We start from the raw sequence: 55,259 nt of genomic DNA, 5'->3' as shown, positions 1-55,259 counted from the left end.
TGGATGCGCGTAAGGATGCGCTCGCCGCCTTTTACAGCGGGCCGGTCTGGGCGGCGCACAGCAATGCGGCCAACGCAACGATGATCGATTCAGACGATGTGCTGCTGCTGAAGCCTGCGTGGTTGGGCGGCGGCTTCGACCTCTCCGGTGCATCGCGGGCCGGCTTGCCTGCCGGCGCAAAACCAAGCCCGAACAAAGCTGTGGCTGGCATCGTTGTCCTCCGGATTCATCACTTGCGGCGCGGCACCGAAATCGGTTTCGCCAGTCGCTTCGAGGTCGAAATGGCGCCGCTGACGACGGCACCCGGTATACGCCACCTCGCCGCTTTCATCACGGAGCATGCCGAAAACAGCTTTCCGCGCCTGCCGATACGGGCCGGCGAGAACGTCTTCATTTCCGTCACCGGCTTCGACAGCGCCGAGGCGCATGCCAGCCATGAAGCCGCCCTCGCCGCCTCGCCGGCATGGCAGGCCTTTTGGCAGGTTTCGCGGCCTGACCTGACCAAACCAACAGCAACCTTGCGGCTATCGCCCACTTCGCGATCGTTGGTCGGGTGGAACGCTTAGCCTACAAAGGCTTCGATGACGGCCCTGGCGACAAGGGCCGGATCTTCCCAATGCGGGTTGTGGCCACAGTTCTCGGCTTGCACAAGGACGGCTTCCGGAAGAGCGCCCTGCAATACCTGCTGATGCGCCTTGCCGAACAGCGGATCGCGCGCGCCGGCGATGATCAGGGTTCGGGCCTGCACCGCTTGTGCCGCACCGGTCAGGTCGGCCTGACGAATTTCCTCCAGGATCGCGCGCCAGCGCGCCGCGGGCATTGCCGAGGCGTCTTTCGCCAGGCCAGCGAGAAAGGCCTGTGGCACGACAGGCAGGCAGGCATGCCACCAGTCGTAGAACGGATCGGTCGGAGATATCGGGTCGCGCAGGACCTGAACATTCGTGACCAGCGGATGATCCCGCCCGAAATCTGGCTTCAACGTGCCAGCCAGGACCACCAGCCCGCCGATAAGTTCGTCGTGCCGCGAAGCCAAAGCGATAGAAACCATGGCGCCCAGCGAATGGCCGATGACGACAGGCCGGTCTAGCCGCAGACGCCGGATCAGCCCGGCAATATCGTCGGCGAAGTCGGCGATGCCGCAACCCTTGCCGGCTTGCGAGGCGCCGTGGCCGCGCAGATCCGGCATGATCAGCCGGCGACCGGCTAGATGCGGCGCCAGCAGCGAAAAGCTGCGGCTGGTGTCGGTGAAGCCGTGCATCAACAGCAGCGCCGGCTCGGCGCCTGATATCTCGACATAGGCGATGTCGAGATCGCCAATATTGGCGAATTGCTTGCGGCCGGCCCAGGCGTCCTGCTCCGCCCAGGCATCGAGCGCGGCCGGTCTCACAGGCCGAGCTTTTCCTTGACCGCGGCAAGGCCGGGCTTGCCGTCGAATGTGGTGACGCCGGCGAGCCAGGCGTCGAGGCGGTTCTTGTTCAGCGTGATCGCCTTCAGCGCCCCGTCCTCCGGCTTCATGCCGTCATTGATCAGATAGCCCATGCCGACATTCTCGAAATCGATGTCGAAGGCGAGGTTCTCCAAGAGTTTCCCGACGTTCGGACATTGCTGCAGATAGCCTTTGCGCACTTGCGTGGCCACCGTCGCAGCACCGAAATTCGGACCGAAGAACTTGTCGCCGCCGGTCAGGTACTTGAAGTCGTACATGGTGTTCATCGGATGCGGCGCCCAGCCCTGGAAGACGATGAACTGCTTTTCCTTGATCTCATAGCCGACCTCCGACAGCATGCCGGCTTCGCTCGACTCGACCACATGCCAGCCGTCGAGGCCGAAGGCAGGATCGGCGATGGCGTCCATCATCAGCTGGTTGGAGCCGGGCTCGATGCCGTACATCTTCTTGCCGAATTTGTCGGCGAACTTGTGCAGGTCTGAGACGTCCTTGACGCCCGCTTCCCAGACATAGGTCGGCACGGCGAAGGTGTATTTGGCACCTTCGAGATTGAGGCGCACATTCTCGACCGAGCCGTCCTTCTTGTAGGGCTCGTAATAGGTGACCATTGCCGGATCCCAGTAGCCCAGGAACAGGTCGAGATCCCGGTTCTTCATGCCCTCGTAGATGACGTTGATGCCAAGTACCTCGCTTTGCGGCTGATAGCCGAGCGCTTGCAACAGCACATTGGCCACCCCGGTGGTGAAGGCAAGGTCGTTCCAGCCAGGTTCGGCCATGCGGACTGTCTTGCACTGCTCGGCCTCGGCCGCTTGAGCCGCGTGAGAGGCTAGCGCCAAGGCAGCGAGACAGACGCCATTTGCAAGGAAGCGGAACATTTCGGTTCTCCCCATAATTGTTAAATTGACCGATTGGTCTTTTTATTGTCCCATTGGTCAATTGTTGATCTAGGTGGACAAAAATGTCAACGTGGATTCGCATGCATGGATCGATCCGGTGAAACTCAAGCGTCTCAGTGACATACGCCGCAAGGAGCTGCGGCAGGCGGCCTTCGCGGTGCTGGAGCGCGAAGGCATTGCCGGCGCAACTCTGGAAAAGGTGGCCGCCCAGGCTGGCGCCTCGAAGGGCATCGTGCTGCACTATTTCCGCAACAAGCAGGAATTGTTCGAGCACGCGATGCGGGAGGCCAACGCCGTCCTGTGTAACGCGGTGGTCGCTCGGCTTCGTCAGGCGCGGACGCCGATGGAGCGCCTGGACGCGGTGATCGAGGGTAATTTCGAGGAGCATCTGTTCCAGCCTCCTCTCTGCCATGCCTGGCTATCGCTCTGCGCCGAGGTGCCGCGCGACGAGAAGCTGGCCCGTATCCAGAAGGTGATCCACGCGCGCATGCGCTCGAACCTGTTGTCCAGCCTGCACGGCCTTGCCTCGCCGAGGGATGCCAACGACATCGCACTTGGCGTCACCGCGCTGATCGATGGGCTTTGGCTGCGGCTCGGCCTGCAGCCGGGCAGCGTCTCGCGCGAACAGGCGATCCTTCAGGTCAAGAACTATGTCGCAGGACAGTTGGCCAGGAGGGAGCCGGTGACCGTCGGCGCGTAATCAGTCTCTGCTGACCGGCCGGTCGAATTTGATACCGTGCGACAGGCGCCCTATCACGCCGGTCAACCAGTCGCAGGCTTGCGCCGCTGGAGACCGGACTTCAGATTGCCGCCGGCTGCTATATGGCTTTCGAGCAGGCGGGCCCATGCCGCCACCGCCGCCGAACGCGTCAGGTGGGTTTGCGCGAAGCGCTGCGCTTCTCCTGCTATTTCGGCCTCCATCTTCGGATTGGCACGCAACCACTCGATGCGCTCGACCAGATCGGACATGTCACGTGCCACCGGGACATAGTGACGAAACGGCTCGATACTCTCGAAGAACCATTCCCGCCAGGGCCGGTCCTGCAACAGCACGACGCGTCTGGTGTGCAGCAGCATCTTGAAGCGGCCACTGTAGCCCGCACCCTCGACGTCGATCATGTATCGGTAGGTGGCGACCTGGTCTTCCATCGTCCTGAAGGTTGCCGAGTACCGATTGATGGCAACGTCGTAGTTTGGCTCGGTGTTGTACGCCTCCAAGAGATCGGGCCGGGCCGATGCGATCTCGACTATCCTTCTGCGGGCGCCATTCATGCAGCGCCCTGCCCAGAACAGCCTGTTATCGCGCGGCGGCTGTTCCGACGCAGCCGCCATCGCCCGTGTCTTTTGATCGTAGTCGTCGAACTTTGCGTCCGGCCAACCATCGAAAACGAAATCCGGCGCGGCCACTTCGCCATAGCCGTCCGCTTGGGAGAATGCGAAGCGAGTGCGGAAATAGCGATGCCTTCTACGGGACGGCGTATCGCCGAGGAGCATATGGAACGGCGGTACGCTGCGGACGCCAAGGGAAGCCAAGGCCTCGGCAACGAGCGTCAATACTTGCCTGTGCCTTTCAAGCCAGGCGGCGCGAGAGCGCACCGAGAGCCTTCCGTTGTCGAATCGGCAGTAGATCTCGCCTCGATTGAGCCCGGGCAGCAGGCGCCTCTCAACTTCGACAACATCGATCGGCAAGGGAAGCTTCTGGGTTCCCGTCTCAAGACGTACCATTTTCAACAATGCTCTTGCAGAAAGTATTTCGATTAGAAGCCCGCGTTGCCTGACTTAAACTTGCGCGCCCCCTCGATCAAGGCGGCTATCCTGTTCGCGCCCCAGATGCAAGCTGCGTCATCTGGCAATTCAACACACCATACGATTGGCAAGGACCGAAGTTCATACCGTGGGATAGGTCGATGGCTTGACCACGGCCGTGAATCCGCGGTGCTCTCGAGGTGGCCAAAGCGGTCCCGGAGCGTCCAATGAGACTCAACAACAAACGCGCGCTGATTACCGGCGGGTCGGACGGCATCGGCCTTCCAATCGCCGAAGCTTTCTTGCGTGAAGGCGCCGACATCACGATCGTCGGCCGCGACGCCGGGAAGCTGGAAGCGGCCCATGATAGTCTGACGGGCGCCCGCACGGATGGCACTGTCGAGACGCTGTCGGCCGATCTTGCCACCGGCATCGGCATCGGGGCCGTCGTCGATCTGGTGAAAAGATCCGGCCGACCTCTCGACATCCTTGTCAACAATGCGGGCGTGGCTTTCCTGGTGCCGTTCGCGGATGTCAGCGAGGTTCAGTTCCAGCAATCCTTTGCTCTCAACGTGACGGCGGTGTTCTTCCTCACGCAGGGCCTGCTGCCACATCTCGCAACCGGCGCATCGGTGATCAACATTTCCTCCTATTTCGCCAACAAGATGATCCCAAAGCGGCCGTCGAGCCTCTATTCGCTGTCGAAAGGCGCGTTGAACTCACTGACCAAATCGCTGGCCTTCGAGCTCGGCCCAGGTGGCATCCGCGTCAACGCCATAGCGCCTGGCACAGGCGATACCGCCATGCGGCGCAGGACAGTCGACAATCTGCCTGCCGAGGCAAGGGCGGCGTTGAAGGCCTGTGTCGAGCGCAGCTATCCGCTGGGCCGCATCGGCCGTCCCGATGACCTTGCCGGCATGGCGGTTTATCTGGCCAGCGATGAGGCCGCGTGGACCAGCGGCGGCATCTTCGCCGTCGATGGCGGCTATACCGCCGGATGACTTTGCGGATCAGCCCCTTGCATCCGCATCGGACAGACCAAGGCGCTTGACCAGACTTCCCATCCCGCGTCTGTCACCGCTATAGATCCAAGGCGCAGTTCAGACACTCATGGTGCCATGTCGTCAAACGATCCGCTGATCCTTTTCTACACAACGTTCTTCGGCAAGCCTGTCGACATCGCGTCCATCCATTGTGAAGGGCGGTGGACGCTGGACAAGCGCCGGCTTTCCGAGGCGGCGGCGGTCGTCTTCCATATTCCGGACTTTCGCGAATTCGGCGACGCCTACAAATACCCCGGCCAATATTGGGTGGCCTGGTCCATGGAGAGCCGTCAGAACTACAGACGCGTCACCAATCCGGATGTCATGAGGCATTTCGACATCACAATGACGCATGAGACATGTTCCGATGTATGGATGCCCTATCTTCCCCGGGCTCGCGGATGGCAGGAAATGGTTGCCAGACCGATCGCCGCGAAGACGGAAGAAGCGCCCGTCGCGCTCTTCCAGTCCGCGCCCGTCAACCGTAGCGGCCGCGTCGATTTCACGGCAGAGCTTTCACGCCATATCAAGATCGATTCCTACGGCCGGCACTTTCACAATCGAGCGATCAGTGGCCCGGATCTTGGCCGGAAAACCAAGATCGAAACCATTGCGCGGCACAGGTTCTGCCTGGCGCTGGAGAACTCGATCGAGCCCGACTACGTCACGGAGAAGATCTACGACGCATTCGACGCCGGCACGATACCGATCTACTTGGGAGCGCCGAATGTGGATGAATTTGTCCCTGCAAATTCTTATATCGACGCCAGCGCTTTCCCCAATGCCAAGCACCTGGCGGCCTATCTCCAACACCTGATCGAAACGCCTGAGGACTACGAGGCCTATTTCGCCTGGCGCTCGAAGCCGCTGCCCGACAGCATCCTCAAACGTCTGCCGGGACTGGAAACCCCTACCTTCTGCCGATTGACGAACCTAGTGCGTCAACGCCTGGAAGAGCGGCCGCATCCGCCATCCGGACGGCCAATGCTTCCATTTGGCCGCGTCTCCTTCCTGCGCACGCGGTTGCGCCGCTGGAAGAAAAAGATCTCGAGCTGACAATCGAAGCATGAGGGGCGAAGGAGGAATGCTCCTTCAGCCGTTTGCATTCCTGCCGCCCGCAATCTCCCATGCGGCAGGCCGCTAGGCGCCGGGAATTTCAGTCGTGGCGCTTTCCACAAATCCAAGAGCACCGACCGCCTCCAGGATCTGGTTGCGAACCCAGCGATGAGGTGGCTCGTCGTCGTGGCGCGCGTGCCAGTACATCCTGATTTCAGGAACGGCAATGGGAAGCGGCGGTTCAAAGATGACGAGCGGAAGGGTCCTCGCGGCCCAAACGGCGAACTGCCTGGGAACCGCTGCAAGGTAGTTTCCGTCTGCCACTGCCAACGCGACAGCCTGAAAGTGCGGCAGCGCCAGGCTTACACGGCGCGTTCGTCCGAGCTTGGCGAGCGCCTCGTCGGTGGAACCCGACATCGAGCCGTCGATAGAACGAAGAACGTGGGGCAGCTCGCAGAAAAGCTCGATCGGCAGAGGTGCGCCGTTCGCGATACCCGCCTGTCTGATCGCAGCATTGTCGCTCGCGGCGATGATGACGAATGGTGAATCGAACAGAGGCGTGCTGGAAACCCAGTCGGAGACCTCCAGCGGACGCTCCAGTGCTGCGTCGATTTCATCCTCCTGGAGCAGCCGCGAAACGTCGCCGCGCGCGCTATCGAGAAACCGCAACGATACACGCGGCGCGATACCCGCGATGCGCGCCGCCAGCGTTGGCATCAGCAGCATGGAAAAGAAATCCGCACCCATCAGCGTGAAGGTTCGCTCGAGTTCCGCCGGATCGAAGTTTTTCGTGGACTGGAAGACACGTTCGATTTCCCGCAGCGCCATGCGCAACGGCTCCGCCAGGCTCTCGGCGCGCGGCGTCGGCATCATTTCGTTGCCGTGCCGCACGAACAGCTGGTCGTTGAGAGCATGCCGCAAGCGGTTGAGCGCTGCGCTGACGGCAGGCTGGCTGAGGCCGATCTGCTCGCCGGCACGCGTAACGCTTCTTTCCCGTAAAAGGGCGTCGAACACCCTGACGAGATTGAGGTCGAGCGCGTTCAAATTCATCGCATCAATTCGCCCCATACGATCATTCGATTTCCGTCCCGGCATGTCCTTGGTTAGGTCGTCACCGGCGCCGCACAGCCGGCACAGGCAACAATAGGAAATAGGAGCATAGACCAATGACAATGACCCCTGGCACGATCACAGGCAAGGAACTCTTCTGGTTCAACAACACGCTCGTAGCGATCCACATCTCATCGGCCGCGGGAGAGGATGGCATCTGCGTCGTCGAACATCGCATGCCGTATGGCGACTCTCCGCCGCTGCATGTGCATCGCCGCGAAGACGAAGTGTTTCACGTCCTGGAGGGGAGATTGCGCTTTCAGATCGACGGCCACGAACGCATTGCGGACGCCGGCGAAACCGTCATTGCGCCGAAAGGCCTGCCGCACACCTACAGGGTCGAGTCGCGCGAAGGCGCGAGTACCCTGACCGTCACGCGCGGTGCGGATTTCGAAACGCTCCTGCGCCAGGCGGGCCGCCCCGCCGAGCAGCCGGAGCTACCGCCGCAAATGGAACCGACGCCGGAAATCATCGCGGCATTGGTGCAGCTCTGCGCAAGAAATGGTATCGACATTGTTGGCCCACCGCTTGCCTGACTGGCCGTTCAGGGCATTCACTTCGGCAAGTCGACGCGCCTTCCCTTCTCCCTTGCGGGAGAAGGTGGAGGCGTTCAACCGATTTGCATCATTTGCGCCCGAAATCTCCGCTTGAAGCCGTTTGTGCAACGCGATACGCCGTTGCCGACTTCGACAAGGAGAAAGCCGTGAGCACGCCAAAGACCAGAACCGAAACCGATACGTTCGGTCCCATCGAGGTCGCTGCCGACCGTTATTGGGGCGCGCAGGCGCAGCGTTCCCTCGGCAACTTCAAGATTGGCTGGGAAAAGCAGCCGGCATCGATCGTGCGCGCGCTTGGCATCGTCAAGCGGGCGGCGGCCGAAGCCAATATGGAGTTGAAGCGGCTCGATCCCGCGATCGGCAAGGCGATCGTCGAGGCGGCGCAAGAGGTGATCGACGGCAAGCTCAACGAGCATTTCCCGCTGGTGGTCTGGCAGACCGGCTCGGGCACGCAGTCCAACATGAACGCCAATGAGGTGATCTCCAACCGGGCGATCGAGATGCTGAGCGGCGTCATGGGCTCGAAGAAGCCGGTGCACCCCAACGACCACGTCAATATGAGCCAGTCGTCGAACGATACTTATCCGACGGCCATGCATATCGCCTGTGCCGAGCGCATCGTGCACGACCTCTTGCCGGCGCTGAAGCATCTGCACAAGGCGCTGGACGCCAAGGCCAGGGCCTTCGCCCACATCATCAAGATCGGCCGCACGCACACGCAGGACGCCACGCCGCTGACGCTGGGCCAGGAATTCTCGGGCTATGCGGCGCAGGTCGCCTCATCGATCAAGCGCATCGAGATGACGCTGCCCGGCCTGCAGGAACTGGCGCAGGGCGGCACCGCCGTCGGCACCGGCCTCAATGCGCCCGTCGGCTTCGCCGAAAGGGTGGCGGACCGTATCGCCGCCATTACCGGCATCGCCTTCGTCACGGCGCCGAACAAGTTCGAGGCGCTCGCCGCCCACGATTCGATGGTGTTCTCGCACGGCGCCATCAACGCGGCCGCGGCGGCGCTCTTCAAGATCGCCAACGACATCCGGTTCCTCGGCTCCGGTCCGCGTTCGGGCCTCGGCGAACTGTCGCTGCCGGAAAACGAGCCGGGCTCCTCGATCATGCCGGGCAAGGTCAATCCGACCCAGTGCGAGGCGATGACGCAGGTCTGCGTGCAGGTGTTCGGCAACAATGCAGCACTCACCTTCGCCGGCAGCCAGGGCCATTTCGAGCTCAACGTCTACAACCCGCTGATGGCCTACAATTTCCTGCAGTCTGTGCAGTTGCTCGCCGACGCTTCGGTCTCCTTCACCGACAACTGCGTCGTCGGCATCGAGGCGCGCGAGGACAACATCAAGGCGGCACTCGACCGCTCGCTGATGCTGGTGACGGCTCTCGCCCCGACAATCGGCTACGACAACGCCGCCAAGATCGCCAAGACCGCGCACAAGAACGGCACGACGCTGCGCGAGGAAGCGCTGGCCACCGGGCTGGTCAGCGAAGCCGACTACGATCGGCTGGTGCGGCCGGAGGACATGACGCACCCGGGATAACATTTCGCGACGGGAAGATTTACTCCCAGCGCGACCTGACCCGACGCGAATTTTGCGCAGGTCGCTAGATCACCGAAATGTAAGCGCTGTGAACAATGTGTCGCCAGCTTGGCAGCTTTGGTGAACAGTCTGCCTGCTCTATGTGGGGAGGTATCGCAATCCTTCCCGGAGAGAGTCACCATGTCCACCAACACTTCCGTTGCCGGTTCCGGCACCGCTTCCAATGCCTCCACCGCGATCCTCGTCGGTCGCATCCTTTTGTCGATCCTTTTCATCCTGTCGGGCTTCGCCAAGCTGACCGCGATCTCGGCCACCGCCCAGTGGTTCGGTAGCATCGGGCTGCCGCTGCCGACGGCGGCTGCCGTTGGCTCCGGCCTGCTTGAATTCTTCGGTGGCCTCGCCATCCTTGTCGGCTTCCAGACCCGCATCGTGGCGATCGTACTCGCCATCTTCACGCTGGCCGCCACGGCGGTCGCGCACCTCAACTTCGCCGACCAGATGCAGATGCTGATGCTGCAGAAGAACCTCGGCCTTACCGGCGGTTTCCTGCTCCTGGCAGTGCTCGGCGCCGGCGCCTATTCGGTCGACGCCAAGCGCGGCTGAACAACACCTTCAGACACCTGAAACAAAGGCGGCGCGGAATTTTCCGCGCCGCTTTTTCGTTGTCGATGCACAGGCCCACACGTCTCGATCCGCCGGGCGGGATTTGCGACCGCATTGCTGGTAGAATCAAGCCGTCGAGGCGAGCAGTCGGCCGATCGGCCCTGCCTGATCGACATCGGAGGTGATAACCGTGCCCCGCAACGCCCTGCTTCTGCTTTCCCGCCTGCTGCTCGCCGCCCTTTTCGTGCCTTCCGGCTTCCAGGCGCTGTCCGACATTGCCGGCACGACGGGCTATTTCGCCAGCCTCGGCCTGCCGCTGCCGACGCTCGCCGCCTGGGGCACGGGCTTTTTCGAGCTGATCGCCGGGCTGCTCATCCTGGTCGGTTTCCAGACCCGGATCGCGGCGCTTCTGCTCGCCGCCTTCTGCATCGTCGCCGGCTTCATCGGCCATTACGGCCAGGGTGGCGGTGATGCGATGCTCGCCTTCCTGCACTCGCAGATGCTGATGAAGGACATCGCCATATCAGGCGGTTTCCTGGCGCTGGCAATGGCCGGCGCCGGCGCCTGGTCGGCCGATGGCCGCGCTTCGGCGTAAGGCTTATTTCACCGAAACGCTCGGCCCACCCTCGACGGCCAGCACCAGCCTGCGGCTGGTGATCCGCGCCAGCTGCGCCAGCCGGCCGGCCGGCCGCTCGCCATAGAGATCGGCCAGCGACGCCGGCAACACCAGCGCCAGCACGCCGTTGGCGCGCTGCTCCCATTTCAGCCTGGGCATGATGCCGGGCATCGACGCCGTCAGCAGATAGACGACGCGCATCATCGCCGCCAGCACGCGAGCCCGCTCCAGATAGCGCGGCGTCGCCAGCGCCTTGATTTCGGGGGCGATGGATTCGTTGAAGATGCCGTCGTGACGATAGGCATTGGCCAGCGCCAGGAAGGCGCGGCCAGGATGGTCGACACCGAAGAAGGACGCATGCGCAATGATGTTGAGCGATTGCTTGCCACGATATTCGGGATGCGCGCGCCAGCCGATGTCGGCCAGCAATGCGGCTGCGTGGCGGTAGCGCGCCTCATCCTCCGTCTCGTCGATGCCGAAGGCGGCAAAGGCCTTGCCGGTCCATTCGACCAGCTCGTGCGCATGGTGGACCGAGCGCGAGCGCAGCACGGCAAGTTCCTCGGCGGCCGAGATCAACGGATCGGCCTTCTGCTCGGCCTCGTCGAGCAGCGAATAGAGAAAGCCTTCGCGCACACCGAGTGCCGAAACGATGATCTTCGACGGCTGCATCGCCGTCATGATCTCCTGCAGCACGATGGCGCCATACGGCAGCAGTGAACGGCGGTTCTTGGAGACGCCCTCGATGCCCTTGACCTTCTCGATTTCGGCTTTGGCCACCTGTTTCAGGAAGTTCGTGGCACTGTCGGCGCTGATCTCGTAATGGTGCATGACGCCGAGCGGATAGTTGGTCATTTCCATGTGCAGCCGGGCGAGATTTCGCCAGGTGCCGCCGACGGCGTAGAAGGGCCGGCCCTGCCCGCCTTTCAACAGCTTGGCCCGCGCCAGTTCGTCGCGCGCGATCTTCGCTGCCTGGGCCAGCGAGTTCTTCGCCATGTCCTGCAGGCGCAGGCCACCCAGCGGCAGCGTTATGCCGTCGCCGATCGCTTCACCGTTGACGTCGACCAGTTCGAGACTGCCGCCGCCCAGATCGCCGGCGATGCCATTGGCAGGATGGAAGCCTGAAATGACGCCGAGGGCTGAATAGTAAGCTTCCTGACGCCCGCTGATGACCCGGATCTCGGTCTTCAGCACCTCCTCGGCGCGGTGGATAAAATCGGGACCGTTGACCGCTTCGCGGGCGGCGGCGGTCGCCAGCACATACATATGCTCGGCGCCCGCCTGCTCGGAGAGCGCGCGAAAGCGGCGGAACTCTTCCATCGAGCGTGTCACCGCCTCGGGGTCGAGTTTGCCGGTCGAAACGATGCCGCGGCCAAGACCAGCCAGCATCTTTTCGTTGAACAGCATGGTCGGCGAGCGCGCCAGCCCCTCATAGACGACGAGACGGATCGAATTCGACCCGATGTCGATGATGGACAGCGGTCGGCGGTCCTGCAGCCGGCCCTGGGAATCAGACAGCATCAACTGGACGCTGCGGCGTTCTTCTTGCGACGCTTGAACTGCGCAATGCGCTTGGGCGCATGCGACTTCAGCGCATCACCCCGTCCGGACAGGCTAGGATTGGTCATGAAATATTCCTGCGCGTTGAACGGTTCCTCACCCTCCTCCAGCACCACGCGCCGGGAGGTTCCATCAGCCAATACGTCGAAACTTTGCTGATTGTCCATGATGTTGCCCAGCATGATCTGGCCAAGGACCTGTTCATGCACAGTTGGATTGGTGATCGGCACCATGGTCTCGACACGGCGGTCGAGGTTGCGCGGCATGAGGTCGGCCGAAGAGATGTAGACGATCGCCTCGTCCGAGGGCAGGCCATGGCCATTGCCGAAGCAATAGATGCGGCTGTGTTCGAGGAAACGACCGACGATCGACTTCACCCTGATGTTTTCCGACAGGCCCGGCACCTGAGGCCGCAGGCAGCAGATGCCGCGCACGACAAGGTCGATCTCGACGCCGGCGCGGCTGGCATCATAGAGCGCATCGATGATGATCGGGTCGACGAGGGCATTCATCTTCATCCAGATGCGCGCCGGCCTTCCCTCCAGCGCGTGGGCGACCTCATCGGAAATGTGCTTGAGAATGCGGCTTCTCAGCGTGAACGGCGAGATCGCCAACCGCATTTCATCCGTCGGCTCGGCATAGCCGGTGATGAAATTGAAGAGCTGGGCGACATCGCGGGCAATCGTCGGATCGGTGGTGAAGAAGGACAGGTCGGTGTAGATGCGCGCGGTCACCGGATGGTAATTGCCGGTGCCGAGATGCACGTAGTTGCGCAGCTTGCCGTCCTCGCGCCGCACCACCAGCGACATTTTCGCATGTGTCTTCAGTTCGAGGAAACCGAACACGACCTGCACGCCGGCCCGCTCCAGGTCGCGCGCCCAGCGGATGTTGGCTTCCTCGTCGAAACGTGCCTTGAGCTCGACCAGCGCCGTCACCGACTTGCCGGCCTCGGCCGCGTCGACCAGCGCACGCACGATCGGGCTGTCGTTGGAGGTGCGGTAAAGCGTCTGCTTGATCGCCACCACTTCGGGATCGGCCATCGCCTGGCGCAGGAACTGCACCACCACATCGAAGGATTCATAGGGGTGGTGGACGATGATGTCCTTCTCGCGGATGGCTGCGAAGCAATCGCCGCCATGCTCGCGGATGCGTTCGGGAAAGCGCGGATTGTAGGGCGTGAATTTCAGGTCATCGCGGGGGACAGCGACGATCTCGGATATCTGGCTGAGCGCCAGCGGGCCGGTCAGGACGCTGATGCGGCTCGACGAGACGCCCAGCTCACCGGCGACGAAGTCGCGTAGTTCCGACGGCATCAGCCTGTCGAATTCAATGCGGATCACCGAACCACGGCGGCGGCGCTTCAGCGCCGTCTCGAACAGGCGCACCAGATCCTCGGACTCCTCCTCAACCTCGATATCGCTGTCTCGGATGATGCGGAACGTACCGGAGCCCTTGACCTCATAGCCAGGGAACAGCTTGCCGATGTAAAGGCCGACCGCCTCTTCCAGCGGAATGAAGCGGACATGGCGCTTGCGGTCCGGCAAACGGATGAAACGCTTCAGCGCCACCGGCAGGCGCAGAAGTGCGCTCATCTCCTCGCCGTTCTTGCGATGGCGCAGCTGCAGCGCCATCGAGAAGCCGAGATTGGGGATGAACGGGAACGGATGCGCCGGGTCGATCGACAGCGGGGTGAGCACCGGAAACACCTGTTCCTGGAAATGGTCTTCCAGCCAGATCTTTTCGTCCTTGGTCAGCGCATCGCGGGTGATGCTTTCAATGCCTTCCTTGTTGAGCAGCACGGTAAGGGCCGAAAGGCTCTTCTGCTGATCTTCCTGCAGCCGCTCGACCTCACGCAGCAGCTGTTCGAGCTGCTGCTCGGGGGTGCGTCCGTCGGGGCTCTTCAGCACGATGCCCTCGCGCACCTGGCCGGCGAGACCGGCGACGCGCACCATGAAAAACTCGTCGAGATTGGCGGCCGAGATCGACAGGAAGCGGACGCGCTCCAGCAGCGGATGATGGGTGTTCAGCGATTCCTCGAGAACGCGCCGGTTGAACTGCAACCAGGAAAACTCGCGATTGACGAAACGGTCGGGATTGCCGCCCTCCGGGCTCGCTGCCTCGACATTGATGAATTCGCTCTGCACCGGCTTCAGTTCGTTCATGGTTCCTGCTCTTCCCGCGCCTTAAGCCGGTTAACCGGCTTAACTTATCCTCTGACAGGCTTTTGCGACAGTTTCATTTCATCGATCTTGCAAAGAGACCTGATATGATCCAGATGCAGATCAGACTGCGTTAAGGAGATGACGATGGCAGGCGGTTCCATTCCCCATTTTCAGAACGATGCGGGCCACCCGGCGATCGACATCGGCGTCAAGGAATTCATGTGCACGGGCGCCAACCCGCCTTTCGACCACCCGCATGTGTTTCTCGACATGGGCGACGACAATGAAAAAGTCTGCCCCTATTGCTCGACGCTCTACCGCTATTCGCCAAAGCTGAAGGCGACGGAAACGCAGCCGGCTGGCTGCATCTACATCGACCAGGCCGCCTGATCTCCAGCGACCGGCTGCAAATGGACGACATGCGCTCCCGGCAAGTCATCATCGCCGGGGCGGGCATCGCCGGGTTGACCGCGGCGCTGGCCTTCGCCGAACACGGCTACCCCGTGCAAGTGTTCGAACAGGCGCAGCGCATGGACGCGGTAGGCGCCGGCCTCCAGCTTTCTCCCAATGCAACACACATCCTTCGCCAGCTCGGCGTGCTCGACCGGCTGCTGCCAACAGCGGTGCGGCCGGAAGCGGTGGTGCTGAAGGACGCAGCGACGTTGCGTGAACTGGCGCGCGTGCCACTTGGACAGACCGCTGAAGCGCGCTGGCGGGCGCCCTACCTCGTGGCTCACCGCGCCGACCTGCAGGCGGTGCTGATGGCGCGCGTTGCCGAGCTGCCGAATATCCATCTCACCACTGGCGCGCGCGTCGCCAGCATTGCCATCGGGACCCATGGCGTCACGGTGAGTGTCGAGATCGACGGCAAGACTATCGAAGTGGAAGGCTCCCTGCTGGTCGGCGCCGATGGCGTCTGGTCGTCGGTGCGCGCGCGTGTCGATTCGACCAGGGGAGCGGCATCGCCAAGAAGCCGTTTTTCCGGTGAGCTGGCCTGGCGCACCACCGTCGCGGTCGACAGCGCCGCCGGGCAAGCCTTTGCCGCGATCGGGGCTGTCGATTGTGTGACGACCTTTCTGCATCCTGGCTTCCATATGGTCGCCTATCCCGTCAGCAAGGGCGACGCCTTCAACCTCGTCGCCTTCACCAGGGGCGAGCGTATCGCCGAGGGCTGGTCCGGCCATGCCGATCCCGGCATCCTCGCCGCCGCAATGCGCGGCACCGCGCCAGGTCTCGTAAAGCTAGTGGAAATGGCCGGCCCGTGGCTGACCTGGCCGCTCCATACGGTCGAGCAGAAGCAGCCCTGGACAACGCCAAACGGCATCGCGCTGATCGGCGATGCGGCGCATGCGATGACACCCTTCGCGGCGCAAGGCGCGGCGATGGCGATCGAGGATGCGGCGACGCTTGCCGGCTCCTTTGCCGCCTTTCCCGCCGATCCGGCGCGAGGCCTCCTCGTCTGGGAAAATCTGCGGCGGCCGCGCGTCGCCAAAGTCGCCCGGCGCGGCGCCCTCAACCACCTCGCCTGGCATGCTGCGGGACCGGTGGCAATCGCCCGCAACCTGTTCCTCAAGATCCGCTCGCCGGAAAAGCTCGCGATGGATCTCGACTGGCTCTATGGCTGGCAGCAAACTAATTATACAGCCGCATCGACAGGCTGAGCGAAGCCGGCAGCGGGTTCCACCAGCCGGTGCGCAGGCCGGCGGTGCGCAAGGCCGCCGCCGTCCAGGTGTTGCAGCCAACCAGCGCGTTGAAACGGCCGTTCGCCTCATAGAAGCGGTCGAACCTGGAATAGGCGGCATCCGGAACAATGATCGGGCCCTTCGGTCCGCGCTGAAAACTCGCATCGATAAAATCGAGCAGTGCCACAAAACGCGCCTCGCCGATATCGAAGCCGGCAACGTCGGCATTCGTCTCGCTTACGTCGCCGGCGACATCGACATGCATGACCGATGTGTCGAGGGTCAGCGCCTTCATCACCGGGACGACCTTGAGCTGCGACCATGTCGGCGTTTCCAGATAGAAGGCACGGCCGCCCCAGCCGAAGACGATGTAGCGCACCTCGGGGATGTCGACGGGGACGCCGGCATCGACCAGGAAATGGAAGCGCTGGCGCACGGCATCGTCGACCGGAATGGCGATGTCGGTGTGGATCGGGTTCTTCAGAACCAGGATGTGGCGCTTACCCTCACTCGAAGCAGCCGCCGGCCAGAGCGGGCGTGGCACCAAGGTGCCCAGCGTCGCAGCCAGCACCGCCACGATCGACAGAAGGCCTAGAAAACGTCCGAGCTTTTTCATGAATGGCGGCCCTGCAAACGCGTCCCGGCGCGACAAGAACCGCCCGCCTCCTGCCCGTCCATACGCAAAAGAGCCCGGCACTGTTTCAGCCGGGCTCTTTTGCAGCCATCGAAGGCCTAGTGCAGGATCTGCGACAGGAACAGCTTCGTGCGCTCGTGACGCGGATGGTCGAAGAACTCGGCCGGCGTGTTCTGCTCGACGATCTGGCCCTGGTCCATGAAGATCACGCGGTTGGCGACCTTGCGTGCAAAGCCCATTTCGTGGGTAACGCACAGCATGGTCATGCCTTCTTCGGCAAGACCAACCATGGTCTCCAGCACTTCCTTGATCATTTCTGGGTCGAGCGCCGAGGTCGGCTCATCGAACAGCATGATGCGCGGGTTCATGCACAGCGAACGGGCGATCGCCACGCGCTGCTGCTGGCCGCCGGACAACTGGCCGGGATATTTGTTGGCCTGTTCCGGGATTTTGACGCGCTTGAGGAAGTGCATGGCGATTTCCTCGGCCTGCTTCTTCGGCGTCTTGCGTACCCAGATCGGCGCCAGCGTGCAATTCTCGAGGATGGTCAGGTGCGGGAACAGGTTGAAGTGCTGGAACACCATGCCGACCTCGCGGCGCACCTCGTCGATCTTCTTGAGATCGTTGGTCAGTTCCTTGCCGTCGACGATGATCTTGCCCTTCTGGTGCTCTTCCAGACGGTTGATGCAGCGGATCATCGTCGATTTGCCCGAGCCCGACGGGCCGCAGATGACGATGCGCTCACCGCGCATCACTTTCAAATTGATGTCCTTCAGCACGTGGAACTCGCCGTACCATTTATGCATGGCGATGATGTCGATGGCGACATCGGTGTCGGAGATGTGCATCTTGGCGGCGTTGACCTTGATCTCTTCCGCGCTGACGGCATTTTCGGTGGCCATGACAGGGTCCCCTTGTTCTTTTGTTTAGCGTTTGTGGCCGGTGTCGAGTCGGCGTTCGGTATACATTGAATAACGCGACATCCCAAAGCAGAACAGCCAGAAGACGAAAGCCGCGAAGATAAGGCCGGACCTGGCCGTCTGCGGCGTCGCCCAGTTGGCGTCGGAGAAGTTCTGCTTGACGACGCCAAGCAGGTCGAACATCGAGATGATGATGACAAGGCTGGTATCCTTGAACATGCCGATGAAGGTGTTGACGATGCCCGGGATGACCAGCTTCAGCGCCTGCGGCAGCACGATCAGCCCCATCTTCTGCCAGTAGCCGAGGCCGAGCGAGTCGGCGCCTTCATACTGACCCTTGGGGATCGCCTGCAGGCCACCGCGCACCACTTCGGCCATATAGGCGGCGGCAAACAGCGACACGCCGATCAGCGCCCTGAGGTACTTGTCGAAGCTGACACCGGCCGGCAGGAACAGCGGCAGCATGACGCTGACGAAGAACAAAACGGTGATCAGCGGTATGCCGCGGACCGCTTCGATGAAGATGATGCACAGCATCTTGACGATCGGCATCTTCGAGCGCCGCCCGAGCGCCAGCACAGTGCCGAGCGGCAGCGACACGGCGATGCCGACGAAAGACAGCGAAAGCGTCACCAATAGCCCGCCCCACCGCGAGGTTTCGACATGCGGCAGGCCGAACATACCGCCGATCAGCAGGACAAAGGAAACGATCGGCAGCACCAGGAAGAGAAGGATGGCGTTCAGTCCCTTGCGCGGCACGCGCGGGACTAGCATGGGTACCAGCAGCGCCACGAACAGGATGGCGACCAGGATCGGCCGCCAGCGTTCCTCGACCGGATAGGTGCCGAACATGAACTGACCGAATTTGGCATTGACGAAGGCCCAGCAAGCGCCGGACCAACCGTCTGGCTGAATGCCGCCTTGCGCAACGGTAGCGCAGACGGTGCGGTCCGGACCGGTCCACTGGGCATTGATGAAAGCCCAATTGATGACTTGCGGCAGGATCATGATGACCAGTGCGATGCCGATGACGGTCAGGATGGCATCGCCGACCGAACCTATCAGGTTCTGGCGCACCCAGGCCCCCAAGCCGCGTACGCTCGCCGGCGCCGGCTCGGCCAACGCCATCTCGGTGCGCACCCAGGACATGTCGTGTTCCTGCATGGTCCTACCTCTCCACCAGAGCCATTCTGGCATTGACGACATTCATGACGGCCGAGGTCACCAGGCTGAGTATGAGATAGGCGACCATCATGATCAGCACCCCCTCGACCGCCTGTCCGGTCTGGTTGAGCACGGTGCCGGCGGTCGCCGTCAGGTCGGGGTAGCCAATGGCGATGGCCAGCGAAGAGTTCTTGGTCAGGTTGAGATACTGGCTGGTCAGCGGCGGAATGACTATGCGCATGGCTTGCGGAACGACAACCAGCCGCAGGATCGATCCCGACCGTAATCCCAGCGCCGCGGCCGCCTCGGTCTGGCCCTTGCTGACGCCCCGGATGCCAGCGCGCACGATCTCGGCAATGAAGGCCGCAGTATAGCAGGACAGCGCCAGATAGAGAGACAGGAACTCGGGTTTGACCTGGAAGCCGCCGGTCAGGTTGAAGGTCGATTGTTTCGGAAAATCGAAGCTCAGCGGAAAGCCGCTCAGCGCGTAGGCAAGCAGCGGCAGGCCGACGATCAGCGCCACCGACGTCCAGAACACCGGAAACTGCTGGCCAGTCGCCATCTGCCGCTGGCGCGCCTTGCGGGCGACGAACCACGCCATGGCGATGCCCACGACGAACGCAACCAGGATCAGCCAGGAGCCCTCACCCCAGACGGGGCGCGGAAAATAGAAGCCGCGCTGGTTGAGATAGGAGCCGAAGGGCAGATTGTAGGAGTCGCGCGGCGCCGGCAGTACCGCCAGCACGCCCGAATACCAGAAGAAGATCACCAGCAGCGGCGGGATGTTGCGGAAGATCTCGACATAGACCGTGCAGATCTTGCTGATCAGCCAGTTCTTCGACAATCGGCCGATGCCGACGATGAAGCCGATGAGGGTGGCAGTGATGATGCCGGCCACCGCGACGATGATGGTGTTGATCAGACCGACAATGATGGCGCGACCATAGGTCGAGTCCGACGTGTAGGCGATCGGCGTGTCCGAGATGTCGAACCCGGCACGTCCGTTGAGGAAACCAAAGCCGGAAGCGATGTGCAGGCGCTGGAGATTGTCGATCACATTCTGGACGATCCACCAGACCGAAACCACCAACACGATGACCACCACCGCCTGGTAGAATATCCCGCGGACCCTGGGATCGTTGATAAAGGAACCGCGACTGGGCTCCTCGCGAAGAACTTCCTGCGATGCCATTCGACCGTCCCCTGGAAAGAGAAGCCGGGAGGCAGACAATCTGCCTCCCGGATCACATTTCGATCAGCGGATCGGCGGAGCGTATTGCAGGCCGCCCTTGGTCCACAGCGCGTTGATGCCACGCGCGATCTTCAGCGGGCTGCCGGAGCCGACATTGCGGTCGAATACTTCGCCATAGTTGCCGACGGCCTTGACGATGTTGACGACCCAGTCGTTGGAGACGCCGAGATCGGTGCCGATCTTGGTGTCGGCTTCCTGGCCAAGCACGCGTTTGATCTCCGGGCTGGTGGAGTTCTTCATTTCATCGACGTTGGCCTTGGTGATGCCAAGTTCCTCGGCGTCGAGCAGCGCGAAATAGGTCCACTTGACGATGTGGTACCACTGGTCATCGCCCTGGCGCACCGCCGGTCCAAGCGGTTCCTTGGAGATGATCTCGGGCAGCACGACATGGTCGGCGGGCGCACCCAGCGTCAGGCGGATGCCGTAGAGGCCCGACTGATCGGTGGTGTAGACGTCGCAGCGGCCGGCGTCGTAGGCGGCGTTGACCTCTTCGAGCTTCTCGAAGACGACCGGGTTGTACTCCATCTTGTTCGCCTTGAAGTAGTCGGCGAGGTTGAGCTCGGTGGTGGTGCCGCTCTGCACGCAGACGGCGGCTCCGGACAACTGCAGCGCGGAATTGACGCCCGGCAGCTTCTTGGCGTTGATCATGAAGCCCTGGCCGTCATAGTAGGTGGTGCCGACGAAATTCAGGCCAAGCGCCGTATCACGATTGATCGTCCAGGTGGTGTTGCGCGACAGGATGTCGACCTCGCCGGACTGCAGCGCGGTGAACCGCTCCTTGGCGCTGAGCGGCGTGAACTTGACCTTGGTGCCGTCACCAAAAACGGCGGCCGCGACAGCGCGGCAGAAATCCGCATCGATGCCTTGCCAGTCACCCTTGTCATCCGGCGCCGAGAAGCCGGCCAGGCCGGTCGAGACACCGCACTGGATGAAGCCTTTCGCCTTGACGGTATCGAGCGTGGTTGCCGAAGCGGCCGAAGCCATCAATCCAAGCGCGCCAGCTCCAAGAATGCCAATTGCAATATTTTTCATAACCCACAGACCCTTTTCTCTGTTTTCAGGCAAACCCTGATCTTTGTTCCTGCGTGAACGCAGCCCCCTTCCGGTTTATTCCGAGAACCCCTGCATCGTTATCGACGCGCTGCCTCCCATTCACGAACTGCATCGAAGGCGATTATTCCTGTGAGGTCAAGGGAAATGACCGAATCCGAAAGAGTTTGAAAACCGGTTGCCGCAAATGCCTGAATTGCAGACAAACGAGCCCGCGATTTGGTCAGTAGCGCAAACAAAGGAGGCAAAACCCGTTCAACGCAAATGCAGGCCGGGGTAGCGAATCCATCCTTGTTATACCTTGGCGTTATTGACCTCGGCGCGGAGTGAGTTGGCACGTCCAAAGACTGTCATCTGCCGATTTGCCGGGCGGTTTCAGGTCAATAACGCCCGGAAACGCGAGGCCGCCGTGCGTGCTCAAAGTGCTCCAAGGATGAGCCAGGCGCCGGTCGCCGCCATCAGCGCGCCGGAAATGCGCGGGATCAACTGTCCGGTCGGGACCGTCTTCTCTAGGAGAACAAGGATGGCGATGCCAGCGATCCACAGAACGTTCATGACGCCGCCGACGAACAGCAGAGCCATCAGCGCCCAGCAGCAGCCGAGGCAATAGGCGCCGTGATCGATGCCCAGCCGAAGCGCGCCGAGCGGAGCGGAACGGAACCCGCCATGACTGGCCAGGAACGCGATCGGCGCCTGACATTGACGCAGGCAGACCCCCTTCATCGGCGTCCATTGATAGAAGCCAGCGGCGATCAGAACGAGGCCGCCGACAATCGCGCTGTCGGTCGCCATCGAGGGATCAAGCAAGGCGAGACGGGCGAGCAGCCATTGCGCTCCGGTCGCCACGATGCTGAAGACGACCCAGACGGCGAGATAGCCGGTAAAAAACCACCCCGTCGAAGCGATCGGGCGGCCGTCCGCTTGCGCCTTGCGACCGACGCCGGCATAGAGCAGCAACATCGGCGCGACCGACGGCGTCATCATGCCGACCATCATCACCGCCCACATTGTGAAGATGAAAGCGAAATCGGCTGTTGCCCAAGCCCGGAAACCGGGGGCCACCGTGGCGCCCATGTCCATGCCGCCCATGTCCATGCTCGACATGTCCATGTTCGACATGTCCGTTGCGGCCACGTCGCCTGCGCCGCCCGATGCGGAAGAACCGGGCATGACCATGCCGGCGCCGAGCCACAGCACGTAGGCCCAGGCAAGCACGGCAATCACGACAAGCGCGACCGTCACGACCGCGCGGTCGCGACGCAGCACCGCCTCGAGGGCCGTGTCGCCCATTTGGGTCAGTTCAATGCACGACGCCGCTCTGCGTGAGATGCAGATTGGCGAAATGGCTATGCGTATCGGCCAGTTCGAACTTGATCGGGCCGGTAGCCTTCGTCCAGCCACGCCCGACCTCGGCGATCGCGTATTCGAAGCCGTGCGGCAGGTCGATACGCGCATGATGCTCGGCGCCGGTGACCGGATTTTTGATTGGCTCGCCGTGGCCGTCGGTTACGCCCTTGACGTACAGCCGGCCGGTTCGTGCGTCGACGTCGACCTTGAAATCGATCGCGGCAAAGATCGGATCGTGGAATTTCTCCAGCGTGGTCGAGAAGACCTGAAATATCGTTGCGCCTGGTTCGGTGTCCTGACCACCCAATATGCGAAGCAGCGCTTCACGCTGGGCTTCGGTCGCCTTCTCGTCGATAACCACCGCGGCTTCGCCCCTGCCCTGGTGTATCGCGCCGGGCCAGCGGAAAATCCCGACGAACCGCAATCCATCGAGCTTGGTGCTGCCGTGATGGCCGCTCTCGATTTCCATGCCAGCAACCGCCTGGCAGGATCCGTGTGTCGGCATGGCGTTGAACTGACACGGGCAGCCATAGGCGCAATTGCAGTTGATGAATTCGCGCGCCTTCATTGTCCATTTGACGTCGGGCATGGCATTCCTCCCCTTGCCGCGCTCACACTGCGTGAGCGATATCCGGATCGTGGGGACCATGAGGTCAACCGGCAACAACCATCCGGCAGCGTCTGATCGAGGCAATCCGGCGATTAATATTAGTACCTAGTTATATTCCTTTCGCAGCCACCCACAATAGGCCGATCGGCTGAGGCCATCGCAGCCGCATACAACGAACTGCCGATCCGCGCCGGACACAGAACCGGGCCCGCGCTCCCGCCTTTGGCCACCACGAATTGGCCTATCCAAACAGCCTGGCGGGGCCCGCTGATTGTGCGTCCAACGCCGCCACACTATGGCTAGCGCTCATTCGAGGCGACGGCCAAATCGAGCCATCGACGCACAATGCGGCAAGGAAAGATCGTCGATGGACCCGCATATATGGATTGTCGTCCTGGGGGCCGTCGTCGCCGGTTTCGTCCAGGGACTGTCCGGTTTCGCTTTCGGATTGGTCGCCATGTCATTTTGGGCATGGACCTTGGAGCCGCAACTTGCCGCGGCGATGACCGTCTTCGGAGCGCTCACCGGCCAGATCATCGCCGCGGTTTCCGTGCGTCGGGGCTTCAATTTCCAGCTTCTGCTGCCGTTTCTGATCGGCGGCCTGCTGGGCATTCCGATCGGTGTCATGATCCTGCCGTCGCTGAACGTGCATTTGTTCAAGCTGGTTCTCGGGGCCCTGCTGGCCGTGTGGTGTCCCTTAATGCTGTTTGCGCGCCACCTTCCGCGCATCACTGCCGGCGGTTCATTCGCGGATGGCCTGATTGGTTTCATCGGAGGTGTCATGGGCGGTATTGGCGGCTTCACCGGGCCAGTTCCGACGCTGTGGTGCACATTGCGCCAATGGGAAAAAGACACGCAGCGCGCCATCATCCAGAATTTCAACCTAGCCGCCCTTTCGGCAACGATGGCGGCCTACATCGCCACGGGCAAGATCCGCATCGAAATGCTGCCGACATTGGCCGTCGTGGTGCTGGCAATGCTCGGTCCGACACTGCTCGGAGCAAGGCTCTATATCGGCATCAGCGAATCGACATTTCGCAAGATCGTCCTCTCGCTGCTGACGGCTTCTGGGTTTGGGCTGCTCGCCTCGGCACTGCCGCATGCGGTCGGTCAGATTTAGGATCCGACCCTGGCTGCGAGATTCACACCGGAGAATTGGCATATTCGAAGTCCGTCCGCTGGCGGACGGTGGCTGTTGCGCCATCCATGACGCCGCACTATGGCTAGCGCCTTGTAAAACAAGGCGACGAAGAATGGCGAAAGACGGCAACGAGCAGGTTAGCGACAAGCTGGGCATCAACACGCGGCTTGCCCATTCGGGCAACAACCCGCATGACTATTTCGGCTTCGTCAATCCGCCGGTGGTGCATGCCTCGACCGTGCTTTTTCGTGACGCGGCGTCCATGGCGGCACGCAGCCAGAAATACACTTACGGGACGCGCGGCACGCCGACGACCGACGCCCTTGCCCAGGCGATCGACGCGCTGGAAGGCTCTGCCGGCACGATCGTGGTGCCGTCGGGCCTTGCGGCGGTGACCGTGCCGCTGCTCGCCTTCGTGTCGGCGGGCGACCACCTGCTGATCGTCGATTCCGTCTACCACCCGACCCGCAACTTCGCCGACACGATGCTGAAGCGGCTGGGTGTCGAGGTCGAATACTACGCTCCCGAAGTCGGTGCCGGCATCGCGGCGTTGATCAGGCCCAACACCAAGGTGGTGTTCACGGAGTCGCCGGCCTCCAACACGTTCGAGGTGCAGGACATCCCGGCCATCGCCAAGGCGGCGCACGCTGCGGGCGCCATCGTCATGATGGACAACACCTGGGCAACGCCACTCTATTTCCGCCCGCTCGACCACGGCGTCGACATCTCAATCCATGCGGCGACGAAATACCCGGCCGGCCATTCCGACGTGCTGCTTGGCACGGTCTCTGCCAATGAGAACCACTGGAAGCAGCTCTACGAGAGCTTTTGCACGCTTGGCTGCTGCGCTGGGCCCGACGACGTTTACCAGGTGCTGCGCGGCCTGCGCACCATGGGTGTGCGCCTGGAACACCATCAGCGCAGCGCCCTCACCATAGCCTCATGGCTCGAGGGCCAGAAGGGCGTGGCGCGCGTGCTCCACCCTGCCCTTCCCAGCCATCCGGACCATGGCTTGTGGAAGCGCGACTTCTCCGGCTCGAGCGGCATCTTTTCCATCGTGCTTGCCGGCGGCGGCCAGAAACAGCAGCACGCCTTCCTCGATGCGTTACAGATCTTCGGCCTCGGCTATTCCTGGGGCGGCTACGAAAGCCTTGCGGTGCCGGTCTGGCTCGGCGACCGTGTCGTCGCCAAGGGTCCCTATGACGGCCCGCTGATCCGCCTGCAGATCGGTCTCGAGGATGTCGAGGATCTGAAGACCGACATCCTGCGCGGGCTGACCGCCTCGGCGGCTGCCTGAACGATCAGGGCGCCTGCCAAATTGAGTCAGCGGACCGGCGCAAGTGCGTCGAAAGACTGATGAAACGCTCGCCTTGCCCTGAGCAAGCCAGCTCGTCGGGCCGACGGATACCGTAGTGACATCGGGGAATTCTATTCCTTCAAACCGCGGCTTCGCGGATCAGTTTGGCTTCCAAATTCAACGATGCCGCGTCATTGCGGTGCGATCATCACGGTTTCGACCTCCCCTGCAATACCGGCAGAGTTTCCTACGTCATGGCTTTCCGCCTTTTTGTTCCCATTCTTGCCGGCGCGACGCTGCGCGAGCGGATCATCGCCTGCATCGGCGCGACGATCGGCATTGCCCTGACTGGCGCGATCGGAGGTCTGGTGCTGGGCAATGGCCCGCACGTGCCGCTGCTGGTGGCGCCGATGGGAGCATCGGCCGTGCTCCTGTTCGCGGTGCCGGCAAGCCCGTTGGCGCAGCCATGGTCGATCGTTGGCGGCAACACGATATCGGCACTGGTCGGCGTGATCGTGGCACATTTCATCCATGAAACCGCCCTTGCCACCGGCATCGCGGTGGCACTTGCCATTGCCGCCATGTCTTTCACACGCTGCCTGCATCCGCCGGGCGGGGCCGCAGCGCTGACCGCGGTATTGGGAGGACCTGCCGTCATCAGCGCCGGCTTCCTGTTTCCATTCGTGCCGGTGGCGCTGAATTCGATCCTGCTGGTGGCGCTGGGCTACGGTTTCCACAAGCTGGCCTCGCGCAATTACCCGCACGTGCCCGCACCGGTGCCGGCGAACAGCCACGGCACCATCGATCCGCCTGCCCAGTCGCGCATCGGCTTCCGCTCCGAAGACATCGACGCCGCGCTCGGCGCGCTCGAAGAGACGTTCGACATCGACCGCAACGATCTCGACCGGCTGTTGCGGCAAGTCGAATTGCAAGCGCTGGTGCGCGAGCATTCAACGTTGCTGTGCGAGGACATCATGTCGCGCGATGTCATCTCGGTGGATGAACACACCCCCGCCGACAGGGCGCGCAAATTGCTGCTCGACCATAACATCCGCATCTTGCCGGTCGTCAACTCAGAGGCAAGGCTGGCAGGAACCGTGGGATTGCGGGAACTGGCGCTGGCCACCGAGATGGTCGGTTCCGTCATTTCGCCGGCGGCGACCGCCACGGCCAGTTCCGCCGCAATGGGACTGCTGCCAGTGCTCACCGACGGCCGCAGCCACGCGGTCATCGTGGTCGACGACGACAAGCGGATCCTCGGGCTGATCACCCAGACCGATCTGCTGGCGGCAACGGCACGGCTGCGGGCTGCTGACAAGCTGTCGGCGGAAGCGGTACAGTAACCGCTGCCGGACCCGGTAAAATAGTCGGGAACCTTTTGCCGGCCATGCCATCCAATCCTTCAATCGGGGTTCCGGTCCGGAGATTGGGTTGAGGAAACTGGCCATGCCTGCTGTATCGACCGCCGCGCCTTCCGCTGCTTCAGGCGACATGCATCTCGTGCGTCGAGCGCTGGCACGCGAGAATGGCGCCTTCCGCGCCATCATGAAAGCGCACAATCAGCGGCTCTACCGTATCGCGCGCGGCGTGGTGCGCAATGACAGCGAGGCCGAGGACATCGTCCAGGAGGCCTATGTCAGGGCGTTCGCCAGCCTGGGGACCTTTCGCGGTGACTCGTCGCTCGCCACATGGCTATCACGCATCGTCATCAACGAAGCGCTCGGCCGCCTGCGCAAAAGGCGGCGAACGGTGGCGATGCCGGAACCGCAAGCCGAGATCATCCAGTTCCCTCTCAACCCCAGCGACGATCCGGAGCGGACAATGGCGCAACGGCAAATTCTCAAGCTGGTCGAACAGGCGACCGACAGCCTTCCCGATGTCTACCGGACGGTGTTCGTGGCGCGGGTGATCGAGGGGCTAAGCATCGAGGAAACCGCCGATCTTCTCGGCGTGCGGCCTGAAACCGTCAAGACAAGGCTGCACCGCGCCCGTGCCCTGGTGCGCAAGGCGCTGGACGACCAGATCGGGCCGGTGCTGCTCGATGCCTTCCCGTTTGCCGGCCGGCGCTGCGAAAGGCTGACCAGTGCCGTCATGCGGCGGCTCGGGCTGGAAAGCTGATCCCCGTCGGATTCAGTTGATTTTGGCGGGAACGTTTGCCGCCGCACCGCATCCAATGACCGTCAACCGAAAACCACTGCCCGGCGCGCTTCCCGCGTCCGGGAGAAGGAGAATCCCATGCTTGTTCGTCACACCGCCGCCCTGGCCGCCCTGCTTCTGTTCGGAGCGGCGCCGCTGGCCCAGGCGGCCGACAAACCGACCGACCCGCAGATCGCGCACATCGCCTATACAGCCGGCGTCCTCGATGTCGAGGCAGCCAAGCAAGCGCTCAAGAAGTCGAAGAACAAGGAGGTTCTCGACTTCGCCAAGGACATGGTGCGCGACCACGAGGCGGTAAATGCGCAGGCGCTCGACCTGGTCAAGAAACTCAAGGTGACGCCGGAAGACAACGCCACCAGCAAGGCGCTGACCAAGGCCGCGGCGGAGGAGCGGGCCAAACTGGCCACGCTCAAGGGCGCGGCCTTCGACAAGGCTTATGTCGACAACGAGGTTGCCTATCACAAGCAGGTCAACGGCGCGCTCGAAACGCTGCTGATCCCGTCGGCCAGCAATGCTGAACTGAAGAGCTTGCTGGAGACCGGCCTGAAGATATTCCAGGGCCATGAGCAGCATGCCGAACACGTCGCCGGCATGCTGAAATGAGGCCGTACGCCTTGGATCGGCGACTGTGGATCGCCTCCCTGGCGCTGGTCATCGCGGCGACGCCGGCAGCGGCCGAAACCATAGAGGTCACCATCGACAAGCTTGTCTTTTCGCCAGCGACCGTCGAGGCGAAGGTCGGCGATACGATCGTGTGGGTGAACAAGGACGTGTTCGCCCACACGGCCACGATCAAGGGTGGCTGGGAGGTGATGATCCCGCCGAAAAAGTCCGCGAGCCTGACATTGAAGGCCGCGGGACCGGTCGATTATTTCTGCCGCTTCCACCCCAACATGAAAGGCCGTTTGGTGGTAGCGCCCTGATCCAGCGCCAACGAGGCTCGCCTGGCCTCGTCGGGCCGGGCGATATGCGTCCATGAGCCGTCATAGCGGGGCTCGCGCCGCCCGATCCAGGCATCGAGCCCTTCGCGCAGATCGACGGTCGGGGCCATGCGGGCAAACTGCTCGGCCTCGACCAGCAGGCCTTCGGCGATGCTGAGGTTGAGGCCGCGCGCCACCGCGGTGAGGATGCTCGCCACCGCCAGATCGGAGTGCCGCAGGATACGCCTGGCCAGGCCGATTGCGGCTGGCATCAGATCGTCATGCGGCACCACTTGGTTGACGAGGCCAAGTTCAAGGGCGCGCTGGGGCGGAAACCAGTCGCCGGTCAAAAGCAGCTCGAGCGCGCGCTTGCGTCCGGCGAGCCTGGGCAGACGCTGCGTTCCGCCAAAGGTCGGCGGCATCGCCAGGTTGATTTCCGGCTTGGCGAACAAAGCGCGTTCGCTGGCAATGGCGAGAGGCACGGCCTCGGTGATCTCGCAGCCACCGCCGAAAGCCAAGCCATTGACCGCGGCGATGACGGGCTTGCGGAATGCTTCCAGCCTTGCCGTCAGCCGCTGCCCGCGCATGACGAAGTCACGCATCGCGACATCGACGCCAAGCGCCACACTGGCAGAGAATTCGTGGATGTCGCCGCCCGCCGAAAAAGCCCGCTCCCCTGCTCCGGTAAGAATGACCGCCCGAACGCCGTCATCGACTTCAATGTCGTCGAGGAGCGCAAGCAGGCGTTCGATCAGGGCATAGTTCAGCGCGTTGAGTCTCTCCGGCCGGTTGAGGGTAAGGATGGCAATCCCATCCCTGGTTTCGTTCTGGACAAGATCGGTCATCTGGCTTCCTTCTCCATCATTCTCAGGGCTAATGGGCTGGAAGGTTACGTGCTTTGCTGCTTGTGTATACTCACTAGTCGGTATACTTAGGCTCATGCCCGAAGCACAGAGCCCTACTCGCAAACGCATTGTCGATGCCGCGACCAGGCTGTTTTACGCCGAAGGAATCGGCCGTGTCAGCGTCGATGCCGTTGCCGAGGAAGCGGGGCTCACCAAGCGGACGCTTTATTACCACTTCAAGAGCAAGGACGACCTCGTCGCCGCCTATCTCGATGGCCGCGACCAACCCAATCTGAAGCGGATGGCTGGCTGGTTCGATGCCGCCGAAGGCGGCGCGGATCGCAAGGTCGAGGCGATCTTCACCAATCTGGCACGGGCCGCGCGCCATCCGAAATGGAAAGGATGCGGCTTCTTGCGCACCGCCGCGGAACTCGCCTCGATGCCTGGGCACCCGGCGATCAAGGTCGGGTCGCGACACAAGTCAAATTTCGAAACATGGCTCGCTGGCGCATTGTCCAATCACGGGGTCGAGGAGCCGCAAGCCGTGGCGCGCGAGATCGTGCTGCTGATCGATGGCTGTTTTTCGATCATGCTGATCCACCGCAATCCCGACTACATCGAAGCCGCCGGGCGAGCCGCGGCGACCCTGGTCCGGGCGCGAATTTCAAGTGGCAAGGCTTAGAAAGCGAACGCCAGCCATGCCGTGCCGGCGACGAGCGTTATCAGTGTCAGCGGCAAGCCGACCTTGAAAAAGGCGCCGAAGGACAGCTCTGTGCCGGCGGTCTTGGCCTGCTCGGCGACGATCAGGTTGGCGACCGAGCCGAGCAGCGTGAAATTGCCGGCCAGCGTCGAGCTCATCGCCACCACCAGCCAGGCACGTTCGGGGTTTTCGAGGCCGGGTATGAACGGCCGCAGCGCCAGCACGGCTGGCACATTGCTCATGATGTTTGAGAGCACCGCGGTGAAGCCGGACAGCCGCCAGACATCGTCCAGCCCAAGCCCCTTGGCGGAGGCGATGAGGTCAGGGGTCAGCAGTGTCTTTTCGGCGCCGGCGACAACCACGAACAGACCGGCGAACATGAACAGCAATGGCCCGTCGATCTCGCGGTAGATGCGTTCCGGCTTGATGGCACGGGTGAGCAGGAGAATGGCGCCGCCGATCAGCGCCGCCTTGGCGACAGGCACGCCGGCGAAGAAGGCGATGGCCAGCCCGACGCAGACAACCACCGCCTTCAGCACCTGCCCCCGGTGCATGCGGCCGCGCGAGACCTCAGGTGCCAGTTGGGCAGTGCGGGCGAATTCGGCGCGGTAGACGATGCGCACGATGACAATGACTGCGACGAGCCCAAATAGCGCGACCGGAGCGAGTGCCGCCGAAAAGGCCGGATACGAAATGCCCGACAGCGCGCCAATGACCATGTTCTGCGGATTGCCGGTGATGGTGGCGACGCTACCGCAATTGGATGCGGTGGCGGTGGCGATCAAGTAGGGGATAGGGTTGCGCTTGATGACGCGGGTGACGTGGACGACGATCGGCGCCATGACAAGGCAGATGGCGTCATTGACCAGAAAAGCCGACAGCACGCCGGTCAGCAACGTCACCATCACCAGCAACATGAAGGGCGCATGCGCGTGCTCGATGGCGATGGCGCCAAGGCCGCGAAAGGCGCCGGAGACCTTCAGGTGCGCCACCACGATCATCATGCCGAGCAACAGCGTAATGGTGTCGAAATTGATCGAGCGGTAGGCATCCTCCATGCTGAGCGCGCCGATAGCGATCATCGCGGCCCCACCGAGCAGCGCGATCCCCGCCCTGTCCAGGCGCAGGCCAGGTATGCGGCCAATTGCGACACCGGCATAGGTCAGGACAAGGATCAGCAGTGCCGCGGCGCCCATTGGTGTCATCGGTAGAAAGTCCCACTCAATCTGTTGGCGCGCCGATGCCATCCGCCCGGCGATTCACACCTGCTTGCCCACCTTTAGCGCGATGTCGAGATCGATGCCAAACGGGCCGGATACAATGTCGCGCGGCCAGGAGAGGGAGGACGGCGAGGAGCCGCTAACGCAGATAGAAATCCAGTCGCTGCCGCAGCGCCTGCGACGAAAACAGCTGCTCGACGGTCTGCCGTGCCTTGTGGCCCACTGTTGCGCGCAACGCCGGATCGGCTTTGAGTTCGGCCAGGATCAGCGCCGCCTCCTGGGTCGTTTCGAACAGGAAACCATTTTCGCCATGCCTGATATGATCGGCGTAGCCGCCATGCGAATGGCAGACCACGGGCAAACCGCAGGCCATTGCCTCGAACACCACGCGGCCGAATGTCTCCACATGCGAGCCGGTGCGATAGTAGAACACGTCGAGCGTCGGAAGGAACTGTTCGGCCGCGGATTGGCCCTGCGCCAGGAGTTCGAGTTGCGGATGCGGCGAAAGCCTGTCCTTGAGAGGCATCCCGCCCTGAATTCGCACCGCAACGCCATCCGCCAGCAATGCCTCGTAGAGCGCCACGTCGTCGGCATGATGCTTGTCTGGCGTATCGCGGCTCAACCGCCCCACCGTGAACGGACCAATCGGGCGGGTCAGCCGCGGTGTAAAGCGGTCGATATCGATCGGCGACGGATGCACGACGCCGTCGACCCGCAGCATGCGCCGTTGAAAGTCGGAAATCAGCACCAGTTCGGCGTCGGGCCAGCCCAGCATGCGTGGCATGCGCGTCGTCAACGCGATGACTTTCGGGTGAAAGGTGTTGAAGACGTAGATCAGCCGGCGCGGCCGCGGGATCAGGTAAGGCCACACCTTGTTGCGCCAATGCGCGCCGAGGAACACATAGGTGCCGCCGTCCGGCACATTCCGCGTTGGCGGCGAAATGCGGCGAATCGGAAAATGTCGCGTCAGCTCATCGGACACCCTGGAGGAGGTTGTCCACAGACGCACCTGCGAATCGGCGCTCAACAGCCGATACAATTCCAGGGCTTCGAGTTCACTGCCGCCAAAGGGGTTCTGAAAGCCGTTGAACAGATGGATCATGATCGCTGTGCTTACCTGGCCTTACCCGGGCCCGTCTCGCCATTCGTCCGCCGGCATCCAAAGAGGCCGTGGCTGTACCGGCGGCCCGGGCACTCAAGCAGCTCAGGAAAGCAGGAACGTCTCTAGCGATGCCCCATACATCATCTCCCCGGAGGAAGCACACCGATAAGGGACCGTCAAGGAAGCTGTCCGCGTCAGCTTCCGCCCTCTGGGAGAGCGTGGGTCAATGCACGGTAGCGGCGCTCGGCGGTGGCGGCTGCAAGGGGTTGACCGGATCGAAACTGACCTGATCCCGTCCATTGGACTTGGCCGCGTAGAGCCGTCTGTCAGCTGCCGAGAAGATCGCTTCGTAGGTGGTCGGCCCACTGAAGCTTGTGCCGCCGATGCTGACGGACAGTGGGCATGGACGCCCGCCGGGAGAAAAGTCCATCTCACGAATGCGTCGGCGGATGCTTTCGGCAACCACCCAGGATTGCGAGGGATCCACTCCGGGAAGAAACACGCCGAATTCCTCGCCGCCGATACGGCCGACGATATCGCCGCCGCGCAGCTGTCCTTTGATCGCCTGCGCTATCAGCTTGAGCGCCTGGTCGCCGCAATCATGGCCAAGGCGGTCGTTGATCGACTTGAAATGATCGGCGTCGATGATCAACAGCGCGCCTGAGTGGGTCTGCTCCTGCTTGCGGGTCTGCTCGAGATAGGCCTCTACCAACATCGAAAAGGCGCCACGGTTCAACACCGCCGTCAGGCTGTCCGTCGCGGCAATGACGCTGAGGTCGCGCTGCGCTATGGCCAACTGGCGGATCTTCCACATGAGGAAAAACAGAAACGACCCGCCCAGTCCCAGGGGAAGCAGCAGGTCGGTCATCTGCGCGCGCCACACGGCCTCGGGCGAGAGATAGGGGAAGTTGAAGGAATCGACGAAAAACGCCACGGCAATGAAGAATGCCGTACCGGCGGCAGTGACAGCGATCACCCTGCCCCAACTCGTCGACGACAGATCAAGCTTCATCCCGTTCACTCCGTTAGCCGCCTCTACTATGACGTGCCAACGCAAACAAAGTGATAAGACTTTGCTTCCAATTCGATTTCAGCAGTCACGGCGCGGATGACAGGCGTCCCCGAAGGTCACCGGCTTTGCGGCAAGATCATTCCCGCGCCCTTCGAAGCATCCCCACGCCAAAGGACGGCCGCCGAAAAGGCGACCGCCCGGATTTCCGGTTTGAAGGCTCGGACCAAGCTGTTGGCTGAGCAAGGACAGGCAGAGCTCGACGCCGGAGCGCCCGCCGTCAGTTGAGCGTTGGTTCACCTAGCGCGTCGACGACAAAAGATGCTGCGATCAGGTCGTCGGCATCAAGAGATAGCGAGCCTTCTCCGCGCCCCATGATGGAAGCCACTTTCTGAAAGGTCTTCATTTCGTATGCTGTAATCCGGGCATCATGAATCCTGGCCTTGAGGTCGGCGACGCGCTGATCCAGGGCCGGGGACATTCCTATTTCTCGTTTCGACATGGCAACACTCCTCCCCACCCGCGTTTGCCTCCCACCTATCCGCCTTTTGTATGAGGCTTTGCGAATACAGGCGCCGAAACGCGTCTTACGCGGGAAGGTTCCGAACAGGCGGTGTCACGAAATAATACGAGGGCATGTGCCAGTCAGCGGCGTGGCCCGCCGCCCTGACGCTCATCATACGCCGCGTCGGCGCAAGCGCATCCGTGAGAGCGAAAGAGTTGAGAGCTGGAGTTTCGGCACGGCCGGGTTGGAATTCCGCTCCCAACACGACTAAATTATTGAAATTATTGGCGATCCCGACAGGATTCGAACCTGTGACCATCGGCTTAGAAGGCCGGTGCTCTATCCAGCTGAGCTACGGGACCGCTGGCCGGCCGCTGGGCCGGCTGGATACTTGGCGCGGGGCGCTGGCCGCCGTTCAATGCGTCCAGGGCGTCCTGCGGTCATAGCGGAAATTCTCCGCGTAGGAAATCTGCCGGCGCTTGGCCTCTTTCGGCTCCTCGACGCGGTAGGCAAGCCCTTCCTTTTCGGCGTAAGCCACGGCCTCTTCCCTGGTGTCGAAAGCGAGCCTGATCTGACTTCTCATGTCTCCCGACGTGGTGTAGCCCATCAGAGGGTCGATCTTCTTGCGCGTCTCGGGGTCGAATTCCAGCACCCAGTGGCCGGTCTTGGCCTTGCCGGACTGCATCGCGGTTTTGGCTGGGCTGAAAATGCGCGCGGACATGGCCACCTCATTGCTGTGCAAGGCAGCATCGCCACCCTTTGCCCGTCATTACTGCGCAATGCGCACGGCGGCAAGGTTTTTGCACTTGCCATGCAACACTGAAATGAATAGGCAACAGATCGTTCGGAGTGTAGCGCAGCCTGGTAGCGCATCTGGTTTGGGACCAGAGGGTCGGGAGTTCGAATCTCTCCACTCCGACCATCCCCCGAAATGCAATGTCCGATAGCCACTGGCGCAGCGCCAGAGGGCGCTTTTGATGTCAATCTTCGAGAAATCGTTGCTGATATCGAGCACATGGGGAGTAGGTGGCAGGCATGTTCCTTCGCCACCTCAACGGCGATGAGATGCTGGCGTCCAAAATGCCAGTGGGGCCGGCGATCGCTGCATGCATTTGAAGGCAAGCTCGCCGGGCGAGAACCCCAACCGCCTCACTCCCGGCGAGCCTACAACCTGATTTGAAACGCAATCAGGACCGGGGTCAGCCGGCGAGGCTATACCAGCAAGACTGATGCCAGCTGCTGTTTCCCGAAATGGGACAGAGGCGGGAAACCACCGTTTGCAGGCCGGCATCACCTGATATCAAGATATCAAGGCCTTCTAGATTTCGAACTCGCCCTGCCCCTCATCCATGGCGCTGACGGTCTCGGCGGCGAGCGCCCTGGTGATTGGCGTCTTGCGCTCGAGCGCGGTGCGGTCGAGCCGCTCGACCACGCGCATGGCTGTCGCCAGCGAGCGTTCGATGCGCCGCACCAGATACTGCACGACATGCGGTTCGACCTCGATCTGACGGTCGGCGAACAGCTTGGTGATGACGCCGGCGAGCAGGAGATCGTCGGGTTCATGAATCTCGACTGTCGCCGCCGCCTTGAGCCGCGAGGCCAGGTCGGGCAGCGAAACACCCCAGGCCGAGGGAAAACGCCGCGCCGTCAACAGCAGCGTCGAGCCCGCACTGCGCACGGCATTGATCAGATGGAACAGGCCTTGTTCATCGACCATCCCGGCATCGACATCGTCGATCAGCGCCGGTCGAGTGCCGAGATTGGCGATGCCGTCGCCAATGCGCCTGGCGTCGACCGCCACCGCGTTGGCGCGCACACGCCAGATCGAGGCCAGATGCGTCTTGCCGGAGCCGGCCGGACCGGCCAGCACCACCACCGGCGAGGGCCAGTCTGGCCAGCGGTCGACCAGCGCCACCGCCTGGCCGTTGGTGCCGGAGACGACGAGGTCTTCGCGCGAATAGCCGGTGCCGTGGCCGAGATCGAGCGGCAACTGGCGGGGCGGGTCGGTTTTCTGGTCGCTCATGCGGGCTCAGCCGGGGCCGGCGAGGCATCTGGTCACCAGCCGGATCATGGCTTGATGGCCTTGCGACGACCGGCCGGGAGCTGCGGCACAGATGCTTCGCCGTGTCCCTTGTAGAGGGGAGATTCGAGATAGCGGGCTATGGCAAACCGCACCAGCACGGCAACCGCAGCGGAAGCCGGTACCGCGATCAACAAGCCGACGAAACCGAACAGCGCGCCGAAGGCAAACAACGAAAACATGAGCCATACCGGGTGCAGGCCAACGCTTTTGCCGACCAGCCGCGGCTGCAGGATATTGCCTTCGATGAACTGGCCGATGACGAAGACCACTGCGACGGCGACGATCATGGTCCAGTCCGGCCAGAACTGAACGAAGGCAACGCCGATGGCCAGCACTAGTCCGGTCAGCGAGCCGACATAGGGAATGAAGGAGATCAGCCCGGCGAACAGGCCAATGAGGATGGCGAAATTCAGCCCGGTCAGCGTCAGGCCGGTGGCATACATGGCGCCCAGCACCAGGCACAGCGTGCCCTGGCCGCGCACGAAGCCCGCCGTTGCGCTGTTGATGTCCTTGGCGATGGCGCGCACCATCACGACATTGTCGCGCGGCACCCAGCTGTCGATGACCGCCACCATGCGATCCCAGTCGAGCAGCATGTAGAAGGCGACAACCGGTGTCACCACGAACAGGCTGACCACAGAGACCAGCGCCACGCCGGAACTCCAAATCGAGGTGAAGACCGTGGTGAGCAGGCCGAAGCCGGAGGTCAGCAGCGAGTTCAGCCCGTCGCGCAGGCCATTGGCGTTGACGCCGAATTTCTGTTCCAGCCATTTCGGATCAAACGACGTGATCAGGGTCTGCAGCCGGGTCAGGTACTCCGGCAATTTGCCGACGAAATCCGCCATCTGCGTGGCCAGAACCGGAATGAGGATGACGAAGGCCAGCACCAGCACGATGAGAAAAGTGATGAGGATGACCACCGTCGCCATGAAGCGGGACAGGCCGAGCCGCTGCAGCCGGTCGGCGACGGGATCAAGGAAATAGGCAAGCACCATGCCGGCGACGAAGGGCAACAGGATGGCGCTGAATATATAGAGGAAAAGTGCCAGGGTGGCGGCGCCGGCCAGCCAGAAGAAGATCTGGCGACGGAAGGCAGCGGATGCGGCAAGGTCGGCAGCCTCAGCCTCTATCGCTGCTGCTTCTGTCTCAGATGTCCGGAGTGGAGCCTTCGCCATAGCCGCTCATATGCCTCAGCCAAGCCACGAGATAGGCCGCGGCCGAAGCCACGGTCAAGACCCCGGACAGCAATATGAGGGTTGGCCTCAGCGGGTGGAGGTGAACGACAAGGGCAAGTTCGCCCAGCACAACCGCCGCCAGCACGATCTGGACGGCGGTGTTGGCCTTCGACACAAAAAGCGGCTTCATCTCAACCGGATGGGCCATGACGGTGGACAACACAACCGCGCAGACGATCAATGCGTCGCGCGACACCATGATGACCACCAGCCAGAGCGGCAATTGCCCGATGAAGCCCATGACGACGAACACCGAGACCAGCAGCAGCTTGTCGGCCATCGGATCGAGATAGGCGCCGAGCCTGGACTGCTGGTTGAAACGACGGGCGATGAAGCCATCGACGCCATCGGAGATGCCGGCGATGAGGAAGCCGGCAAAGGCCCACTCCCAGCGCGCCTGCAGCATCGCCAGCACCACCGCTGGCACCAGAAAAAGGCGCAGAACGGTAATCAGGTTGGGGATGGTCAAATGTGTGCCTATCGGGTTTGCTTGCTGATACATGATGGAGACGCAGGGCGGGTGCAAGGGACAGACTCCTGTCCACGGTTTTGTCACATCGAAACGCACCTCGGCCGCCGTTATCCTTGCGGACTGAAACCGTTCATGCGAAGAGCCCGCAAACGAGCAGGAAAATTGCGATGAGCAAGCGCGACACGAGCCAGCAAAAAACAGGCAAGCGCAAGAACGGGCTCACCTATGCCGAGGCTGGCGTCGATATCGACGCTGGCAATCTGATGGTCGAGAAGATCAAGCCGCTGGTGCGCGCGACGCGCCGGCCAGGCGCCGATGGCGAGATCGGTGGTTTCGGCGGCCTGTTCGACCTCAAGGCGGCGGGCTTTACCGATCCGGTGCTGGTTGCGGCCAATGACGGCGTCGGCACCAAGCTGAAGATCGCCATCGATGCGGGAAAACATGACACGATCGGTATCGATCTCGTCGCCATGTGCGTCAACGACATCGTCGTCCAGGGCGCGGAACCGCTATTCTTCCTCGACTATTTCGCCACCGGCAAGCTCGATCCCGAGCAGGGCGCGGCGATCGTCGGCGGCATCGCCGAGGGCTGCCGCCAGGCCGGTTGCGCGCTGATCGGCGGCGAAACGGCGGAAATGCCGGGCATGTATCACGGCAACGACTACGACCTTGCCGGCTTTGCCGTGGGCGCGGCCGAACGCGGCCAGTTGCTGCCGACCGACGATATCGTCGAAGGCGACGTGCTGTTGGGGTTGGCCTCCTCGGGCCTGCATTCGAATGGATTTTCGCTGGTGCGCCGGATCGTCGCCGTCAGCGGTCTCGCCTGGAGCGACCTGGCACCGTTCAACGACGAGGCGACGCTTGCCGAGGCGCTGCTCGAACCGACCCGCATCTACGTCAAGTCGATCCTCAAGGCTATCCGCAACACGCATGGCATCAAGGCGCTGGCCCACATCACCGGCGGCGGATTCCCGGAAAACATTCCGCGCGTGCTGCCCAAGGACTTTTCGGCGGAACTCGACCTCGAGGCGATCGACGTCCCTGCGGTGTTCTCGTGGCTGGCAAAGACCGGCGGCGTGGCGCCGGAAGAAATGATGCGCACCTTCAATTGCGGCATCGGCATGATTTTGGCGGTGGCTTCCGGCCAGGCGGCGCAGGTCGCCGCCGTGCTGCAGGAAGCCGGCGAGACCGTGACGCCGATCGGCCGCATCGTGCCGCGCCGCGACGCCGGTGTCATCTATCGGGGCTCGATCGGCCTATGAGCGCGCAGAGGAAACGCACCGTTGTTCTGATCTCCGGGCGCGGCTCCAACATGACCGCGCTGATAGCAGCGGCCAGCGACCCGGCTTTCCCGGCCGAGATCGTCGGCGTCATTTCCGACAGAGCGGACGCCGCCGGCCTCGGCATCGCCAAGGCGCGCGGCATCGCCACGCAGGTCATTTCCCGCGCCGACCATGCAAGCAAGCAGGCGCACGATGCGGCGATCGACGCAGCACTTTCGGCGTTCAATGCCGAAATCGTGGCGCTGGCCGGCTATATGCGCATCCTCACCACAGGCTTCGTCGAGAAATGGCAGGGCCGGATGATCAATATCCACCCTGCCCTGCTGCCGGCATTCAAGGGTCTCGACACCCATGCGCGCGCGCTTGCCGCCGGCATGCGAATTCATGGCTGCACGGTGCATTTCGTCACGTCGGAGATGGATGACGGCCCGATCATTGCGCAGGCGGCGGTGCCGGTGATGGTCGGCGACAATGCCGATGCACTGGCTGCCCGCGTGCTGAAAGCCGAGCACCGGCTCTATCCGCTGGCGCTGGGGCTGGTCGCCGAAGGCAGGGCGCGGATGGAACGCGGACGCACCGTCTTTGCCCGCTTCGCCGACGACGCCGACAACGCAACGGCGATGATCATCACGCCGACCCCGCTGCGCGAGGAGATCGATCTCGAACAGCTGGCGCGCATCACGCCCTGAAAAGGCATGGACGTTTTCAGCAGCGCGATCCGCGCAAAAGGCGATATCGCAGGGGTCTTCGAGTATGATGGAGCGGGAGACCCGCAAAACGCCACTGCGTATTTCTACCTATATCGCGCCGACAGCAAAGAGCCGGATTCGATCATCGACGTGCTTCACATTCGATCCGGAGCCTGGCTGATCACCAAAGCGGATATCGCGGTCAAATGGGACAAGAGTGAACGGCGCGTCGGCCTATTCGTCTTCGGCAAGCTGGCGGCTGCATTCGATATCGAAACGGGTAAAAAGCATGATGGCGGCTACGGCGGGGACTTTCAGGCTGATATCCCCTGGGACTGAAGAAAGCTGATGAAGCAATTACTCCTTCTGCGCCACGCCAAATCGAGTTGGGAAGATCCCGACCTCGATGATTTCGACCGCCCCCTGGACAAACGCGGATTGAAGGCAGCCCAATTGATGGGGCACGAGCTTGCGACGCGCGACTGGTTGCCGGACCTGGCGCTGGTGTCGTCGGCGCTGCGAACCCGTGAGAGCTGGCGGCTGGTGGCGGTGGAATTGCCCGCGCTGCCCGAAGTCGTATTCGCCAGGGCGCTTTATGGTGCTTCAGCAGCGGATATTCTGAACCAGATTCGTCAAGCCGCCCCGTCGAGCGGCAGCTTGCTGGTGCTCGGCCACAATCCGGGCCTGGAAGATCTGGCGAAACAGCTTGCGGGACCAATGTCGGAGACCAAGGCCCGCAAGAGGCTCGACGAAAAATTCCCGACGGGAGCCCTTGCGCGCTTCGTTTTCGAGGGTGACTGGTCCGGATTGTCCTCCGCCCGGCTGACGCATTGTCTGCGGCCGAAGGATCTGGGCTAGCATCCAGATGCGGCAGGCCAAGCCCGCCACATCCGCTCGAGACATCAGTTGCCCCAGATGCCCTGACCAGGTTCGGGCCAATCGGTTGTGGTCTTCATCTTGGCATCCGCAGCCCTGTGCTCAACCAGACCCATGGTCTTGACCGAGCCCGTGACGGCATGATCGACGCCGGCAGCCGAGGCAACCGACTGGTTGGCGTTGTTGGAGCCATAGTGGTCGCTGCCGGCGAAAGCGCTGCCCGTGGCAACGAGGATGGCGGCGGCGATGAGGGTGGTCCTGTTCATATTCAAGTCTCCTGGTTCTTCCGTGGGGCGGCGTCTTGGGAGGACGGTTCCGCTACGGACAAGACCCCGGACAGGCCGGTTTTATTCCCGGGCGTGGAGATGCTCTGTAGATTGGCGAACTTGGGGGTCGGATGGCGACGGCGCATCGGCGTCAAGCGCAAAAAACAAGAGCGGCGGGCCGAGCCCACCGCTCTTTGTGGTCGAAGACTTCAGAAATCAACGACCCCAGATGCCCTGGCCAGACTGGGCCGGCACGCTGGCATTGGCGTCGCCCTGTGCCCTTACGGACTTCGGAATCGAGCCGGTGTGCGAGGTATCGATGTTGGAAACCGACTGGTTGGCAACCGGCTGGTTGACATTGTTGGAGCCGTAGTTGTCGCTGCCGGCGAAAGCGGTGCCCGTGGCAACGAGGATGGCGGCCGCGGTGAGTGCGATTTTGGTCATTTTACTTACTCCTGATCTGAATATTTGGTTGATTGCGACTGGTTCGGGAAAGGCGATCAGCGGTTGCCGAACAGGTTGCGGTCGCTGCTCTGCGTCACCGGCTTCTCGACGGTCGAGTTCGACTTCTGGATCGAGGCCGTGAACGAGTGATCGATGGTGGCGGCGGGCTGGTTGGCGTTGGCCGAGCCGTAGTTGTCACTGCCGGCAAAGGCAGTGCCCGTGGCAACGAGGATGGCAGCGGCGGTAAGAGCGATCTTGGTCATTTTTAAGTACTCCAGTATTCTTTTGTCCTGTCCGTCTAGTGGCGTGCCCTTGGGAGGAATTTCGCGTCGCTCGGACCACCCCGAAGTGGGTTTGTCGGACGACAACTTCCAATCACGAAGATGTTCCCTCGCGGCTCGAATCCGGCCCTTGAAATTTGGGCAAGGGCTCATGCGGTTATAATTTTCTTGTTCAAAAACAGATGGTTACCGAAAATCACCCATTGGGTGGCATAACAATTCACTGGGCCGGCGTTCACCACATACTGGACGGACCGTCAACAGAAAACGAACCGATCGGTTCGATTTACGGCGACGGACCGGTACCGGCGCTTTTTTCAGGGCATCGAACGGCATGAATTGCGCGAGCCCCAAATCCGCCGGGGACGATAAACCGGCTCATTTTTGAACCCCGAACCCGTCGCGTCTGGAGACGGCGATTCACGGTGTCGGAAACGACGATGCCCGCATTTGCCTTGTGGCTAGATCGATATTATCGATTGTGCTCGATCATCAAGCGGACGCGACCTGGCTATGCCGGTCGAAGGAACGGACAGATTTCCGGGTGACTTGCATCCCAGGACAGCGATAGAAAATGCGGCTGCTGCTTGTCGAGGACAATCGCGAACTGGCGGATTGGTTGGGCAAGACCTTGCGCCAGGCGAACTATGTCGTCGACATCGTCCATGACGGCGAGGATGTCGAGCACGCGCTGGCCGCCGGCGACCATGCGCTTGTCATCCTCGACCTTGCGCTGCCGCGCATGGGCGGTCTGGAGGTGCTGCGCATGCTGCGGGCGCGCGGCAACCGTGTGCCGGTCATCGTGCTGACCGCGAATGCCAGCCTCGACGGCCGGGTCAAGGGCCTCAACGAGGGGGCCGATGACTATCTGGCGAAACCCTTCCAGATCGAGGAGCTCGAGGCGCGCATCCGAGCCCAGCTACGACGCGCCAACGACCGCACCGCGCCTGTCGTTTCATGTGGCGATCTCGTCTTCGACACCAACACGCGGCTGTTTTCGCTCGCGGGCGAAACGCTGGCGCTGACGCCGCGCGAGCATGCCGTACTGGAACAGTTGATGGTCAAGGCCGGGCGCACGGTGAGCAAGGCGGCATTGTCGGCGGCAATCTACGATTTCGAGACCGACGCCGACCCCAGCGCCATCGAGATCTATGTGCACCGTGTGCGCAAGAAACTGGAAGGCTCGCGGGTCCGCATCGTCACGCTGCGCGGCCTCGGCTATCTCCTGCGCCATGAGGATTAACAGCCTCCGCTTGCAGCTTCTGGCCTGGGTGGTATTGCCGCTCGTCGGGCTCGCCACCATCAATCTGTGGACCAGCCACCGCAACGCGCTGACAACCGCGGATCTCGTCACCGATCGCATGCTCATGGGTTCGGCACGCGCCATTGCCGAGCGTGCCGCGGTGACCGACGGCGTGCTCGACGCCACGATACCGCCGGCGGCGATCGAGATGTTCGATACCGGCGATCGCGACAGCGTCTACTACCATGTCAAGGCTGCCGGAGGGCGGCTGCTGACGGGCTATCCGGATCTGCCCGAAGCGCCCGAGCACGCCAGCGTCGGGGCCAGCTATCGCGACCACCCGTTGCGGCTTCTGACCCTCAGCCATGCCGTGATCGGTGCCGGTGCCGATTCCCCCATAACAGTCACTGTGGGCGTTACGCTCGCCGGCCATGACGCGATGGTGAGACGGCTCTGGCTCAGCGCCTTTACCCAGCAGCTGGCGCTGGTGGCGATTGCCGGCTTGTTCGTTCTGCTGGGGCTGCATCGCGGCCTCGCGCCACTGATCCGGTTGCGCGACGCAGTGCGTTCGCCAAACCGCAGCGAGCTCGATCCGGTAGAAGTGCCGGGTGCTCAAAGCGAGATCCGCCCGCTGATCGATGCACTGAACGCCTATATGGAGCGCGTGCGGGCACAGATGGCGGCCCAGCGCCGCTTCATCGCCAATGCGGCGCACCAGTTGCGCACACCGCTGGCGTTGCTATCGACACAGGCAAGCTACGCGCTGCGCGAAAATGCGGCTGACGCGCGCCAGGAAGCCCTGGTGGCGCTACAGGCCAGTTCCGGCCGGCTGGCACGGTTGGCCGAACAACTGCTGACCCTTTCCCGGGCGGAGCCAGGCAGCAGGCGGCCACGCGCCGACAGCGATCGGCCGCAATATCGATCTCGGCCTCGAGGAGGCCGGCCCCGTGCCGGTCATCGGTGACGGCACGATGCTGCGCGAAATGATCGTCAACCTCGTCGACAACGCGCTGCGCTATTCGGCGGCCGGCGGCACCGTCACAGTCAAGCTGGCGGTCGTTGACGGTGAAGCCGTGCTGACGGTCGCTGACGACGGGCCCGGCATTCCGGTGGACGAGCGAGACCATGTTTTCGAGCGCTTTTACCGCATCGCAGGTTCGACCGAGGAAGGCAGCGGGCTTGGACTCGCCATCGTACGCGAGGTCGTCGAAAATGCCGGCGGCCGCGTCACCCTCGGGGATGGCGCGGCCGGCGGTCTGGTGGTTGAGGTAAGGCTGCCGCTGGCGGGCAGCTAGGTCTGTCGCCGCTCACTGCGTCTCATGCAGTGGCTGGGGACGCCATTTTGCCAGGCGATCCTCGACCATCGTCATCAGATACTCGGCACCGAGCGCCACCACCATGACGATGACGATCGCCGCGTACATGCCGGCGGCGTCAAAGGATCCCTTGGCGATGTTGATCAGCAGACCGATGCCGTAGCGCGAGCCGACGAACTCGCCGACGATCGCGCCGATGATGGCAAAGCCGAAGCTGACATGCAGGCTGGCGAAGATCCAGCTCATCGCCGAAGGGACGATCACCGAGCGGGTCAATTGCCAGTTGGACGCGCCCAGGATGCGGGCATTGGCGATCATTGCCCTGTCGGCTTCCCGCACGCCCTGAAAGGCGTTGTGGAAGACAACGAAGAAAACCATCACGAAGGCAAGCGCCACTTTCGAAGCGAGGCCAAGGCCGAGGATCATGATAAAGATCGGTGCCAGAACCACGCGCGGGATGGAATTGATCACCTTGATGTAGATCGAGAAAATGTCGGCAGCCATCCGGTTGCGGCCGAGCGCGACGCCGATGATGATACCGGCAACCGAGCCGGTCACGAAGCCGATGACCGACTCCTCCATGGTAACATAGAGATGATACCAGAGCGGTCCCTCGGACGTTCCTTCCGTGGTCCACTCATAGAGCCGCAACGCGATCGCGCTTGGCATTGCGTAGAAGAACGGATCGATCCAGGCGAGACGGGCGGCGAATTCCCACAGAACCAGGAAGGCGACGAGGATGGCGACACGCCAGAACATCACGGTGCGCCGGCGATGCCTTGCCGCCTTCGCGGCGGCCGCTTCGATTTCCGCATCGGAGGTGCCCGGCCTGAAAGCTCTTGAACTGATGTCCATGGTAGCGTCGGTCATGGCGTTCCTCCTCAGGCAGCGGCGCGCGCGTAGCTGGTCTCGACCTCTTCCTTGAGGTCGGCCCAGATCGTGCGCGAGTAATCGATGAAGCTCTGCTCGTAGCGGATATCGGCGACCACGCGCGGGCGCGGCAGGTCGATCGTGTAGACCGACTTTACGGTGGCCGGCCCGGCGGTCAGCACATAGACCTTGTCGGCCAGCGCAATCGCCTCTTCGAGATCGTGGGTGACGAAGACCACGGATGCCCTGGCCTCGGACCAGAGGCGCAAAAGCTCCTCATGCATGAGAACGCGTGTCTGCACGTCGAGCGAGGAAAACGGTTCGTCCATGAGCAGGATCTCGGGGCCGTTGATGAAGGTCTGGGCGAGCGCCACGCGCTTGCGCATGCCGCCAGAAAGCTGGTGTGGATAGTGCTGCTCGAACCGAGACAGGCCGACGCGCGCAAGCCAGTCGCGTGCCGAGGCCTGGGCTTGCGGCCTGGGCTTGCCGCGGAACAGCGGCCCGGCCATGACGTTCTCGATCACGGTACGCCAGGGGAACAGGGCGTCGGTCTGGAATACGAAGCCGATGCGCGGGTCTATTCCCTTTACCGGGCCACCCATGACGCGAACCTCGCCGGCACTTGGGCTGGCCAACCCGGTGATCAGGTTGAGGGTGGTCGACTTTCCGCAACCGGTCGGACCGACGACGGCGACGAATTCGCCGCGCTCGACCGTCATGGTGAAGTCGCGCAGCGCCGTCAGCGATTTGCCAGTGGGGGAAAGGAAGCGGCGGCTGACATTGATCAGCTCAATCGCTGGTGTGGTCTTTTCATGGGCCATGGTGAAGCTCCGGGTTCGAGCGAACGCCCGCCGTCGGCCAGAGCCGCCGGACGTCAAGGACTGACGATTGCCGACGCGATGCCTTCATCGCGCCGGCACGGGTCGGCTACTTGGCGTTTTTGACGAATTCCGTGGTGTAGGTCTTGGAAAGGTCGATCTGCTTGCCTTGCAGGTCCTTCTTGAAGGCCGAGAGCACTGTCAGCACCGTTTCCGGGCCGCCTTCGGGCATGACCCCATCGGCGGTGAACATCGCCTTGCCGGCGTCCAGCGCCTTCACATAACCTTCCTTGTCGCCGACATAGTAGTCCTTTGGCATCTTGTCGGCGATTTCCGCGCCGCTATGGGTGTTGATGAACTTCAGTGTCTTGACGAAGGCATTCGCCAGTTTCTGCACCGTCTCCTTGTGCGCGTCGACCCAGTCCGTCTGCATGTAAAGGGAGGCAGCCGGGTAGGTGCCGCCGAGCGCGGCCTTGGTGCCTTCAATCGTGCGCATGTCGATAAGAACGGACGCTTCGCCGGTCTTCAGCAACCGAGTGATCGTCGGTTCGGTCGTCATGCCGGCCTGGATCTTGTCCTGCTGCATGGCAGCGATGAAGGTATTGCCGGCGCCGACCGGAACCGAGGTGAATTCGCCGAGCTTCAGCCCGTTCTTGACGGCGAGATATTCCGTCAGGAAGTTTGTCGAGGAGCCAAGGCCGGTGACGCCAAGGCTCATGCCCTTGAAGTCGGCGGGCGACTTGATCTCGGGATGCTTGGTCGAAACAAGCTCGACTTCACCAGGCGCCTGGCTGAACTGGACGACGGATTCGACGAATTTACCTTTCGCCTGCAGGTCGATGCTGTGGTCATAGAAACCGACCACCCCTTGCACGGCCCCGGCAAGCATCTCATTCTCCGCATCGACGCCGGCCGGCTCGTTCAGCAGCTCGACATCGAGACCTTCGTCCTTGAAGTAGCCGAGCGCTTCCGCCAGCTTGGCGGGCAGGTAGATCTGCTTTTCGTAGCCACCCACCATGATGGAGATCTTTTCGTCGGCGCGTGCGGACGGCGCGGACAAGGCCATGGTGGCGACGAGTGCGGTTGTGGCGGCTGAATCGAGCAGAATTCGCGCGAGCGACATGGCCTTCTCCCTTTGTTCGTTTCCCGCGCCCCTCTCTCTCCCATCGCTTTCCGCGACAATATGGGGGCGCCCGTCAACACTTAAGTCACCAACCTTTCAGCCACCTTTCAAGGCAACCGGGAAAGTCACCGCAAACCTAGGCGTTCAATCCAAGCACGTCGCGCATGTCATATTCGCCGGGCGAGCGCCCCGCCACCCAAAGCGCCGCCGCGATGGCGCCGCGGGCGAACATGATGCGATCGCCGGCTGAATGCGACAGGGTCACGGTCTCGCCCTCGGCACAGAAGCTGACGCCGTGCTCGCCGACGATGCTGCCGCCGCGTATCACCGCGAAGCCGATTTCGCCTGCCGGCCGCGCGCCGGTGGGGCCGTCGCGGGCGCGCCTTGCGACGGTGTCCAGTTCGATACCGCGACCGCCGGCCGCGGCTTGCCCCAGCATCAGCGCCGTCCCCGACGGCGCATCGATCTTGTGGCGATGATGGGCCTCGACAATCTCGACATCCCAGTCGTCGCGGTCGAGGGCCGTCGCCGCCTGCTCGACCAGTCCAACCAGCATGTTGAGCCCGACCGAAAAGCTGCCGGAGCGCACGATGGCGATGGTTTTCGCGGCATCGGCGATGGTGGCCAATTCAGCAGCATCGAAGCCGGTCGAGCCCGTGACCAGTGCTGGCCCGCCATGGCCAGCGCAAAACCTGACCAGATCAGCCGATGCCGCCGGCGTGGTGAAATCGATCACCACGTCGGCCTTGGCAAGCGCCTCGTCGCGGCTCACCAGCCCTTCGCCAACGATGCCCGGTCGGTGGAAACGGGCGACGAGCGCCAGCCGCGGATCGGCCTGGACGGCATCCACCATCTGGCGGCCCATGCGGCCAAGCGCCCCCGCGATGGCGATCCTGATCGGCGATTGGGACATGGCGCTATCCCTTGCTACTATTTCCACATGCCGCGCATGCGCGCGCCAATGTCGACGCGCACCTCTGGCCGCGGCGCCCTGCCCTGCGCCGCTTGCGCGCTCGGCCACGACATCTGCTGGAACGCAGCGAGGATCGAAGCCGGGATGAAGCGGGTGCGCGAGGCATAGAGGTGGCGGTCGCCCCGTGCCGCCTGGCCGTGCGGAAAGAAGCGCTGCGGCATGACCAGGCTGAGATTGTCCTTGGCCCTTGTCATCGCCACGTAGAGCAGGCGGCGCTCCTCCTCGATATCTTCCTTGGTGCCGACGCCGAGATCGGCCGGAATACAGCCGTCGACCGTGTTGAGCACGAAGACATTCTTCCATTCCTGGCCCTTGGCCGAGTGGATGGTCGACAGGATCAGATAGTCCTCATCACGATGCGGCGGGCCGGCCTGATCGCTGGTGGCGTCCGGCGGGTCTAGCGTCAGTTCGGTCAGAAACCGTTCGCGCGAGGCATAACCCGAACCGATCTGCTCGAGCTGCAAAAGGTCCGCGCGCCTGGTCGTCGCGTCCTCGTGGATGCGTTCCAGATGCAGCTCGTACCACAGCCTGACCTGTTCGAGGTCGGCCGGCCATTTGGCGCCGGCTCGCAGACCCGAATAAAGCGCGACAAAACCCGGCCAGTCGTCCGCCGCGCGTTGCGGCGGGCGCCAGCCGGCAAGGCCCATCGCCTCGTCCAGCGCCGACGCCATCGTCTCGACGATCTGCGCGGCAGCCGAAGGGCCGATGCCCGGCATCAACTGCAGCACACGGAATCCGGCGACCCGGTCGCGTGGGTTTTCGGCAAAACGCAGCACCGCCAGCACATCCTTGACATGAGCGGCATCGAGGAACTTCAGGCCGCCGAACTTGACGAAGGGAATGTTGCGCCGCGTCAGTTCGATCTCCAGCGGGCCGCTGTGGTGCGAGGCGCGAAACAGCACCGCCTGCGATTTCAGCGCCGTGCCGGCCTCGCGCTCGGCCAGGATGGCGTCGCAGACGAAGTTGGCCTGCTCGACCTCGTCCCGCACGGTCACCAGTCTTGGCTTGTCAGATGATTTGCGCTCCGACCACAGGTTCTTCGTGAAGCGCTCCGAAGCCTCGCCGATCACCGCATTGGCGGCGGCCAGGATGGTTTCGGTCGAGCGATAATTGCGTTCCAGCATCACCACATCGGCGGCCCGCGCGAACTGTTTTGGGAAATCGAGGATGTTGCGCACCTCGGCGGCACGGAACGAATAGATCGACTGCGCATCGTCGCCGACCACCGTCAGCCCGGCGCCGTCGGGTTTCAGCGCCATGAGGATCGACGCCTGCAGCCGGTTGGTGTCCTGGTATTCATCGACCAGCACATGGTCGAAACGCCCGCCCAGATGCGCCGCTATTTCAGGCTCGGCCGCCATCTGCGCCCAATAGAGCAGCAGGTCGTCGTAATCGAGCACGTTCTGCGCCTGTTTGGCCTCGACATAACCGGCGAACAGCTGCTTCAGCTGCTCCGCCCAGCCAGCGCACCAGGGGAAGGCGGACCCCAATACCTCTCCAAGCGGCGCCTGCGCATTGACGGCGCGCGAATAGATGGCAAGGCAGGTGCCCTTGGTCGGAAAGCGCGCTTCCGTCTTCGAAAATCCCAGCTCGTGCCGCACCAGGTTCATCAGGTCGGCGGAATCCTCGCGGTCATGGATGGTGAAGGCCGGGTCGAGGCCGATTTCCAGCGCATAGTCGCGCAGCAGCCTCGCACCGATGCCGTGAAAGGTGCCGGCCCAGGTCAGCGCATCCGTGATCACCGCAGCGTCGCGGCCGAGCACCTCACCGGCGATACGCTCGACGCGCCTGGCCATTTCGGACGCGGCACGGCGCGAAAAGGTCATCAGCAGGATGCGGCGCGGGTCGGCACCCCTGACGATGAGATGGGCGACGCGGTGCGCCAGCGTGTTGGTCTTGCCCGAACCGGCCCCGGCGATGACCAGCAGCGGTCCACCGATCTTGCCGTCGCCGTGCTCGACGGCCTGGCGCTGGGCATCGTTCAGCCGGGCAAGATAGGCCGGCTGAACGGTCGGCTCCCGAAAGGACGAATCAGGTGTGGCGAGGTTCATCGCCCATCAAGCATCGTTTCTGCTTTGTTCGCAACGTCGATGCGCGGAGGCACTCGCGCAGACTCAGGGCTGGCAGATCGCCCTTAGCGTTGGGGATCGACTCCCATCTCCGCCGACTGCCGGCGCAAAGCTTCACGATCATATTGCGATGGCGGAAGCAGCAGCGGGTCGATTGTATCAGGCACGTCGTCGATCATCTGCCGGGTGATGCGGTACGTGACATAGGCCAAAGCGCCGGCGATAAGCAGACGGAACATGATTGCATACTCCATTGGAACAGGACCAACCCGAGGGGACGCATTTGGTTCCCTCGCCGAGTATCCAGGCTGCGTGATGATGATCGAGAGCCGTAATGACCGCTGCTAATGCTCAGCCCGTTCCGGTATCTGGGCGATGCATTCCTCGAGACGCTCCAGGCGGAACTTTGCATTGCGAAGTTCGTGTCCGGCTTCAAACCGCCGATGACGTCCCTGAGGTGTGGCCGCCATCAGGTCGCGCTCCAGTTCGGCAATGCGCGCACGCACCTGCCGGGCCTCGTCCTGGCGCAACGCCTTGATCCATCCACGCCCACGCATCGGTCTTCCCGCCAGAACCCCCAGAAGGCATGCCCGAGTCATGCCAGAGAAATCCTAATTTCCCGCAAGCCCAAAAACTCTAAATTTAACTTTCGCTAATTTAGCGTCAGCAAGGAGGCCCCTTCGGGAAGAAGGCCGGCGCCGCTTGGGAGGTGAAGGCGCCGGCCAAGCGGATATCAGGTCCGCCGCACAGCGGAGGATAGCTGAGTCTCGCGCCCACGTCATGGCGGTTGTGATTGCCCACCGCCACGATCGGCTGGTTGACCGTTTTTGAATCAGGTTGGGGCAATGGCGAGCGCGGCCTGGCGATCAAACCGCGATCATCTACCGGTTTCGAGTCTTTGCCTGGCCACCGCGACGTGGAAGTTCGTGCCGAACAACAGCCCGTCATCGTTGAAATCGTAGCTGGAATTGTGCAGCGGCGCGGAGGCTTCGCCATTGCCAAGGAAGACGAAGCAGCCAGGCACACGGTCGAGGAAGCGGGCGAAATCCTCCGAACCCGTCATCGGCTCGCGGGCGACGGCGATGTTGCCGGGCTCGAAGACGCTTTTTGCTGCAGCAAAGGCCTGCTCCACCAGTTCGGCATCGTTGCGCAGCGGCACGAATTCGCGGCTGTAATTGACCTCGGCGACGACATTGTATGCGGCGGCGGTGCCCTCGGCGATGATGCGCATCTGCCGCTCGATCTCGGCGCTGACCTCGGGGCGGAAGCTGCGCGCGTCGCCAAGGATGCGGGCAAGACCGGGTAGCGCGTTGCGGGTGCCGTCGGTGATCAGCTCGGTCACCGAAACCACGGATATGTCGGCCGGGCTCAGCCGACGCGAGACGATGGTTTGCAGATTGGTGACCAGTGCGCATGCGGCAACCAGCGTTTCATGCCCCCCATGCGGCCGCGCCGCATGGCCGCCAAGCCCCTTCAGCACGATCTCGAAATTGTCCTCGGCCGACATGATGGGGCCGGTGCGCGTCTCGAAATGCCCGACGGGCAGGCCGGGCATGTTGTGCAGGCCAAAGATCTCGTCGAAGGGAAAGCGCTGCATCAGGCCATCGTCGAGCATGGCCAGCGCGCCCCTGCCCCATTCCTCGGCCGGCTGGAAGATGAAACGCACCGTGCCGTCGAAGCCGCCTTCGCTGGCCAAGAGTTTTGCCGCACCGAGCAACATGGTGGTGTGGCCGTCATGGCCGCAGGCATGCATGATGCCGGGGTTCTGCGAGCGGTAGGCGGCCGCCGACTGCTCGGTAATGCGCAGCGCATCCATGTCGGCCCTGAGCGCAATCGCCCGGTTGCCGGTGCCGCGCTTCAGCGTGCCAACGACACCGGTACCGCCGACCCCCTCGGCGACGTCATCGAGGCCGAATTCACGCAGCTTTGCCGCGACGAAGGCTGCGGTACGCCTTTCCTCGAAGCCGAATTCGGGATGCGCGTGCAGGTCACGCCGCCAGAGAATCATTTCTTGCTTCAGCGCATCATGATCGAACTCAGACATTATTCTCCCCCTCCTGACCTAGCTTGCAAGTTGGGTGACGACATCAAGCAGGATGTTGGCACCGGCGACAAGCTCGGCATCTTCGGTATGCTCGCGCGGATTGTGGCTGATGCCGCCGGCGCTCGGGACGAAGATCATCGCTGCCGGCGCGATCCGCGCCATCATCTGCGCATCATGGCCGGCACCGGATGTCATGCGCTTGGCGCCAAGACCGCGGTTTTTCGCGGCGGCCTCGATCCGTTCGACGATGCGGAGGTCGAACAGCACCGGCTCGAAGCGGGCCAGCCGTTCGACCGAAACGGTCACATTCTCGGCGGCAGCAAGCTGCTCGAGATAACTGGCCAGCGCCGCCTCCTCCGCCCGCAGGTGCTGTTCGTCGGGATCGCGCAGATCGACAGTGAAGACGGCGCGCGAGGGAATGACGTTGATGGCATTCGGCTCGAAACGGATCGAGCCCACGGTGGCCACGGTCGGGGCCTTCGAGCCCTTGGCCCGGTCGCGCAGGAAGGTGATGACCCGGGCCGCGGCATGGCCGGCGTCGCTGCGCATCGACATCGGCGTGGTGCCGGCATGGTTGGCGACGCCGTCGATGGTGACACGCTGCCAGGAAATGCCTTGCAGATTTTCCACGGCGCCGATCGGCATGCCCTCACGCTCCAGCACCGGCCCCTGCTCGATATGCAATTCGAGATAGGCGTGCGGCTTGAGAAAGCCGGGCTCTTCGTCACCGGCATAGCCGATGCGGGCAAGCTCCTGCCCGAGCACGCTGCCATCGGTGCCGACAGCCGCCAGCACGGTACCGACGTCGATGCCGCCGGCATGGACCAGCGAGCCCATCATGTCGGGGGTATAGCGCACGCCCTCTTCGTTGGTGAAAGCGGCGACCGCGATCGGGCGCGACGGCGAAAAGCCGGATGCCTTCAGCGTCTCGATCACCTCCAGCCCGGCAAGCACGCCGTAGCAGCCGTCATAGATGCCGGCATCTATGACGGTGTCGATGTGCGATCCGATCAGCAGCGGCGCCTGCCCGGCATTTTCCGGGCTCTGCCAGATGCCGAAGATGTTGCCGACCCTGTCGATGGCGACATCGAGCCCGGCCCGCCGCAGCCAGCCGACGAACAGGTCGCGACCCTGCTTGTCGGTGTCTGAGGCGGCCAGCCTGGTTAGTCTGTTTTCATCATCACGGCCGACGGCGCCGAGTTCACGGATACGGCCAAGCAGGCGCGGCGCGTCGACCGTGATCACGACAGCGCTCCGGCAAGCAGTCCGCCGGCCAGCACATCGGCCGGACTCATCCCAACCAGCTCGGCATAGCGATGCGGGTCGGTGGCGCCTTCGGTGTTGATCACCAGCACCCGGGATCGGCCGTCGAGCCCAAGTGCGACCTTCTTGTCGGCCACTGCCCTGATCAGCCCGGCAAGACCGACACCGCCGCTTTCACCGGCGACGATCACCGGATCACCGGCGCTCGGCTGGGCCAGCCGCCGCATCGCCGCGATGGCGTCGGCCTCGTCCACGGTCATGAAGGCGTCGGCGGCACGCGCCAGCACGCGCCAGGCAACCGGCGAGGCCTCGTAACATTCAAGCATCGCCATCACCGTCGGCTGGTCGTGCGCGACCTTGACCGGATGCCCCGCCATTGCGGCTGCGACGATGCACGCGGCACGCGCGGGCTCGACCACGATGAAGGTCGGCCTGGCATCGCTGAACAGGATGTCCAGATGGCCGGCCACCGCAGCGGCTATGCCACCAACGCCGGCCTGCACGAAGACGTGGGTTGGCGGTTCGGTGAGCTGGCGCAACGCTTCGCGCACGATCGTCGTATAGCCCTGCATCACCAGGCCGGGAATGCGTTCATAACCCGCCCACGAGGTGTCGGAGACCACGGTCCAGCCTTTCTCGGCCGCGACGCGCGCGGCTTGCCTGACCGAATCATCATAGTTGCCGTCGACGCGGACCATCTCGGCGCCGTAGCGGGCGATCGCTGCTATGCGTTCATCGCTGACGCCGGCGTGGACGAAGATCGCCGCCCTGGCACCGACGAGTTGCGCGCCTTGCGCGACCGAGCGGCCGTGATTGCCGTCGGTGGCGCAGGCCACCGTCATCGTCGCGGCGACGGCCCGAACATCGGGACGATCGAGATCGGCCACATCGATGGGCCGGCCAAGCGACCGGCTGGCCTCTTCCAATACCAGCCGGAAGACAGCATAGGCGCCGCCCAGTGCCTTGAAGCTGCCAAGTCCGAGGCGAAAGCCCTCATCCTTGACATGCAATGCACCGAGGCCGAGTTCAGCGGCCAGCGTCGGCAGGGCATGCAGCGGCGTTATCAAGTGATTGTTGCGATGAGCCAGAAAACGCTCGACGGTGTCGGCCCCGGCGACCCCCAGGGTTTCGGCATCGACCGGATCGAGCGGCTGGCGGTGCATTGCATTGTGATTGAGCAGGAACACTGGTTGCCTCCTTGGCGTCTGGCGAGAACATATTGCAGGACCGGCGCAAAGAGCGCTGTAATACGGCCCTCGAAATGCAAGTTTGTTTCGTCAGGATATATTCCCTTGCCAGCATCGCCGCCCTCGCTCGACAGCTTCGATCTCGCCATCCTTGCCATCCTGCAACGGGACAACACGACGCCGCAGCGGCTGATTGGCGAAGCGGTGAACCTGTCGGCGCCGGCTGTGCAGCGCCGCATCAAGCGCATGGAACAGACCGGCGTCATTGCCGGAAATGTCGCCGTGGTCGAGCCGGCGGCGGTCGGCCAGCCCATCACCATCTTCGTCGAGGTGGAGCTGGAGAGCGAGCGCACCGAATTGATCGACGCCGCCAAGCGGCAATTCTCGGAAACGCCTGAAGTGCAGCAATGCTACTACGTCACCGGCGAAGCCGACTTCATCCTCGTCCTCACCGTGGCCGACATGGGCGCCTATGAGGCGCTGACGCGAAAACTGTTCTTCGACAGCAACAATGTCCGGAAATTCCGCACCTTCGTGGCCATGGACCGCGTCAAGGTAGGGCTGACGGTGCCGTTGCCGGATTGAGCCTTGCCGGCAGGGCAGGTCCTGCCATGCTTTTGACATTCTCCGGACGCGAATTGAGGTGGGAGGCGCGCTTGGACGACACCACACCCGTTGCGATCATCGGTGCCGGGCCGGCGGGCCTGGCCGTTGCCGCATGCCTGCGACAGGCCGGCGTCGACTTCATCCTTTTTGAAAAAGAGCGGCAGGCCGCACCCGCGTGGCGGCGCCACTATGAGCGTGTCCATCTGCATACGACCAAGCGCTATTC

The 55,259-nt window shown here is 62.8% G+C and carries 59 protein-coding genes, 2 tRNA genes and 2 pseudogenes (2 of these 63 cut by a window edge); 27 read left to right on the top strand and 36 right to left on the bottom strand.

What is annotated here, in order from left to right; genetic code table 11:
* On the top strand, window positions 1-566 hold the 3' portion of the coding sequence (locus BLS48_RS10410; protein ID WP_091577597.1) for an NIPSNAP family protein. Its footprint begins 223 nt before the window's first position; only the last 566 of its 789 coding nucleotides appear in the window; its start codon lies off the left edge, out of view; the stop codon is at window positions 564-566.
* Here the strand turns inward: BLS48_RS10410 and BLS48_RS10405 are convergent.
* Both BLS48_RS10405 and choX read right to left on the bottom strand, forming a co-directional pair.
* A complete protein-coding gene (locus tag BLS48_RS10405) occupies window positions 563-1,387 on the bottom strand; it encodes an alpha/beta fold hydrolase (RefSeq protein ID WP_091577328.1) in 825 nt (274 codons plus the stop codon). The genes BLS48_RS10410 and BLS48_RS10405 overlap by 4 nt on opposite strands.
* Window positions 1,384-2,322, bottom strand: coding sequence for a choline ABC transporter substrate-binding protein (gene choX, locus BLS48_RS10400; protein WP_091577327.1), 939 nt, complete (start codon window positions 2,320-2,322; stop codon window positions 1,384-1,386). The genes BLS48_RS10405 and choX overlap by 4 nt, the downstream gene beginning before the upstream one ends.
* 118 nt (window positions 2,323-2,440) lie before the next feature.
* Here choX and betI point away from each other — a divergent pair, with 118 nt between their 5' ends.
* The gene (gene betI, locus BLS48_RS10395) at window positions 2,441-3,043 is read left to right on the top strand and encodes a choline-binding transcriptional repressor BetI (RefSeq protein ID WP_091577595.1); all 603 of its coding nucleotides are present in this window, start codon (window positions 2,441-2,443) and stop codon (window positions 3,041-3,043) included.
* A gap of 62 nt (window positions 3,044-3,105) precedes the next feature.
* On the opposite strand, the gene BLS48_RS10390 is transcribed toward betI, so the two are convergent.
* On the bottom strand, window positions 3,106-4,068 hold the full coding sequence (locus tag BLS48_RS10390) for a glycosyl transferase family 90 (RefSeq protein WP_091577325.1): 963 nt from the start codon (window positions 4,066-4,068) through the stop codon (window positions 3,106-3,108).
* Window positions 4,069-4,316: 248 nt separating this feature from the next.
* On the opposite strand from BLS48_RS10390, the gene BLS48_RS10385 reads away from it, so the two are divergent.
* The 3 genes and pseudogenes from BLS48_RS10385 (at window position 4,317) to BLS48_RS10380 (ending at window position 6,188) form a co-directional block, all read left to right on the top strand.
* Window positions 4,317-5,090: an SDR family NAD(P)-dependent oxidoreductase gene (locus tag BLS48_RS10385; protein WP_091577323.1), complete on the top strand. Its 774-nt coding sequence runs from the start codon at window positions 4,317-4,319 to the stop codon at window positions 5,088-5,090.
* Window positions 5,091-5,207: 117 nt separating this feature from the next.
* Window positions 5,208-5,456 (top strand): annotated as a pseudogene (locus BLS48_RS36155) (glycosyltransferase family 10 domain-containing protein); the annotation flags it as partial.
* Window positions 5,457-6,188 (top strand): glycosyltransferase family 10 domain-containing protein, encoded by a 732-nt coding sequence (locus BLS48_RS10380; protein WP_244529557.1) that lies wholly within the window; start codon window positions 5,457-5,459, stop codon window positions 6,186-6,188.
* An 84-nt stretch (window positions 6,189-6,272) separates the two neighbouring features.
* Here the strand turns inward: BLS48_RS10380 and BLS48_RS10375 are convergent, their stop codons facing one another.
* Window positions 6,273-7,355 carry a LysR family transcriptional regulator gene (locus BLS48_RS10375; protein WP_244529550.1) on the bottom strand — a complete coding sequence of 361 codons (1,083 nt, stop codon included), beginning with the start codon at window positions 7,353-7,355 and terminating at the stop codon, window positions 6,273-6,275.
* Window positions 7,356-7,360: 5 nt separating this feature from the next.
* Here BLS48_RS10375 and BLS48_RS10370 point away from each other — a divergent pair, with 5 nt between their 5' ends.
* From BLS48_RS10370 to BLS48_RS10355, 4 genes are all read left to right on the top strand, one after another.
* Window positions 7,361-7,834: a cupin domain-containing protein gene (locus BLS48_RS10370; protein WP_342028506.1), complete on the top strand. Its 474-nt coding sequence runs from the start codon at window positions 7,361-7,363 to the stop codon at window positions 7,832-7,834.
* 167 nt (window positions 7,835-8,001) lie between these two features.
* On the top strand, window positions 8,002-9,399 hold the full coding sequence (fumC, locus tag BLS48_RS10365) for a class II fumarate hydratase (protein WP_091577594.1): 1,398 nt from the start codon (window positions 8,002-8,004) through the stop codon (window positions 9,397-9,399).
* A gap of 180 nt (window positions 9,400-9,579) precedes the next feature.
* On the top strand, window positions 9,580-10,002 hold the full coding sequence (locus BLS48_RS10360) for a DoxX family protein (RefSeq protein ID WP_091577316.1): 423 nt from the start codon (window positions 9,580-9,582) through the stop codon (window positions 10,000-10,002).
* 190 nt (window positions 10,003-10,192) lie between these two features.
* Entirely contained in the window at window positions 10,193-10,597 is a 405-nt protein-coding gene (locus tag BLS48_RS10355; protein ID WP_091577592.1) for a DoxX family protein, read from the top strand.
* A 3-nt stretch (window positions 10,598-10,600) separates the two neighbouring features.
* Here the strand turns inward: BLS48_RS10355 and ppx are convergent, their stop codons facing one another.
* Window positions 10,601-12,136, bottom strand: coding sequence for an exopolyphosphatase (gene ppx, locus BLS48_RS10350; protein ID WP_091577314.1), 1,536 nt, complete (start codon window positions 12,134-12,136; stop codon window positions 10,601-10,603).
* Entirely contained in the window at window positions 12,136-14,337 is a 2,202-nt protein-coding gene (locus BLS48_RS10345; RefSeq protein ID WP_091577313.1) for an RNA degradosome polyphosphate kinase, read from the bottom strand. The genes ppx and BLS48_RS10345 overlap by 1 nt, the downstream gene beginning before the upstream one ends.
* A gap of 144 nt (window positions 14,338-14,481) precedes the next feature.
* On the opposite strand from BLS48_RS10345, the gene BLS48_RS10340 reads away from it, so the two are divergent.
* Window positions 14,482-14,727, top strand: a complete 246-nt coding sequence (locus BLS48_RS10340) for a zinc-finger domain-containing protein (RefSeq protein ID WP_091577590.1) — start codon at window positions 14,482-14,484, stop codon at window positions 14,725-14,727.
* A 20-nt stretch (window positions 14,728-14,747) separates the two neighbouring features.
* Entirely contained in the window at window positions 14,748-15,998 is a 1,251-nt protein-coding gene (locus BLS48_RS10335) for an FAD-dependent monooxygenase (protein WP_091577311.1), read from the top strand.
* Here the strand turns inward: BLS48_RS10335 and BLS48_RS10330 are convergent.
* From BLS48_RS10330 to BLS48_RS10300, 7 genes are all read right to left on the bottom strand, one after another.
* Window positions 15,970-16,635: a TIGR02117 family protein gene (locus BLS48_RS10330; RefSeq protein WP_091577310.1), complete on the bottom strand. Its 666-nt coding sequence runs from the start codon at window positions 16,633-16,635 to the stop codon at window positions 15,970-15,972. The two genes, BLS48_RS10335 and BLS48_RS10330, sit on opposite strands and share 29 nt — an antisense overlap.
* Before the next feature lie 116 nt (window positions 16,636-16,751).
* The gene (locus BLS48_RS10325) at window positions 16,752-17,501 is read right to left on the bottom strand and encodes an amino acid ABC transporter ATP-binding protein (protein WP_031252160.1); all 750 of its coding nucleotides are present in this window, start codon (window positions 17,499-17,501) and stop codon (window positions 16,752-16,754) included.
* Between the two features lie 78 nt (window positions 17,502-17,579).
* On the bottom strand, window positions 17,580-18,737 hold the full coding sequence (locus BLS48_RS10320; RefSeq protein WP_091577308.1) for an amino acid ABC transporter permease: 1,158 nt from the start codon (window positions 18,735-18,737) through the stop codon (window positions 17,580-17,582).
* A 4-nt stretch (window positions 18,738-18,741) separates the two neighbouring features.
* The gene (locus tag BLS48_RS10315; protein ID WP_091577307.1) at window positions 18,742-19,929 is read right to left on the bottom strand and encodes an amino acid ABC transporter permease; all 1,188 of its coding nucleotides are present in this window, start codon (window positions 19,927-19,929) and stop codon (window positions 18,742-18,744) included.
* Between the two features lie 63 nt (window positions 19,930-19,992).
* A complete protein-coding gene (locus BLS48_RS10310) occupies window positions 19,993-21,021 on the bottom strand; it encodes an amino acid ABC transporter substrate-binding protein (protein WP_091577305.1) in 1,029 nt (342 codons plus the stop codon).
* Between the two features lie 435 nt (window positions 21,022-21,456).
* Window positions 21,457-22,329: a DUF2182 domain-containing protein gene (locus BLS48_RS10305; RefSeq protein ID WP_091577304.1), complete on the bottom strand. Its 873-nt coding sequence runs from the start codon at window positions 22,327-22,329 to the stop codon at window positions 21,457-21,459.
* A 10-nt stretch (window positions 22,330-22,339) separates the two neighbouring features.
* On the bottom strand, window positions 22,340-22,975 hold the full coding sequence (locus BLS48_RS10300) for a DUF1326 domain-containing protein (protein ID WP_091577302.1): 636 nt from the start codon (window positions 22,973-22,975) through the stop codon (window positions 22,340-22,342).
* 388 nt (window positions 22,976-23,363) lie between these two features.
* On the opposite strand from BLS48_RS10300, the gene BLS48_RS10295 reads away from it, so the two are divergent.
* The 6 genes from BLS48_RS10295 (at window position 23,364) to BLS48_RS10270 (ending at window position 28,514) form a co-directional block, all read left to right on the top strand.
* Window positions 23,364-24,116: a sulfite exporter TauE/SafE family protein gene (locus BLS48_RS10295; protein WP_091577301.1), complete on the top strand. Its 753-nt coding sequence runs from the start codon at window positions 23,364-23,366 to the stop codon at window positions 24,114-24,116.
* 133 nt (window positions 24,117-24,249) lie between these two features.
* On the top strand, window positions 24,250-25,434 hold the full coding sequence (locus BLS48_RS10290) for a cystathionine beta-lyase (RefSeq protein WP_091577299.1): 1,185 nt from the start codon (window positions 24,250-24,252) through the stop codon (window positions 25,432-25,434).
* Between the two features lie 254 nt (window positions 25,435-25,688).
* Window positions 25,689-26,777 carry an HPP family protein gene (locus BLS48_RS10285; protein ID WP_091577589.1) on the top strand — a complete coding sequence of 363 codons (1,089 nt, stop codon included), beginning with the start codon at window positions 25,689-25,691 and terminating at the stop codon, window positions 26,775-26,777.
* A gap of 103 nt (window positions 26,778-26,880) precedes the next feature.
* Window positions 26,881-27,552, top strand: coding sequence for an RNA polymerase sigma factor (locus tag BLS48_RS10280; protein ID WP_091577298.1), 672 nt, complete (start codon window positions 26,881-26,883; stop codon window positions 27,550-27,552).
* A 117-nt stretch (window positions 27,553-27,669) separates the two neighbouring features.
* A complete protein-coding gene (locus tag BLS48_RS10275) occupies window positions 27,670-28,194 on the top strand; it encodes a DUF4142 domain-containing protein (protein ID WP_091577297.1) in 525 nt (174 codons plus the stop codon).
* Window positions 28,191-28,514, top strand: a complete 324-nt coding sequence (locus BLS48_RS10270; protein WP_167365023.1) for a cupredoxin domain-containing protein — start codon at window positions 28,191-28,193, stop codon at window positions 28,512-28,514. The genes BLS48_RS10275 and BLS48_RS10270 overlap by 4 nt, the downstream gene beginning before the upstream one ends.
* On the opposite strand, the gene BLS48_RS10265 is transcribed toward BLS48_RS10270, so the two are convergent.
* The gene (locus tag BLS48_RS10265) at window positions 28,460-29,356 is read right to left on the bottom strand and encodes a crotonase/enoyl-CoA hydratase family protein (protein ID WP_091577293.1); all 897 of its coding nucleotides are present in this window, start codon (window positions 29,354-29,356) and stop codon (window positions 28,460-28,462) included. The two genes, BLS48_RS10270 and BLS48_RS10265, sit on opposite strands and share 55 nt — an antisense overlap.
* Before the next feature lie 94 nt (window positions 29,357-29,450).
* Between BLS48_RS10265 and BLS48_RS10260 the strand changes: the two genes are divergently transcribed.
* The gene (locus BLS48_RS10260; RefSeq protein WP_167365022.1) at window positions 29,451-30,038 is read left to right on the top strand and encodes a TetR/AcrR family transcriptional regulator; all 588 of its coding nucleotides are present in this window, start codon (window positions 29,451-29,453) and stop codon (window positions 30,036-30,038) included.
* Here BLS48_RS10260 and BLS48_RS10255 read toward each other — a convergent pair.
* The 6 genes from BLS48_RS10255 to BLS48_RS10225 all read right to left on the bottom strand — a co-directional run bounded on the left by BLS48_RS10255 (window position 30,035) and on the right by BLS48_RS10225 (window position 34,613).
* The gene (locus BLS48_RS10255; protein ID WP_091577290.1) at window positions 30,035-31,261 is read right to left on the bottom strand and encodes an anion transporter; all 1,227 of its coding nucleotides are present in this window, start codon (window positions 31,259-31,261) and stop codon (window positions 30,035-30,037) included. The genes BLS48_RS10260 and BLS48_RS10255 overlap by 4 nt on opposite strands.
* Before the next feature lie 154 nt (window positions 31,262-31,415).
* On the bottom strand, window positions 31,416-32,378 hold the full coding sequence (locus BLS48_RS10250; protein ID WP_091577289.1) for a glycosyltransferase family 4 protein: 963 nt from the start codon (window positions 32,376-32,378) through the stop codon (window positions 31,416-31,418).
* 223 nt (window positions 32,379-32,601) lie between these two features.
* Window positions 32,602-33,390, bottom strand: a complete 789-nt coding sequence (locus BLS48_RS10245; protein WP_091577287.1) for a GGDEF domain-containing protein — start codon at window positions 33,388-33,390, stop codon at window positions 32,602-32,604.
* 277 nt (window positions 33,391-33,667) lie between these two features.
* The gene (locus tag BLS48_RS10235; RefSeq protein WP_091577284.1) at window positions 33,668-33,889 is read right to left on the bottom strand and encodes a hypothetical protein; all 222 of its coding nucleotides are present in this window, start codon (window positions 33,887-33,889) and stop codon (window positions 33,668-33,670) included.
* Window positions 33,890-34,177: 288 nt separating this feature from the next.
* Window positions 34,178-34,254: transfer RNA gene (locus BLS48_RS10230), tRNA-Arg, on the bottom strand.
* Between the two features lie 53 nt (window positions 34,255-34,307).
* Window positions 34,308-34,613 (bottom strand): ETC complex I subunit, encoded by a 306-nt coding sequence (locus BLS48_RS10225; protein WP_091577283.1) that lies wholly within the window; start codon window positions 34,611-34,613, stop codon window positions 34,308-34,310.
* Between the two features lie 124 nt (window positions 34,614-34,737).
* On the opposite strand from BLS48_RS10225, the gene BLS48_RS10220 reads away from it, so the two are divergent.
* Window positions 34,738-34,814 (top strand) — tRNA-Pro (locus BLS48_RS10220).
* Window positions 34,815-35,210: 396 nt separating this feature from the next.
* Here BLS48_RS10220 and hdaA read toward each other — a convergent pair.
* The 3 genes from hdaA to BLS48_RS10205 are packed head-to-tail and all read right to left on the bottom strand — an operon-like array spanning window position 35,211 to window position 37,679.
* Entirely contained in the window at window positions 35,211-35,915 is a 705-nt protein-coding gene (gene hdaA, locus BLS48_RS10215) for a DnaA regulatory inactivator HdaA (protein ID WP_091577281.1), read from the bottom strand.
* Window positions 35,916-35,959: 44 nt separating this feature from the next.
* Window positions 35,960-37,150, bottom strand: coding sequence for an AI-2E family transporter (locus BLS48_RS10210; RefSeq protein ID WP_091577279.1), 1,191 nt, complete (start codon window positions 37,148-37,150; stop codon window positions 35,960-35,962).
* Window positions 37,122-37,679 (bottom strand): CDP-alcohol phosphatidyltransferase family protein, encoded by a 558-nt coding sequence (locus BLS48_RS10205; RefSeq protein ID WP_091577587.1) that lies wholly within the window; start codon window positions 37,677-37,679, stop codon window positions 37,122-37,124. Before BLS48_RS10205 ends, BLS48_RS10210 begins: the two co-directional genes overlap by 29 nt.
* A 170-nt stretch (window positions 37,680-37,849) precedes the next feature.
* Between BLS48_RS10205 and purM the strand changes: the two genes are divergently transcribed.
* The 4 genes from purM to BLS48_RS10185 are packed head-to-tail and all read left to right on the top strand — an operon-like array spanning window position 37,850 to window position 40,512.
* Window positions 37,850-38,944, top strand: coding sequence for a phosphoribosylformylglycinamidine cyclo-ligase (purM, locus tag BLS48_RS10200; protein WP_091577277.1), 1,095 nt, complete (start codon window positions 37,850-37,852; stop codon window positions 38,942-38,944).
* Complete coding sequence (gene purN / locus BLS48_RS10195) at window positions 38,941-39,654, top strand: phosphoribosylglycinamide formyltransferase (protein ID WP_091577276.1); 714 nt, start codon at window positions 38,941-38,943, stop codon at window positions 39,652-39,654. Before purM ends, purN begins: the two co-directional genes overlap by 4 nt.
* Before the next feature lie 6 nt (window positions 39,655-39,660).
* On the top strand, window positions 39,661-39,993 hold the full coding sequence (locus tag BLS48_RS10190; RefSeq protein WP_091577274.1) for a hypothetical protein: 333 nt from the start codon (window positions 39,661-39,663) through the stop codon (window positions 39,991-39,993).
* A gap of 9 nt (window positions 39,994-40,002) precedes the next feature.
* Complete coding sequence (locus BLS48_RS10185; RefSeq protein ID WP_091577273.1) at window positions 40,003-40,512, top strand: SixA phosphatase family protein; 510 nt, start codon at window positions 40,003-40,005, stop codon at window positions 40,510-40,512.
* 44 nt (window positions 40,513-40,556) lie between these two features.
* Here BLS48_RS10185 and BLS48_RS10180 read toward each other — a convergent pair whose 3' ends face one another.
* From BLS48_RS10180 to BLS48_RS10170, 3 genes are all read right to left on the bottom strand, one after another.
* Window positions 40,557-40,796, bottom strand: a complete 240-nt coding sequence (locus tag BLS48_RS10180) for a DUF680 domain-containing protein (RefSeq protein WP_091577271.1) — start codon at window positions 40,794-40,796, stop codon at window positions 40,557-40,559.
* A 216-nt stretch (window positions 40,797-41,012) separates the two neighbouring features.
* Entirely contained in the window at window positions 41,013-41,240 is a 228-nt protein-coding gene (locus BLS48_RS10175; protein ID WP_091577269.1) for a DUF680 domain-containing protein, read from the bottom strand.
* Between the two features lie 56 nt (window positions 41,241-41,296).
* A complete protein-coding gene (locus tag BLS48_RS10170) occupies window positions 41,297-41,503 on the bottom strand; it encodes a DUF680 domain-containing protein (RefSeq protein WP_091577268.1) in 207 nt (68 codons plus the stop codon).
* Between the two features lie 592 nt (window positions 41,504-42,095).
* Between BLS48_RS10170 and BLS48_RS10165 the strand changes: the two genes are divergently transcribed.
* Together BLS48_RS10165 and BLS48_RS10160 are read left to right on the top strand one after the other, a co-directional pair.
* Window positions 42,096-42,764 (top strand): response regulator, encoded by a 669-nt coding sequence (locus BLS48_RS10165; protein WP_091577266.1) that lies wholly within the window; start codon window positions 42,096-42,098, stop codon window positions 42,762-42,764.
* Window positions 42,754-44,059: pseudogene (locus tag BLS48_RS10160) on the top strand (sensor histidine kinase). Before BLS48_RS10165 ends, BLS48_RS10160 begins: the two are co-directional and overlap by 11 nt.
* Before the next feature lie 12 nt (window positions 44,060-44,071).
* On the opposite strand, the gene BLS48_RS10155 reads toward BLS48_RS10160, so the two are convergent.
* The 10 genes from BLS48_RS10155 to BLS48_RS10110 all read right to left on the bottom strand — a co-directional run bounded on the left by BLS48_RS10155 (window position 44,072) and on the right by BLS48_RS10110 (window position 54,427).
* Window positions 44,072-44,950, bottom strand: a complete 879-nt coding sequence (locus tag BLS48_RS10155; RefSeq protein ID WP_091577265.1) for an ABC transporter permease — start codon at window positions 44,948-44,950, stop codon at window positions 44,072-44,074.
* Between the two features lie 11 nt (window positions 44,951-44,961).
* Window positions 44,962-45,771: an ABC transporter ATP-binding protein gene (locus BLS48_RS10150; protein ID WP_091577263.1), complete on the bottom strand. Its 810-nt coding sequence runs from the start codon at window positions 45,769-45,771 to the stop codon at window positions 44,962-44,964.
* A 106-nt stretch (window positions 45,772-45,877) separates the two neighbouring features.
* Window positions 45,878-46,834, bottom strand: coding sequence for an ABC transporter substrate-binding protein (locus BLS48_RS10145; RefSeq protein ID WP_425284674.1), 957 nt, complete (start codon window positions 46,832-46,834; stop codon window positions 45,878-45,880).
* Between the two features lie 193 nt (window positions 46,835-47,027).
* The gene (gene dapB, locus BLS48_RS10140) at window positions 47,028-47,804 is read right to left on the bottom strand and encodes a 4-hydroxy-tetrahydrodipicolinate reductase (RefSeq protein ID WP_091577259.1); all 777 of its coding nucleotides are present in this window, start codon (window positions 47,802-47,804) and stop codon (window positions 47,028-47,030) included.
* Window positions 47,805-47,821: 17 nt separating this feature from the next.
* Entirely contained in the window at window positions 47,822-49,915 is a 2,094-nt protein-coding gene (locus tag BLS48_RS10135; RefSeq protein ID WP_091577257.1) for an ATP-dependent helicase, read from the bottom strand.
* An 83-nt stretch (window positions 49,916-49,998) separates the two neighbouring features.
* Entirely contained in the window at window positions 49,999-50,172 is a 174-nt protein-coding gene (locus BLS48_RS10130) for a hypothetical protein (protein WP_091577586.1), read from the bottom strand.
* A gap of 105 nt (window positions 50,173-50,277) precedes the next feature.
* Window positions 50,278-50,490 carry a hypothetical protein gene (locus tag BLS48_RS10125; protein WP_091577256.1) on the bottom strand — a complete coding sequence of 71 codons (213 nt, stop codon included), beginning with the start codon at window positions 50,488-50,490 and terminating at the stop codon, window positions 50,278-50,280.
* A 320-nt stretch (window positions 50,491-50,810) separates the two neighbouring features.
* Complete coding sequence (locus BLS48_RS10120; RefSeq protein WP_091577254.1) at window positions 50,811-51,977, bottom strand: M20 aminoacylase family protein; 1,167 nt, start codon at window positions 51,975-51,977, stop codon at window positions 50,811-50,813.
* 18 nt (window positions 51,978-51,995) lie between these two features.
* Window positions 51,996-53,222: a Zn-dependent hydrolase gene (locus BLS48_RS10115; RefSeq protein WP_091577253.1), complete on the bottom strand. Its 1,227-nt coding sequence runs from the start codon at window positions 53,220-53,222 to the stop codon at window positions 51,996-51,998.
* Window positions 53,219-54,427, bottom strand: a complete 1,209-nt coding sequence (locus BLS48_RS10110; protein WP_091577251.1) for a diaminopropionate ammonia-lyase — start codon at window positions 54,425-54,427, stop codon at window positions 53,219-53,221. The genes BLS48_RS10115 and BLS48_RS10110 overlap by 4 nt, the downstream gene beginning before the upstream one ends.
* Window positions 54,428-54,532: 105 nt before the next feature.
* On the opposite strand from BLS48_RS10110, the gene BLS48_RS10105 reads away from it, so the two are divergent.
* Window positions 54,533-55,012, top strand: a complete 480-nt coding sequence (locus BLS48_RS10105) for an Lrp/AsnC family transcriptional regulator (protein ID WP_091577249.1) — start codon at window positions 54,533-54,535, stop codon at window positions 55,010-55,012.
* A 26-nt stretch (window positions 55,013-55,038) separates the two neighbouring features.
* Window positions 55,039-55,259, top strand: the 5' portion of a protein-coding gene (locus tag BLS48_RS10100) for a flavin-containing monooxygenase (RefSeq protein ID WP_167365021.1). 967 nt of this gene lie beyond the right edge of the window; 221 of the gene's 1,188 nt are visible here — the first part of the coding sequence; its start codon is at window positions 55,039-55,041; its stop codon lies off the right edge, out of view.

The sequence above is a fragment of the Mesorhizobium qingshengii genome, assembly GCF_900103325.1.
Classification (GTDB): domain Bacteria; phylum Pseudomonadota; class Alphaproteobacteria; order Rhizobiales; family Rhizobiaceae; genus Mesorhizobium; species Mesorhizobium qingshengii.
This window is presented reverse-complemented; position numbering and strand designations above follow the sequence as displayed.

Coding starts and splice junctions, on each gene's coding strand:
- hdaA (WP_091577281.1), bottom strand. CDS start 35,915: ATGAGCGACCAGAAAACCGACCCGCCCCGCCAGTTGCCGCTCGATCTC.
- BLS48_RS10285 (WP_091577589.1), top strand. CDS start 25,689: ATGGCTTTCCGCCTTTTTGTTCCCATTCTTGCCGGCGCGACGCTGCGC.
- purM (WP_091577277.1), top strand. CDS start 37,850: ATGAGCAAGCGCGACACGAGCCAGCAAAAAACAGGCAAGCGCAAGAAC.
- BLS48_RS10290 (WP_091577299.1), top strand. CDS start 24,250: ATGGCGAAAGACGGCAACGAGCAGGTTAGCGACAAGCTGGGCATCAAC.
- BLS48_RS10305 (WP_091577304.1), bottom strand. CDS start 22,329: ATGGGCGACACGGCCCTCGAGGCGGTGCTGCGTCGCGACCGCGCGGTC.
- choX (WP_091577327.1), bottom strand. CDS start 2,322: ATGTTCCGCTTCCTTGCAAATGGCGTCTGTCTCGCTGCCTTGGCGCTA.
- BLS48_RS10315 (WP_091577307.1), bottom strand. CDS start 19,929: ATGGCATCGCAGGAAGTTCTTCGCGAGGAGCCCAGTCGCGGTTCCTTT.
- BLS48_RS10245 (WP_091577287.1), bottom strand. CDS start 33,390: ATGAAGCTTGATCTGTCGTCGACGAGTTGGGGCAGGGTGATCGCTGTC.
- BLS48_RS10210 (WP_091577279.1), bottom strand. CDS start 37,150: ATGGCGAAGGCTCCACTCCGGACATCTGAGACAGAAGCAGCAGCGATA.
- BLS48_RS10340 (WP_091577590.1), top strand. CDS start 14,482: ATGGCAGGCGGTTCCATTCCCCATTTTCAGAACGATGCGGGCCACCCG.
- dapB (WP_091577259.1), bottom strand. CDS start 47,804: ATGTCCCAATCGCCGATCAGGATCGCCATCGCGGGGGCGCTTGGCCGC.
- BLS48_RS10325 (WP_031252160.1), bottom strand. CDS start 17,501: ATGCACATCTCCGACACCGATGTCGCCATCGACATCATCGCCATGCAT.
- purN (WP_091577276.1), top strand. CDS start 38,941: ATGAGCGCGCAGAGGAAACGCACCGTTGTTCTGATCTCCGGGCGCGGC.
- BLS48_RS10370 (WP_342028506.1), top strand. CDS start 7,361: ATGACCCCTGGCACGATCACAGGCAAGGAACTCTTCTGGTTCAACAAC.
- BLS48_RS10175 (WP_091577269.1), bottom strand. CDS start 41,240: ATGACCAAAATCGCACTCACCGCGGCCGCCATCCTCGTTGCCACGGGC.
- BLS48_RS10250 (WP_091577289.1), bottom strand. CDS start 32,378: ATGATCCATCTGTTCAACGGCTTTCAGAACCCCTTTGGCGGCAGTGAA.
- BLS48_RS10190 (WP_091577274.1), top strand. CDS start 39,661: ATGGACGTTTTCAGCAGCGCGATCCGCGCAAAAGGCGATATCGCAGGG.
- BLS48_RS10255 (WP_091577290.1), bottom strand. CDS start 31,261: ATGACACCAATGGGCGCCGCGGCACTGCTGATCCTTGTCCTGACCTAT.
- BLS48_RS10345 (WP_091577313.1), bottom strand. CDS start 14,337: ATGAACGAACTGAAGCCGGTGCAGAGCGAATTCATCAATGTCGAGGCA.
- ppx (WP_091577314.1), bottom strand. CDS start 12,136: ATGCTGTCTGATTCCCAGGGCCGGCTGCAGGACCGCCGACCGCTGTCC.
- BLS48_RS10235 (WP_091577284.1), bottom strand. CDS start 33,889: ATGTCGAAACGAGAAATAGGAATGTCCCCGGCCCTGGATCAGCGCGTC.
- BLS48_RS10155 (WP_091577265.1), bottom strand. CDS start 44,950: ATGACCGACGCTACCATGGACATCAGTTCAAGAGCTTTCAGGCCGGGC.
- BLS48_RS10270 (WP_167365023.1), top strand. CDS start 28,191: ATGAGGCCGTACGCCTTGGATCGGCGACTGTGGATCGCCTCCCTGGCG.
- BLS48_RS10335 (WP_091577311.1), top strand. CDS start 14,748: ATGGACGACATGCGCTCCCGGCAAGTCATCATCGCCGGGGCGGGCATC.
- BLS48_RS10120 (WP_091577254.1), bottom strand. CDS start 51,977: ATGTCTGAGTTCGATCATGATGCGCTGAAGCAAGAAATGATTCTCTGG.
- BLS48_RS10390 (WP_091577325.1), bottom strand. CDS start 4,068: ATGGTACGTCTTGAGACGGGAACCCAGAAGCTTCCCTTGCCGATCGAT.
- BLS48_RS10150 (WP_091577263.1), bottom strand. CDS start 45,771: ATGGCCCATGAAAAGACCACACCAGCGATTGAGCTGATCAATGTCAGC.
- BLS48_RS10265 (WP_091577293.1), bottom strand. CDS start 29,356: ATGACCGATCTTGTCCAGAACGAAACCAGGGATGGGATTGCCATCCTT.
- BLS48_RS10360 (WP_091577316.1), top strand. CDS start 9,580: ATGTCCACCAACACTTCCGTTGCCGGTTCCGGCACCGCTTCCAATGCC.
- BLS48_RS10170 (WP_091577268.1), bottom strand. CDS start 41,503: ATGACCAAGATCGCTCTTACCGCCGCTGCCATCCTCGTTGCCACGGGC.
- BLS48_RS10385 (WP_091577323.1), top strand. CDS start 4,317: ATGAGACTCAACAACAAACGCGCGCTGATTACCGGCGGGTCGGACGGC.
- BLS48_RS10180 (WP_091577271.1), bottom strand. CDS start 40,796: ATGAACAGGACCACCCTCATCGCCGCCGCCATCCTCGTTGCCACGGGC.
- BLS48_RS10275 (WP_091577297.1), top strand. CDS start 27,670: ATGCTTGTTCGTCACACCGCCGCCCTGGCCGCCCTGCTTCTGTTCGGA.
- BLS48_RS10295 (WP_091577301.1), top strand. CDS start 23,364: ATGGACCCGCATATATGGATTGTCGTCCTGGGGGCCGTCGTCGCCGGT.
- BLS48_RS10125 (WP_091577256.1), bottom strand. CDS start 50,490: ATGCGTGGGCGTGGATGGATCAAGGCGTTGCGCCAGGACGAGGCCCGG.
- BLS48_RS10165 (WP_091577266.1), top strand. CDS start 42,096: ATGCGGCTGCTGCTTGTCGAGGACAATCGCGAACTGGCGGATTGGTTG.
- BLS48_RS10225 (WP_091577283.1), bottom strand. CDS start 34,613: ATGTCCGCGCGCATTTTCAGCCCAGCCAAAACCGCGATGCAGTCCGGC.
- BLS48_RS10310 (WP_091577305.1), bottom strand. CDS start 21,021: ATGAAAAATATTGCAATTGGCATTCTTGGAGCTGGCGCGCTTGGATTG.
- BLS48_RS10280 (WP_091577298.1), top strand. CDS start 26,881: ATGCCTGCTGTATCGACCGCCGCGCCTTCCGCTGCTTCAGGCGACATG.
- BLS48_RS10145 (WP_425284674.1), bottom strand. CDS start 46,834: ATGGCCTTGTCCGCGCCGTCCGCACGCGCCGACGAAAAGATCTCCATC.
- BLS48_RS10300 (WP_091577302.1), bottom strand. CDS start 22,975: ATGCCCGACGTCAAATGGACAATGAAGGCGCGCGAATTCATCAACTGC.
- BLS48_RS10185 (WP_091577273.1), top strand. CDS start 40,003: ATGAAGCAATTACTCCTTCTGCGCCACGCCAAATCGAGTTGGGAAGAT.
- BLS48_RS10135 (WP_091577257.1), bottom strand. CDS start 49,915: ATGAACCTCGCCACACCTGATTCGTCCTTTCGGGAGCCGACCGTTCAG.
- BLS48_RS10320 (WP_091577308.1), bottom strand. CDS start 18,737: ATGCAGGAACACGACATGTCCTGGGTGCGCACCGAGATGGCGTTGGCC.
- BLS48_RS10130 (WP_091577586.1), bottom strand. CDS start 50,172: ATGTTCCGTCTGCTTATCGCCGGCGCTTTGGCCTATGTCACGTACCGC.
- BLS48_RS10330 (WP_091577310.1), bottom strand. CDS start 16,635: ATGAAAAAGCTCGGACGTTTTCTAGGCCTTCTGTCGATCGTGGCGGTG.
- BLS48_RS10380 (WP_244529557.1), top strand. CDS start 5,457: ATGAGGCATTTCGACATCACAATGACGCATGAGACATGTTCCGATGTA.
- BLS48_RS10260 (WP_167365022.1), top strand. CDS start 29,451: ATGCCCGAAGCACAGAGCCCTACTCGCAAACGCATTGTCGATGCCGCG.